This is a genomic window from Streptosporangium jomthongense (assembly GCF_042650425.1).
Classification (GTDB): domain Bacteria; phylum Actinomycetota; class Actinomycetes; order Streptosporangiales; family Streptosporangiaceae; genus Streptosporangium.
This window is the reverse complement of record NZ_JBHSBC010000009.1, coordinates 44029-87337: the sequence shown is the minus strand read 5'-3', so window position 1 is coordinate 87337 and position 43309 is coordinate 44029. Positions and strand designations below refer to the sequence as shown.

Genomic DNA, 43309 nt, shown 5'->3' with positions numbered 1-43309 from the left:
CGCGGCCAGGTCGGCGGCCCGCTCGCCGTAGCGCAGCGCGAGTGCGGCGTCCCCGGCGTGGTGGCTGTGTTCCGCCATCCGCACCACGGGCCTGGGGACGCGGTGTTCGAGCGCCCGCAGCGCGCGGGCGTGCAACCGCTGCCTGTCGTAGCCGGGCAGCGTGTCGTAGACGGCCTGCCGGGCCAGCGAGTGGCGGTAGCCGTAGGAGCGCTCGTCGATCTCGTACAGCACGCCGTTGCCGAGCGCGGAGGCCAGGGCCTCGTGGCAACGCCGTTCGGTCAGCCCGGCGACCTCGCTCAGCAGCCCGGCGTCGACGGGCGTCTCCAGTACGGCCGCCGCCTGCGCGAGCCGTACGGCGGGCAGGGGCATGCCGGTGAGGCGTTCGGCCATGGCCTCCCGCAGCAGCACCGGGACCTCGACGTTCTCCAGCAGTTGCCGGGTCGCCCGGCCGCCCTCGGCCGAGTCGCGCAGGGCGAGCAGGGTCTCCTCGACGACGAAGGGGATGCCGGCCGTGCGTTCGTACAGTTTTCCGGCGAACCGGGTGGAGATGGTCCTGCCGAGGAGGGCTGCGGCCAGGACGCGCACCTGGGCGCGGTCGAGGGGGCGCAGGTTCACCAGGATGCTCGCCGCGCCGGGCGGGGGACGGTAGGCGCTGCCCAGCGGCACCCCGCCGGGCACGTCCTCGCGCCGGTAGGTGACCACGATCGACAGGTTGCGCGGCAGGTCGGCCATCAGGAAGCGGAGCAGGTGCCGTGAGCCGTCGTCGGCCCACTGGAGGTCCTCGACGACGAGCAGCGCGGGCCCGACGCCGGAGAGCAGTTCCCTGACGGCGCGGAACAGCCGGTGGCGTTCCGACCGCGGGTCGCCGGTCGGCTCCGGCGCCTCGGGCAGGTAGGCCGACAGTTCGGGCAGCAGCGCGCGCAGCACGCCGGTGACCGGGTTGAGCCGGTTGCGGGCCAGGGAGGGCGGGACGGGCGGGTGGGCGAGGCCGCCGAGCGCCTCGATGACCGCACCGTAGAGGAACGGCTCCCGCAGAGACTGACAGCGGCCGAGCATGATGCGCAGGTTCCGCAGCGGGGGACGGCCGAGCAGCTCTCTCAGCAGCCTGCTCTTGCCGACTCCGGCCTCGCCCTCGATCATGGCCACCGCGGGCTGTTCGGAGAGCGTCGCGGTCAGTGACTCCAGCTCGGTCTCACGTCCCACGAGGACGGGTGACGCCGTTCGCGCCGGACCGTACGCCTCGTGCCTTGGAGCCGTGGCCATCGCATGCCCCTGTCCGCATCGCCGTGCAGCACCACGTGGAGTGAAAGCGTAAGTGAACTCATAGTGGTTGTGAACACCAGTTTTTCGGTGGATTACGTAGCTCTACGGAGGTTCCTACGGATTGCGTTGTGTTGGTCCCAGGGAGATGGTGCTTCGGTACGGCTGTTGGGCATCCCCTGACGTTCGGACGGGGGGTATGACGAGGAGACGATGAGGACGCGAAATGTCCATGACGGCGCATCGGCAATCTCGTCCGTGCGTGTTCCTTGAGGGTGAGTGCCGGGAGAGGACCCCGGGGCGGTGGGCGACCTGCTGGGCCAGGTGCTGGGCCGCGCGGTGGGACGCGAGCTGGGACGCCCGGTGGGGTACGGTCCGCCCGGTCGGCCTGCGCGCGTTCGCGGCCACGCCCTCCTCGGTTCCCGACGCCCGTGCGTGGGTGCGTGAGCTGCTTGAGGACCTTGACGGCGCGTCCTGCGCCGACCTCCTCGACGACGTGTTGCTGCTGCTGAGCGAGGTGGTCACCAACGCCGTCGTGCACTCCGACTCGGCACGTCACGAGGAGGGGCTGGTGACGGTGCGTGTCGGCGTGGGCAACGGCATGGTCCACGTCGAGGTGCTCGACGCCGGGTCGGCGACGGGCGGCCCCGCCGTACGGGAGGCGACGGCGGACGGCCTCGGCGGCCGGGGGTTGTTCCTGGTGGACCTGCTGTCGGCCGACTGGGGTTCGCACTGCGGCGACATGGGCGGCGCCGTGTGGTTCAGGGTTGGCACCACCCACTCCCCGAGCAACACCCTGACGGGCTGATTTCTCGTAAGGGACACGTCGTCCGGTGGGACGTGCTTCCCTCCCGTCGATAACATGGGGCGGGTGGGAAGGCGCTGATGCTTACAAGACTAGAGGTCGACGGATTCAAGAATCTCCTGCAGTTCGAGGTGGATCTTGGTCCTTTCACATGTATCGCGGGCGTCAACGGCACCGGAAAGTCGAATATCTTCGACGCCATTCAATTCATCAGCCTGCTGGCGGACAAGTCTCTGATCGAAGCCGCCCAGGAGGTTCGCGGTGTTCACGGTGAACGCCTGGGTGATCCTCGCGACCTATTCTGGAACGGATATTCCGGTGCCCATCACACGATGCGGTTCGCGGTGGAGATGATCGTCCCGGGCGAGATCGAAGACGATTTCGGCCGTCCTGCCACGCCTACGACCACCTTTCTGCGCTACGAGCTGGAGATCGGCTACATTCCCCCAGGGGGAATCGAGAAGATCGGCCGCCTGAGCCTTCTGACGGAGAACCTGCAGCACATCAGGCTGGGGGACGCACCGGACAAGCTCCGCTTCAGGCACAGCGCCGGTCACTTTCGTAAGGCGGTGCTTCACGGGCGCAGGGCGGGCACCGCCTTCATCTCGACGACGAAGGACGCCGACGGTCAGCCGATCATCAGCATCCACCAGGACGGTGTGAACAGGTGGAAGTCGATTCCCGCCGCCGCGTCCCGGGCCCCGGCGACGGTCGTGAGCACGGTCACGAGCAGCGAAGACCCCACCATTCTGGCCGCCAGGAGGGAGATGCAGTCCTGGCGGCGGCTGGCCCTCGAACCCTCCGCGCTCCGGACGGCCGACCGCTACGTCGACCGGCGTCAGATGGATCCGACGGGGCGGCATCTCGCGGCGGCGCTTTTCCGTATCGCCTACGAGGACGGTGACCCGGAGCGGGTCTACGCGAGGGTCGCCGGTCGGCTGGCCGACCTGTCGGGTGTCGACGTCAGAGGTCTTCGGGTCGACCAGGACGACGTGCGGGAACTGCTCACGGTACAGCTCGTCGAGTCGGGCGGGCTCGCCCTGCCCGCGAGGAGCCTGTCCGAGGGAACCCTCCGCTTTCTGGCTCTCTGCGTTCTCCTGGAGGACCCGTCGGTCGAAGGTCTTCTGTGCATGGAAGAGCCAGAGAACGGCATACATCCGGCCAATCTCAATGCGATGGTCCATCTGGTGGAAGATCTGGCGGTTGACGCCGAAGAGGCGCCGGGGCCGGACAATCCATTCCGACAGGTGATTGTGAACACCCATTCGCCCGCGGTCGTCCAGTTGGTCGATCCCCAGGATCTTCTTTTCGCCGAGGCGGATATCCGGCAGGCGCCGGACGGCACGATGACGCGCGCGCTCCAACTGCGCCCTCTCGCGGGTTCCTGGCGGGACAATGAGAATTCGACAGGCAGGGCCGTTACCAAGGCGGATATACTGCCTTACCTTACGGCCCCGCCCGGAGCTCAACTCACCCTGGGGATCGCGTGATTCTGCGTGTCTTGTTTCTTGGCGAAGGAAGCAGTGACGGCGGTATCACAACTCATATCAGGCGTATAGCGACCGAATACGGTTTCAGGGTCGTCGTCACCGATCCCCTCACGGAGAGATTCCCCCAGTCGCGCCAGAGGACGGTCAGGTCGAAACTGGAGACGATCAAGGAGATCGGCGGCGTCTACGAGCTTGTGATCGTCCACCGTGACGCCGACGGCGACGGCAGGGAGCGTCGTCTGCATGAGATCAGACAGGCCGTCGAGGCGGTCATGCCGGACACTCCCTTCATGGGAGCCATCCCGATTCGCATGACCGAGGCGTGGCTCATGTTGGACGAGCGCAACATCCGGCAGGTCGCGGGAAACCCGAACGGCAGGATGGACCTGGGGCTCCCGAAGCCGGCGTCCGTGGAGAGGATTCCGGACCCCAAGGCCATGCTCGCCGAGAAGCTCGCTCTGGCCTCGGGGCTGTCCGGCCGGAGGCTGGACAAGTTCAAGAAGCGTTTTCCCGAGCATCGCCGTCAGTTGCTGGACCGCATCGACCCGTTGGGTCCCATCTGTGAGGTCTCCTCGTGGAGAAGCTTCAACGAGGACCTTCTGGCCGGTCTGAGCCAGGCGGCCGGTCTGAGTTCGGGCTGATTCCCCGCCCGGTCAGACGCCGAGTTCGTCGCAGAGGTCGGCGTAGCGGTCCAGGTGGTCGGGGTTGCTTCGGTAGGTGCCGAGGCCGATCGTGTCGAACTCGTCCATCGGGGGTGACGCCTGGACGCCGAGCAGGGCGAGGGCGTCGTTGATCGAGGCCTGGCAGGTCGTCAGCCGTCGCTCACCGGCGAACGCGACGGCCCACTGGTCGCCGAAGCCGGCGAAGTACTCGGTCTGGATGATCGCGAACCGTGGCTCCTCGGCGCCGGTCACCTCGCGGACGAGGTCGCACAGCACCGTCTCGCCGGGGAAGGTGGCGGGGAGGCCCTCGGGCAGGTCGAGTCGTGTGTCACGGTCCCGGGTCGCGGCCCAGTAGGCCGAGAAGTAGTGGTCGATCGGGAGGACGCTGACGCCGTCGCGCACGAGTTCGGCGCGCAGCCCCACCGAACGGGCTCGGTCGGCGTCGATCCGCCCGGCCACGACAAGAGCGCAGATATGGTGTCCCACGCCCGAATCCTACTGTCCGGTTACATGCCCTTTCGGGGGGTAACCGGTGTTGAACGGCAATGTTGGACGTTCCGAAATGGCCCGCTGAGCTGCGGATATAGGGCGGGAAAAGCCTAATGTCATGAGATCGATATCACGTTGACATTGCCCTGAAATATCAGCTCCATCACTGTGCGCTGCCCGAACTTGTTCCGGAGTGCCGTTTACCCGGAATGTGGCGGCAACGGATGTAATCGCTGCTCGGGGAGGCGGTGCCATGCCGAGGCCTACGGCACTGGTCGTGCGCCGCGCGCTCAGTGAACCACTGCTGTTGTTCGCGGCTTTCGGGGCGATCCTGCTCGCCACGACCACACTGGTCGGGCTGAGCGTCTACGCCACCTCGGTGGTCGACGCGGGTGTCCGCCGTACGCTGGAGACCGTTCCCATCGAGGTCTCCGGCGCCATGGTCAACGCGCCGGTGCACGAGGGCACCTTCGAGGCGACGGACAAGGCCCTGCGCGCGCAGGTCGCCGAGACCTACGCGGGCCTGCCCGTCGTGGTCACGGTGCACGGTCAGTCGGACTCCTACGCCATGCCCGGCCAGGAGCGCAGGTCCAAGCCGGAGCTGCTGAGGTTCGGCACCCAGCAGGGTCTCGCCGAGCACGCCCGGCTCGTCAAGGGCGCCTGGCCGAAGACCGGGACCGAGGTCGTCGAGGCCGCGATCACCGGCGTCGTCGCGCGGGACACCGGAATGGCCGTCGGGGACTCCTTCACGGTCGAGGGACGACTCGACAAGTCGAAGGTCCGCGTCAGGATCGTCGGTGTCTTCGAACTGAAGGACTCCCACTCGGGCCGCTGGACGGGCCAGCCGTTGCTCACCCGGGGCATCGAGGTCGGCGGCTACGTCACCCACGGACCGCTCATGGTGTCCGAGGGGGTGTTCCTCGACCGGTTCGCCGCGGGCACCTCGGTCTCCTGGCTGGCCGTTCCCGACCTGCGCTCCCTGCCGAGGGAGGGGCTGCGTCCCCTGGCCGCCGAGGTCGGCGCCATGCAGGGGGTGCTCAAGCGAAGGCCGGGCTGTGAGGGCTGCACACTCGCCACCCGCCTGCCGGAGCGGCTGAACCAGCTCGCGACCGCGACCCTGGTCGCCCGCTCGACCATGCTCGTGCCGGTGCTGCAGCTGCTGTTGCTGGCCGCCTACGCGCTGACGCTGACGGCCCGGCTGCTGGCCGACCACCGGCGCACGGAGACCGCGCTGCTGCGCTCCCGGGGCGGCGGTGCCGTACGGCTGGCGCTGCTCGCGGCGGGGGAGGCGCTGCTGGTCGCGCTGCCGTGCGCCGCGCTCGCCCCACCGCTGGCCCTGCCGCTGCTCAGGGCGGTCAACGCCATCCCCTGGGCGGGGGCGTCGGGCACGTCGGTCGCGGTCGACGTCGGGCCGTCCGGTTACCTCGCCGCCTACGTGGTCTCGGTCGCGGTGGCGCTCGGCTGCGCCGTACTGATGACGCTGCCCGCGCTCAGCGGCTCCCGCCGCACCTATGTGGCCGAGCAGACGGCGCGTGGGCGCGGCCAGCGGTACGGCCCGCTCCAAAGGGCGGGCGCGGACGTGGTGCTGCTCGTCGTCGCGGCGCTCGCGGTGTGGCAGCTGCAGCACTACGGCGCCCCGGTCACCGCGACCGCCGGGGGCGAACTGGGCATCGACCCGCTGATCGTGGCCGGTCCCGCCGTCGCCCTGCTCTGCGGTGGCGTGATCGGGCTGCGCGTCGTGCCGCCCGTCTCCAAAATCGCGGAACGGCTCGCCGCCCGCCGCGTCGACCTGGCGCCCGCGCTCGGCGCCTGGCAGGTCAGCCGCCGTCCGGGACGCTACTCGGGGCCCGCGCTGCTGCTGACCATGGCCGTCGCGATCGGTGTGGTCAGCATGGCGACCACCGCCACCTGGCGCGGCTCCCAGGAGGACCAGGCCAGGCACCAGGCCGGGGCCGACCTGCGGGTGGCCGCGCCGCCGGAGAACGCCGAACTGGGACCGCTCGGCAGGGCGGCGGCCTACACGTCGCTGCCCGGCGTGACCTCGCTCAGCCCGGTCTACCAGAGCGGCGGCGAACTGGCGGGTGAGGAGACGACCCTGCTGGCCGTCGACGGGAGCGAGCTGCCCGGCATGCTCAAGCTCCGTCCCGACCTGTCGAAGGAGACGATCGGCACGCTCGCCCGCGGGCTCACCGCGGCCCGCCCGAAGCTGCCCGGCCTGGCGGTCCCCGGACGCCCCGACCGGCTGCTCGTGCGGACCCGCCTCACCGTCCAGGACCCCGCGAAGACCGAGGACTACACCAACACGGGGCTGATGCTGACGCTCGCCGACGGCGCGGGCACGAGGTATCCCGTCCGCTTCTTCCCCGGCCTCGGGGAGCGGGAGACGGCACTCGACCTGACGCCGCTGCGCGGGCGGAGCGGGCGGCTGACCTACCCGCTGACCGTCGCCGCGATCGTCGTCGACGTGCCGCTGCCGATCGAGGGGGCCGGATTCGAGGCGGCCGTGCTCGGCGTCAGGACGGGAGACGGCGCCCAGATCACCGTGCCGGAGGGGACGCGGCTGGTCCACGGGCTCTCGGCCACGACCGCCAAGGAGCGTGGCTTCGAGACCGGGGAGGGGCTGTTCACCGCCTCGTTCGAGGCCCCGCCGCGCCGCGAACCGTTCGACGCGCTCGCCCCGCAGCGGGTCACGGTCACCCCCGTGGCGAAGGAGGTGCGGGAGGAGACGGTGTTCTTCAGCGAGGGAACCCCGCAGGGCGACCATCTCGGCCCGCTGCCGATCGTCCTCACCGCCGACCTGGCCGCCAAACTCCGCCTGACCACGGGCGCGACGGCCAAGGTCACCTTCGACCGGCACACCACCGTGATCAAGGTCGCCGGGATCGTGGAGGGGGTGCCGGGGACGACGTCCGGCGTGCCCGCCGTACTGCTGGACTGGCAGACGATGCAGGCGTGGGACATGCTCGGCCATCGCAACCCGCGCATGCCGACCGAGTGGTGGCTGAGCACGGACGGGGCCGAGACCACCGGGGCGGCCGCCGAACTCAGCCGCCACCCCGGCTGGGAGACGACCGTGGTCGACCTGTCCTCGCTGGCCGACGGCCTCAGGGACGACCCGCTCGCCGGCGGGCTCAGGGGGGCGCTGACGCTCGGCTTCCTGGCCGCGCTCTCCTTCGCCGTCCTCGGCTTCGTCGTCAACGCCGCCGTCGCGGCCAGGGAGCGAACGTCCGAGTTCGCCATCCTGGGCGCCCTCGGCGTCGGCTTCCGGCAGGTGTTCACGATGCTCGCGGTCGAACAGGCCTTCCTGATCGGCCTGTCCCTGGCGGCCGGGACCGGGGTCGCCGTGGTCGTCGCGTCGCTGGTCGTGCCGTACATCGTGCTGACGGGCCAGGCCACGGCCGTGACCCCGAGGGTGCTGCTGGACATCCCGTGGCCGGCCACGCTGGGGCTGCTGGTCACGGTCGCCGTGCTGCTGTTCGCGATCGTCGCCGTGCTGGCCCGTGCGCTGCGGCGCCGGGGCATGGGCGGCGCCCTGCGGATCGGGGAGGACCGATGAACCCCTGGACACAGGTACGGGTCAACCGGGGCGTCGCCGCCGTGCTCGGCCTGCTGGTGCTCAGCGCCTGCCTGCTGGTCGCCGCCGTGCCCAAGGTCACCCAGACCGCCTACGACGAGGCACTGCGTGACGCCATGGCCAAGAGCGAGCCGAAGCGTACGGACCTGACGGTGGTCAGCAGGCGCAACGGTCCCCCGCAGGAGCCGCTCACCCCGGCCGTGCTGCTGGACGCGGACCGGAGGTTCAGGGCGGAACTGCCCTCCGCACTCCGCCGGGCCGTGGCGGCGCAGGGCGCCGGGAGCAGCCACCACATGGTGCGCAAGAGCGAGAACCCCGTGTTCGCCGTGGACGGCGAGGTGCGCTCCTACCAGTACCTGAACCTGGGCTGGGTCTCCGGCACCGAGCGGTATGTCCGCTATGTTGAGGGCCGTCCGCCGGGAGAGCCGAAGAAGCTGGACGACGGACCGCTGTTCGAGGTGGCGCTGGCGAAGCAGGCCTCCGAGGAGATGCGGATGCCCGTCGGCTCGACGGTGCAGCTCGGCGGCCTGCAGAAGCTGTCGGCCACGGTCACCGGGCTGTTCGAGCCGATCGAGCCGGACAGCGGCTACTGGCGGCACAACGAGGCCTTCCGCCGGGTCATGAAGATCCGCAAGCCCGGGGCCGACACCGACGACTGGTACGCCACCGGGCTGGTCGCCGGAACCGCCCTGCCCGAGCTGGGCGCGATGTACCCCAACGTCACCTACCAGTGGGTGATCGGCGTCAACGGCCCCGCGGTCACGACCCTGCGGGCACCCGAACTCGCCGAGGCGGTGCGCGCCTTCCGGGGGGCCGTCCCGGTCGTGCTCGACGGCACCTCGCCCGGCTCCCTCGACACCGGGCTCGACTTCCTGCTCGACGAACACCTGAGCCGGATGCGCGTGGCGGAGTCGCTGCTGCTGTTCGTCATCGGTGGCCTGCTCACCGTGTCGCTCGGTGTGATCGCGCTGGTCGTACGGCTGCTGGCCGAACGCATGCGCCACAGCCTGGTCCTCATCCGGGCCAGGGGAGCCTCCCTGCCCGGGATCGCCGCGACGACCGCCGCGACGGTCGCGGCGGTCGCGGTGCCCGCCGGGGCGGTGGGCTACGCCCTGTCCTACGCGCTGCCCGGACCGCTCACCCTCTTCGTGCACCTCGGCCCGCTCGTCGTCGTGGCCGTCACCGCGCTGCTGGCCGCCGGGCAGGCCCTGGACCACCGGTGGCCGCGCGCCGACCGGCGTGACGACGTCGCGACCTCCCGCCCCTCGCCCCGGCGGATCACCGCCGAGGCCGCGGTCGTCGTGCTCGCCCTCGCCGGGACCTACCTGCTGCGTCAGCGCGGACTCACCACCCAGACGGGCGAACGGGGCTCTGACCCCTTCCTGATCCTGGTGCCCGCCGGGCTGACCGTGGCCGTCGCGCTGGTCGTGCTGCGCTGCTACCCCTACCCGCTGCGCCTGGCCGTACGGCTGGCCGCCAGGCTGCGGCCCGCGGTGCCGTTCCTCGGCCTGACCCTCGCGGCCAGGGCCAGGCCCGCCGCCACGCTGTCGGTGCTGATCCTGCTGCCCGCGCTGGCGGTCGCGGTGTTCGGCACCGTGATCTCCGGCGGGCTGGCCACGACGCAGCAGGCCTCGGGGTGGCAGCAGGTCGGCGCCCGCGCCCGGCTGGACAGCGCCCTGCCCCTCACCCCGGAGGCGGTCGAGCGGATCAGGCAGGTCCCCGGGGTCGGGAACGTCGTCCCCGCGACGCGGAGCACCGCCATGGTCAGACCCGACATGCAGCAGGTCATCGTGCTCGGCGTCGACACGCGCGCCTACCGGGCTCTGCTGTCCGGCAGCCCTCTGGTCCTGCCGGACGCGCCGGTGCTGGTCTCGCCCGACCTCGCAGGCCGGGGGCCGATCGAACTGGTCGCCAAGACCTCGCGCGCGCTGACCCCCGGCGGTGTCGTCACCGGTCTGTCCCGCGTGTACGGCGGCGGCCCCCTGGTCGTGGCCCCGCCGGACGGCTCCCCGGTCAACACGGTGTTCATCGACGGCGCCGGCATGGACGCCAAACAGCTGAGGGCCGCGGCCGGCATGCCGGACGTGCAGGTGACGAGCCTCGACGACGTCCTCGCCGACATCGAGGGGGCGCCGTTCACCGCGACGATCGAACGGGCCTTCACCGTCGTCACGATCGCCCTGGTCTGCTACGCGCTGGCCGCGGTGCTCGTCGCCCTGGTGACCGGCGGCGCCGACCGCACCGGCACCCTGTCCCACCTGCGGGCCCTGGGACTGTCGACGGCCCAGGCCCGCCGCCTGACCGTGCTTGAGATCGCCCCGATGATCGTGCTGACCGCGCTGGCCGGGATGCTGCTCGGTCTCGCGCTGCCCGCCGTACTGGGGCCCGGGATCGACCTGCGGGCCTACACCGGGGGTCTCGCGGTCGAGGTCTATCCCGCCGACCTGACCACACCGGTCCTGTTGACCGCGGGCCTGGCGGCGGCGGCCGTCCTCGGGGCCTTCGTGTACGCGACGCTCGGGCGCGCGGTCGCCCCGCGCCTGAGAGAGGGAGAGTGACGGTGAGCGGACTGGCGGACACCTCGCTGGCGGAGCTTGAGGCCGAGGCCGTACGGCACGGCCCCGCCTTCGGGGAGGGCGCGCACATCCTGTGCGACAACCTGGTGCGCATCTACAAGACCGAGGGCGTCGAGGTGGTCGCCCTGCAGGGTCTCGACCTGCTGATCGAGAAGGGTGAGCTGGTCGCGATCGTCGGAGCCTCGGGTTCGGGCAAGTCCACGCTGCTCAACGTGCTGTCCGGGCTCGACGTGCCGACCGCCGGGGTGGCCAGGGTCGCCGGGGTCGACCTGCTGGCGATGACGGCGCGCGACCGGCTGAGGTACCGGCGCCAGGTGGTCGGCTTCATCTGGCAGCAGACCGCACGCAACCTCCTGCCCTACCTGAGCGCCGCGGAGAACGTCGAACTGCCGACGCGCCTGGCGGGCAGACGGCGGCGCGACCGGGCCACGGAGCTGCTCGACCTGCTGGGCGTCGGGTACTGCGCCAAACGCAGACCGGCGGAGATGTCCGGCGGCGAACAGCAGCGGGTGGCCATCGCGGTCGCCCTGGCCAACTCCCCGCAGGTCGTCCTGGCCGACGAGCCGACCGGAGAGCTGGACAGCGAGAGCTCGGAGGCGGTGTTCGCCGCGCTGCGCGGGGCCAACCGCGAACTCGGCGTCACCACGGTGATCGTCACCCACGACGCCATGGTCTCCGGGCAGGTGGACCGGACCGTCGGCATCAGGGACGGGCGGACCAGCAGCGAGACGCTCCGCCGCGCCTCCTCGGACGGGCTGGTCGTCGCGGAGGAGTACGCCGTGCTCGACCGCGTCGGCCGCCTGCAGCTGCCCAGGGACTTCACGAGCGAGCTGAACATGGAACGCCGCGTCCGCCTGCGGCTGGAGAGCGACCACATCGGCGTCTGGCCTGAGGAGGTCGCCGACGGTCCGGGCAGGAAGGCCGGCGAGATGGAGGACGAGGATGGGGACTGAGGAGTCGCTGGTCGCCGTCGAGGGGCTGCGCAGGGTCTACCGGAGTGGCCCCAAGGAGGTCGTCGCCCTGCGCGAGGTGTCCTTCGAGGCGGCCCCCGGGGAGCTGGTCGCGGTCAGGGGGCGTTCCGGGTCGGGCAAGACGACCCTGCTCAACCTGGTCGGCGGTCTGGACCGGCCGGACGCGGGCCGGGTGACGGTCGCCGGGCACGAGGTGACCGCGCTGCCCGAGGAGGGGCTGCTGGCCCTGCGCAGGGACGTGGTCGGCTTCGTCTTCCAGTCGTTCGGGCTGATCCCGGTGCTGTCGGCGGCCGAGAACGTCGGGGTGCCGATGCGGCTCAGCCGTACACCGACGGCCGCGCGTGAGGACCGGGTGCGGGTGCTGCTCTCCCTCGTCGGGCTGGCCGAGCACGCCGACCAGCGGCCCTACGAGCTGTCCGGAGGCCAGCGGCAGCGGGTGGCCGTCGCGCGGGCGCTGGCCAACCGTCCCCGGCTGCTGATCGCCGACGAGCCGACCGGCCAGCTCGACTCGCAGACCGGCCGCCAGATCATGCGGCTGATCCGCGCCCTGGTCCGCAGCGAGGGCGTCACGGCGCTGGTCGCCACGCACGACCCCGCCCTGATCACGCTGGCCGACCGGGTCCTCGAACTCCGTGACGGGGTGCTGGCTCCGGCCTGAGCCGGGGACGGGTCACAGCCAGTACCACTCGATCCTGGCCTTCGCCCGCCGGTCGGCGAGGAAGGCGGTGAAGGCGGCCCTGCCCGCCGCGGCCAGTGTCGGCCCGTCGGGGCGCGCGGGGTCGCGGCGCCGTACGGCTCCGAACAGGAATCCGTCCCGGTGGGGCACCGGACCGATGGCCTCGCCCTCACCCAGCTCGCGCAGCGGGGCGGGCAGCTCGGACGCCGACCGGTCGGCCACGTGGACGGTGAGGTCCCCGACCGGCCGGGCGACCGCCTCCCCGAGCGCGGCGAAGGGGTCGTCGCGCCCGGCCAGCTCCGTCAGCCGCTCCTCGGAGCCGGTCGCCCACACCGCCGAGACCCGGTCGAACTCCGCGGCGTGCTCCGCGAAGTAGGCCTCGGCCGACTCGGCCTCCCTACGGGCACGGAAACCGCGCATCTTGGCCAGCGAGTGCAGGTGGTTGTCGTAGGCGCCGGGTGTCAGGCCGACCTCTTCGAGCCAGCGCAGCATGTCGGCGCGGCTGTGCAGGCCGCGATGCCTGCGGAAGTCGTCGGAGGCCCGCTGGAGCTCCTCCTGGGAGGGGGCCGGCTCCTGCCAGCTCTCCAGGATGAGGAGGCAGTAGTCGATGAGGTCGTCGTGCACGGTCCGGTCGCGGTCGGCGAGCGCCTTCAGCGTGAACAGGGCGGTCTGTACGGAGAGCTGCTGGCCGTCCACGGACAGCACGTTGCTCGCGGCCCAGTGCGTGGAGTGCTCGGCCGTCCACGGGACGCCGTCCTCGGCAGGGGCGGTGATGGCGACGCAGCCGCCGTCGGGGTGGTCGAGGACCAGGTCGTAGTCGACGATCGGGGTGCCGGGCCGTACGTCGACCACGAGCTGGGCCAGGCTCTCGGGGTGGGCCGCGCGCCACGCGGAGACCCTCTCCCGGGCGTCCGGTACGGCCTCACGTCTGCGCGGCAGCTCGCGCAGCAGTTCGACGGCCCCGGCGAGCGTCTCGGGGAACCCACTCACGCCGGGACCTCCTGCCGGGTCGGCCCGTCCGCCCCGACGGCGGGTTCTCCGGCGGCTAGCCAGTCGGCGATCGCCCTGGAGATGGGCAGGTCGGTGAACTCCTCGATCCATCCCCACTGTCCGTTGGGGTTGAGTTCCAGATACACGTACTCGCCTTCCGGGGTGAGGATCACATCGATGCAGCCGAAGGCCAGGTCCAGGGAACGGACCAGTTCGACGCAGCGCCGTTCCATGTCCTTGGGCAGGTCGTGGACGGCATACTTGGAGAAGTGGCCTTCGTAGTGCCGGTAGTCGTGGCGGGTCGCCTTCGAGCCCTGGGAGTGGATCTCGGCGGTGAAGACCTGGTCGCCCACGACGGTGATCCGCAGCTCCACGGCCTTGTCCACGTAGGGCTGCAGGATCACGGGGGCGTGGGCCAGGCGGTGCCTGCCGGTGAGATGCCGCCGGGAGACCGGGGTCGTGTAGAAGTTGTGGCCCATGCCGTCGATCCCGAACTCCACGAACTCGACCTCCTTGGCGATCATCCGGCCCTCCGTCTCCTCCCAGACCTCGATGAGTCCTTCGGGGCTGTTGGTGACGGTCGTCTCCGGGACGGTGAAACCGAGTTCGGCGGCGGCGGCGAGGTTGAGCAGCTTGTTCTGGGTGCGGAGCACGTCGGCGGTGCGGGCGGGGAACCAGCGCGCGTCCAGGGTGTCCTCCCACCCGTTGAGGTGGAAGCGCGCGATCTTCCGGACGTAGTCGCGGTGCGTCTCGTCCGTCACGATGTCCGCCGCCCTGGGCCGGGAGGGCCTGCGGTTCCAGACGGCGCTGAAGAGGGAGAAGTCGTACTCGGTGCCGTTCGTCACCAGGGTGTGCCGCCACCGCCCGCCGGTCAGGCGCGAGGTGATCCGGCTCTCGGTGGGATAGTCGCCCGGATCCCACCAGAGCGTTTCGATTCCTCGCTCGGTGAGTTCGGGCAGGACCAGGTTGACCGCGAGGTCTTCTTTTCTGCTGATTACCAGGATCACGGGTTTCTCCGCGGGAAGGCGGATGGTGCCCGTGCACCCGTACGGGCACCATCCATTTACTTTCAGGAAATGTCGGGCAGCGGGTCGCCCTGGGTGCCGTTGCCGAGCGAAGAGGCGTACCTCGGGGTCGGGGGCGTCATCGGCGGCCGACCGCCGACCACGGCGCCCAGTACCTCGTCAGAGACCTCGGCGGAGCCGTCCAGGTCATCGATGCGAACAGTCATTCCACACCTCCATCGGTTTCTCGCTTCAACGAGACCGATCCTTCATCCGGCCCCTTGGAGAGGACTTGGAGGCAACTTGGATCTTGCCTGGAAGGAAATCCGGATATCGGCCGGGAAGTATGAGAGCCGCTCACGGTTCTCGCCGCCGACGCCCGAGAGAGCAGTCGACATATGAGGGGAAAATTGGCGAAAGGGTGCAGAAATCCGGAAAAGTCCGGAAAGGACCTCAGGGCATGTGGACGACGCGCAGGAAGGCGGGCAGCAGCCAGGGACGGGGCCCGCCGATCGTCACCCGGCCGCTGAGCAGGGCCCGCAGCTTGCCGATGCGGCCGAACATCATCAGGTTGAAGACCGCCGGGTCGAAGGTCACCCGCACGTCCGGCCTGCGCCCCGGCTCCCCGAGCGTCACCAGACCGTCGCGCAGGACCATCGTCACGGTGGTGATGTACGGCGAGCGGAACTCGACCGCGATCGGGCGTTCGGAGCGGGGCTGGCCGGTCTCCAGCAGTCGTCCGGAACCGTGGCGGACGACCCCGGCCATGAACAGCTCGACGAAGAAGGCCGCGTCCGCGGAGGCGATCCGCCACGTCATGCCGAGGGCGCGTCCCATGTCGTGGCCGTGCAGCAGCAGTTCGTTGAGCAGGTGGGCGAGGATCCCGGCGACCGGGACGCGGGAGCCGCCGAGCCAGGAGACCGGCAGCGTCGGGTCGAAGTCCTCGGTCGAGGTGAGCAGGTCGTCGATGTGGGTGTTCAGCAGTTCGGCGAGCCTGTGCGGGTCGCGTTCGGTGAAGTCGCGCAGCGTCAGCTCGTTGAAGTCGTCGATGTCGTCGACGGTGATGTCGTCCAGCCACCCGTCCAGGACGGGGAACGGGTTGGGCACCTCCGCGGGCCGTACCAGGGAGGTGTAGAGCCAGGCGACGACGGTCAGGTGGGCGGCGGTCTCGGAGACCGACCAGCCGGGGGTCACCTCCGCGCGGGCGTCGGGCGCCGAGACGACCATCTCGGTGAACCGGTCGCCGACCCGCCTGAGGGAGGAACGTACGGACTTCCACTGGTCATGGGTGATGGGCGCGGCCACGTCTGCCTCCATGTTTTCGCGTGGGGGTTCGTGAAAGGCGTTTCGCGGGCCGGAATGGCGTTTCCCGGGAGGGGAAGCCGATCCGCCTCCACGAGACGGGAGCGGCCGAAAACTCCATCACCGTAACATCCGAACATACGAACCTAATGGCCGATGACGTGGTTTCTCCACCAGGAAGCAGCCCGATGGGGGATATTCCGCGATCAGGTATGTCCTGACCTTGAGAAACGCCCGGGGAACGCGCTGTGGGCCGAGTCGGTCCCCTTTCCCCGGGCGGGCTCGGTCGGGTACCGGCCGGCGGCCGGGGCTCGGATCTCCTTTCTTCGGCCGCCGTTGTGAGGCCGTGTTCTCGGCGTGAGGGTCAGATGAGGCATCGGAGGCCTGAGGGGTGCTCCGGCGCGGGTCCAGGGCGGGGCGCCGGACGGGCATCAGGGTCGGCCAAAAACATACTTTCGTGACCTATGTCCATGTTTCGGATGCTTAGGGATGTCGTAGTCGCCGGTGGATTGCCATCTTTGCCCAGGTAACACGACAGACCTATTCCAAACGGGCACTGTCAACATATTCTCCGAAATAGAGCAATTTGGAAGATGCGCAACCCGAATCCGGCGATGATGTTCGCTCCGCGAATTGGTCGTGTTGAATCCGTGTTTTCGGTCGCGCACACCGGGAGATCGGAGGGTTTTTCGATTGATGGTGGCGTTTTTTCGGGCCGCCGTATTCGCCTGACCCTGTTCACCGCACTCCATGCTGGAGGTTTGTGCATTGGTATCCCATCACCATCTGGGCACGTCGTTCGGCGCTCCGGCGTCGGACTGGCTGAACGTCATCACTCCGGTTGAGGGACGGCCAGGGCGGTACGGCGCCACGTTGTGTGTGGACCAGAACCACCCCTTCTTCTTCGACCACCCGCTCGACCACGTCCCGGGCATGTTGCTGGTGACCGGACTGCTCGACCTGCTGCGCGACCACGCGGTCCTGTCACGGGACCACCGGGTGCGCCTGTCGTTCGAGTTCACCTCGATGTGCGAACTCGGTCCCGGGATCGACCTGTCCGCCGAACTCTCGGACGAGCGGGGGGAGTGGACCGTACTGGCCCTGCAGGAGGACCGGCCGGTGTGCGCGGGCACGGTCGCCCTCACGGAGGAGCCGAGGCCGGAGTCCCACGAGGAACAGGGCCCCGCGGTGTCCCCGGCGCCGATCGAGGGAGGGCTCGCGCACCGCGCCGACCCGAGGAACGTGCTGATCGGCGAGCCCACGATCTCCCACGACGGTGAGAGCACGGGTTCCCACGACGGTGAGCGCGAGGAGTACGTGGTGCCGCTCGTCCCCCCGCCCGTCGGGCACTTCCTGTTCAGGCACGGCAACGAGCACTACGGCCTTGAGGAGATGATCGAGGCGGGGCGGCAGTTCGCGACCGCCGCCAGTCACCTGGCGCACGAACGGCCCCGCGACGCGGTGATGCTCTGGCTCAGGCTGGCCGCGGACCTGCCCGCCGCGCCCCCACGCGCCGAACGGCTCACACTGCGCTGGCCGACCCAGCCGCCCCGGGGCAACCGGGGCACCTTCGACCTCACCGTGAGCCGTGGGACGGCGACCGGCCAGGGCGTGCCGATCGGCTCGCTGTCCTACGGCTCCAGAGCCCTCAGCCCCGCCTCCTACCAGAGGATTCGCCAGAACGGAGAACAGGAGTGAGCGGCACCCCCTCACCGGTCACACCCAGGGCGTGGACCGGCTACATCATCCCCGTGCTGTTCCTGCTCGCCGTGACCGCCAACGTCGCGGGACTGGTCGTGCACCTCGGCCGGGCGGGTGAGCCACCGCACCTGGCCGCCGCCGTCTTCGCCGTGGCCAACCTGGTCTGGGTCGCCCTGGAGACGCCCGTCACGTTCCGCAGGCCGTCCGCCCCGCCCCGCGAGGTCGCCACCCTCCTGTTCTACGGAGGCGCCAGGGTCGCCGTGATCGCCGCGGCGCTCCTGGGGCCGTTCCCCTGGCAGCGGCTGAGCCCGCTGGCCGTACTGCCCGCCCTGATGTTCGTCTCCGGGGTGGCGCTGCGGCAGATCGCGATGCGCACGCTCGGGCAGTTCTACTCGCACCACGTGATCCGCCGCGACGACCACGTGATCGTCCGCACCGGGCCGTACCGGGTGGTCCGTCACCCCGCCTACGCGGGCATGCTGCTCGGGCACACCGGGCTGGTGCTGTTCTTCCTCAACCCGTTCAGCGTGGCGCTGCTGGTCGTCCTGGCCCTGGCCATCGCCAGGCGCATCCACGTCGAGGAGCGGGAGCTGCTGGCCATCCCCGCCTACCGCGACTACGCCACCGGCCACCCCCGCGTCGTCCCCGGAGTGTGGTGAACGTGACCCCCCGACCCGACCTCACCTGCGACGAACTGCTCACCACGACCAGAGCCGTACGGCGCGGCCTCGACGAGAGCAGGCCGGTCGACCTGGAGCTGGTCAAGGAGTGCCTGCGCCTGGCCCTGCAGGCCCCCAACGGCTCCAACAAGCAGAACTGGCGCTGGATCGTGCTGACCGACCCCGGCCTGCGGGCCGGGATCGCCGACGTCTACCGCCGCGCCTTCCTCGAACGGATGGCGCCCCTGTTCGCCCGGCTCGACGAACTCGACCCGCGCACGCGACGCATGGCGACCGACGGCCGGGACCTGGCCAAACGGCTCCACCGCATCCCGGTGCTCGTCATCCCCTGCCTCGAACTCGCCGACGGGCACCTGCCGGAGGGCAACCAGGCCGGGCTGTGGGCCTCCCTGCTGCCGGCCATGTGGAGTTACGCGCTGGCCGCGCGCAGCCGGGGCCTGGCCACGACCTGGACCAGCGTCCACCTGGACCGGGAGAAGGAGGCGGCCGAACTGCTCGGCCTGCCGCCGAACGTGCGCCAGGGCGGCCTGCTGCCGACCGCCCACAGCCTCAGGACCGACTTCGGGCCCGGCCCCCGTCTTCCCCTTGAGGAGGTCCTGCACATCGACGGCTGGAACGGCCCTCTCAGAGACGGCTCCCAGAACGGCTCTCGCGAGGACGACCCAGGGAAGGAGCCGAACCCGTGACCCCCGTCCCGGAGCCGCCCGTGCTGCGGGTGGACCTCCACGACGTGACGCGGGTCGGCAACAAGTTCGCCAGGCTGGAGTCGATGCGGCTGGCCGGTCTGCCCGTGCCGCCGCTGTACTGCCTGCCCGCCGAGGCGTTCGACCTGGTCGTGGGGAAGGTCCGTGACGGCCTGCCCGCCGTGCCGCCGCTCGGTGACGCCGGGGCGGTGAAGGCCTGGGGCGAGGCCGCCACGGCGGAGGTGACCCGGCTGGCCGTCCCCGGCGAGCTGGCCGATGCGGCGCTGGCCGCCTTCGACGAGGTGATCGGCCCCGACGGGCTGGCGGCCGTACGGGCGTGCGTGGTGCCCGCGGCCGGTCTGACCGGTGAGGACGACGCCGCCGACCCGTTCGCCGGGATGAGCGACAGCTTCCTGTACGTACCGCGCCGTGACCTGCTCACCAGGATCGTGGACTGCTGGGCCTCGGCCTACAAGCCGGAGGCCGTGCTGTACCGGCTGCGCGCGGGCGCCGACCCGACGGCGACGCGGGTCGCCGTCGGCGTGCAGCTGATGGTGCCGGGAACCCGCTCCTTCGTCGCCTTCAGCCGCGACCCGCGTGACGGCTCCGCCCGGCACGTGATCGCCGCGGCCCTCGGGATCGGCGAGGGCGTGGTGCAGGAGAAGGCCGACGTGGACCACTTCTTCGTCAGCCACGCCACCGGCGAGGTGACCGAGCGGACGGTCCGCAAGAACCGGATGGTCGGCCCGCCGGACGGTTCCGGGGAACTCGCCCTGCTGGCCGTACCGGACGAGCTGGCCGGCAAGCCGGTGCTCGACCGGGAGCGGATCTCCCGGATCGTGGAGGCCCTCACCAGGATCGAACGGCACTTCGGCTGTCCACAGGATGTGGAGGGCACCTTCACCGAGGACGGGCGGCTGTACGTGGTGCAGGCCAGGCCCATGGCGGAGCCCCCAGAGGAGAGACCGCGGACCCGGCAGGTGCTGTGGAGCAACCACAACATCACCGAGAGCTACCCCGGGGTCTCCGGGGCGCTGACCTACTCCCTCGCCCGCGACTTCTACCGGTGGATCTTCACCGACCTGTACCGGCGGATGGGCGTGTCCGAACGTTCGCTGCGCCGCGACAGGCACCACCTGGAGCGGATGGTCGGCATGGTGGACGGGCGGGTCTTCTACCGCCTCGACGCCTGGTACGCCCTGCACGGCAGGCTGCCGGTCTTCGAGTTCGTCAGGGGGTGGTGGGAGCACTCGATGGGGCTGGCCGACGACCCCCGCTCGGTCCCGCCCTGCCCCGGCTGGCCGCTGCGGGCCCTGCGGATCGCCCCCGGCTACCTCCGCAGGGCGCTGCGCCACCCCCGTGACGTGCGCGAGTTCCTGACCTGGTGGGACGGGACCGCAGCCACGGCCCACGAGCGCATCGACCACGCCGAACCCGCGGAACTGGTCGCCTTCTACCGGCGGCTGTGGGCGCAGGTCGCGGTGCGCTGGGGGGTCACGCTGACCAACAGCGTCTTCAGCATGACGGTCGCGGGCACACTAGACCGGCTGCTGCGCCGCTGGGCCGGGCAGGACGGCCGTGCCCTGATGCTCGGCCTGCTGTCCGGCGGGCCGGACAACCGCTCGCTGGCCGCACTGCGTTCCGCGATCGCGCTGGCCGAACTGGTCGGCGCCAACGGGCCCGCCCGCGAGCGGGTCCTCGCCGCCGAACGGCCCGAGGACGCCAGACGGGCGTGGGAGGAACTGGTCGAGGGTCGGTACGGCTCCGCGATCGCCGGGGCGGCCGTCGCGCACCTGCGCCGCTACGGCGACCGCGCGGCCGGTGACCTCAAGCTTGAGGAGCCGACCCCCAGGCAGCGGCCGTGGATGGTGCTCGACATGGTCCGCCCCTTCGTCAGGCAGGGTCTCACGGTCGCCGCGAGCCGGGCCGAGGAGCTGCGGGTCCGCCGGGAGGCGGAGCGGGAACTGCGCGAACGCTGCCCGGGTCTGCTGCGCCGTACGGCGTTGCGGCTGCTGGCCGCCGCGATGCGCGGGCTGGTCAAGGCGCGGGAGGACACCAGGTTCTGCCGCACCGAGCTGTACGGCCTGTCCCGGGGAGTGCTGTTCCGGCTGGGGGCCGAACTGGCGAAGGCGGGTCACCTCGACCGGGCGGACGACGTGATCGACCTGACCGTGCAGGAGGTCCTCGGCGCCTTCGAGGGCACGCTGCCCGGCGCCGACCTGCGTCCGCTGGCCGCGCACCGCAGGAAGGAGCGGGAGTTCAACGAGACCCTGCCCGCCCCGCCCTCACGCCTGCTCACCGGCGAGGGCCTCGCCAGGGACGTGGGGGCACGGCGGACGGAGCCCCGGGAGCAGGAGGGAGACCCCCGGCTGCTGCGCGGCCTGGCGTCGAGCGCCGGGCTCGTGCGCGCCCGCGCCAAGGTCGTGCCGCACCCCTCGATCCCCCCTGAGGCCTGTCAGGACAGAATCCTCATCGCCAGGGAGACCGACCCCGGGTGGCTGTTCCTGATGAGCGCCGCCAGGGGACTGGTCGTCGAACGCGGCACGCTGTTGTCCCACACCGCCATCACCGGCAGGCTGCTGGGGGTGCCGACCGTCGTCGCGGTCGCGGGCGCGACGACCCGCATCCCCGACGGGGCCCTGATCGAGCTGGACGGAGCCGCGGGGACCGTACGCGTCCTGGACGAGGCCCCCGAGGAGGGCGAGGGATGATCGGCCGTCTCGGCAGGTACGTGCTGGGCAGCTACCCGCCTGCCTTCTACCTTCCCTACGGGGTGAGCTGGGCCGTCGGCGTCACGGCGCTGTTCGCGCTGGTCGACCCGCGTCTCACCGGCTGGCGTCCCGACGTCGGCGTCGTGGTCGCGGCGCTGACCTTCGCGATCGACCTGCTGCTGATGCGGGCCCTGGACGACATCAGGGACCTCGACTACGACCGCGAGCACAACCCCGGACGGCCGCTGCCGAGCGGCGCCGTCCGGGTGGGTGACCTGGCGGTCCTCATCGCGGTCGGTGTCGTGGTCGTGCTCGCGCTCAACGCGGGCCGGGGGATCGCCCTGGTCGCGCTGGCCGTGCAGCTGGGGTACGCGCTGCTGGTGCTGGCGGCCGACCGGCTGCTCGGGTGGCCGCACGGCGACGACGTGGTGACCGGCCTGCTGGTCAGCTTCCCGGTGCAGATCCTGATCAACCTCTACCTCTACGCCGGGGTGCTGCACCAGACGGGCCTCGGGCCGGGGTGGCACGCGGTGCCCGCGCTGCTGACCGCGGCGACCGCGTACCTGCACCTGGAGTTCGCCCGCAAGGTCACCCGTGATCTACGGCCGGGCGAGCGCAGCTACGTCACGGTGTGGGGTGCGGAGCGGACGGCGGTGATCTCGACGGTCAGCGCCGTGGTGTCCGTCGCGGTCGCGCTGGCGTTCGTCCGGCCGTGGGAGTCGTCGCCGTGGGGCTGGCTGGTCGTGCTCCCGCTGGGCTTCGTCGTCTCCGGCGCCGACGCGTTCTGGCGGCGGCGGGCCGTACGGTGGCCGGTGCTGCCGCCCGCCCTGTTCCTGCTGTCCAGCTTCGTCCTCTATCTGGTCGTGGCCCTGCTCGGAAAGGACACCGGATGACCCCCCGCCGCTTCCCCTTCCCCAGGGAGTACGAGGACCTGGTCGTGGCCCTATTCGGAGAGGACGCCGGATGACCACCCGCCGCTTCCCCTTCCCCGAGGGGCCGGACGCCCGGCCGCCGAAGGAGTACGAGGAACTGCTCGGCCAGCCGGGCCTGCCCGAGGTGACGCTGTCGAACGGCAGGCAGGCGCTGCTGGTCTCCCGGCACGCCGAGGTCAGGGCGGTGCTGTCCGACGACCGGTTCAGCCGGGCCGCCTTCTCCGGGCGGCCGATGTTCGCCCGCACCCCCGAGTCGCTGGCGCTGGCCACCAGCGACCCGCCGGTGCACACCCGCAGGCGGAAGGCCGTACTGCACGCCTTCACCGCGCGCCGGGCCAGACAGCAGACGCCCTGGCTGCGCGAGGTCGCCGGGGAACTGCTCGACGACCTGGAGAAGGGCGAACGGCCGGTCGACCTGGTCGACGGGTTCACCGTGCCGCTCGCGCTGCGCGTCATCACCGAGATGCTCGGCGTCCCCTGGGCGGACCGGACCATGCTGCGCCCGCTGGTGGACAGGATGATGTCCGCGGGCCGGTTCGCCCCCGAGGAGGTGGCCGAGGCGCACGCCGAGTCGCGGCGCTACTTCACCGCCCTGGTCGCGGCCAGGGGCGAGGAGATCGCGGCCGGACGGCCCGGGCCCGACCTGCTGACCGAATTGCTGACCGCGCCGGAGGAGGAACGGCTCAGCGTCGAGGAGATCGTGGTCTTCGGCGCCGGGCTGCTGATGGCGGGCTACGAGACGACCGGCAACCAGCTGGCCATGTGCGTGCTCACGGTGCTCCAGGACCCGGCCCTGGCCGCCCGCCTGCGCGCCGAACCGGACGCGCTCGCCCCCGCCGTCGAGGAGATGCTGCGCTGGAACGCGCTCGGTTCGACCGGCGGCGCGCCGCACGTCGCCACCGAGGACGTACGGCTCGGCGAGACCCTGGTGCGCGCGGGCCAGGTGGTGGTGCCGCTGATCGACGCCGCCAACCGGGACCCCGGGATGTTCGCCGAACCGGGACGGTTCGACCCGGCCCGTGAGGTCAACCCGCACCTGGCCTTCGGGCACGGCAGGCACTTCTGTCCCGGCGCCCACCTGGCCAGAGCCGAGATCCACGTCGGCCTCGGAGCGCTGCTCGGCCGGTTCCCCGGGCTGGCGCTCGCCGTACCGGCCGAGGAACTGGTGTGGCGACGCGGCATGTTCATCCGGGGGCTACGGGAGCTTCCGGTCCGCTGGTGAACCCTCCCCGCCCGGTCACGGCCGGGCGGGGTGTTCCTCTTGCGGGGTGCCGCCGGCCCGTCAGGGCCGAGCTGGAGGAACCGCACCTCCTGCGGGGATTCAGGACTCGCAGGGCCGTGTCGCGAACCCTTCAGGGCGATGAGGGACTTGCGGGTGGCGGTTCAGAGGAGATGGGCTCAGGGTGCGTGCCTTGTGGCGTTTCCGGTGAGGCGGTGTTTCGCTGCGGATTCGCTTCGTCTGACTGCATGGAGGAAGGGTTCCATTGAGCCTTCAAGCGCTTGGGCGTCATCCAATGCGGCGGCTTTGATCACCGATTTGAGTGCCGCGATCCGTGCCGGTGCGAGTCTGGCGCGGAATCCAGGGTGGGTAAGCACTTCGCGAGCGGAGTGGGCACCACCGACGCCGGTGGCTTCGGTCAGTAGGCGGTCGTAGATGGGGGAGGCGACGACTTCGTCCTCGGCGAGGATGTCGATGATCGTCAGTCCGAGACGGGTGCGGAAGTCCACCAGAGTGAGATCTGGTTCAAGGTCGAGATACGTCGCGAGTATCTGAGGCGCGTGACTGCCTGTCTTCCTACCGGCGGCTCGGAGGGCCATGGCGACCAAGCAGGAGTGGACTGCGGCTTCCCATGGCTCGTTGATCTCCGTGTGGTCGAGGAGATCGAGGGCCGCGTCAGGAGCGTTGCCAAAGACCTGCGTGAGGATGGTGATCTGTCGCCCTTCCCAAAGGCGCAGGCCGATGCCGCGAAGTTCCGTCGCGTAGGTGAGGGCTTCCTGCCATTGACCGGCTCTTGTGAGCGCGCGGGTGCCCTCGGACAGGACAACCTGCCATAGCCACTGGCTTGTCTCCCGTCGATCGTCGGTCGTTCGGAGAAAGCGGCGCAAGGAGAAGGCATCGCCGTCGAGGTCGGCTGTTCCTTGGTTCTGGAGGGCGGCGAACAGGGTGTGGAAGAGATGGAACGCGCGCTGGCCATCGCCGTTGCGGATATGGATGCGGCCGAGGTTGACGGCGGGCTGGAGGGCGAGTTGGGCGTGGGCGGCTGTGAGCGGGCGGGCGGCATGGAAGATCACGAACTGACGACGGCACAGGTCGCGGGCGAGGTGGGGCATGCCGCAGTCGCTGGCGAGCAGCGCGGCGAGGTTGAGTGCTTCCGCTGCGCGGAGAAGCGCGTCATCGCCGCCTTGCTCGGCTTGATCGGCTCGGGCCTGGATCTGGTTGAGGCGGATGTCGAGGGGACGGCAGATAGGTCTGGGCCGTGCCACAAGCGGAAAACGCAGCGCGGCCAGGTCTCGCAGGCCGATGGAGGGTCCGGCGACCGGTGCCATCGGTGTCTCCTCGGAGGGTCGACGGAGGGGAGTTCACCAGGAGATGGTGAGGCGGGTGTCGGGCCGTTCGATGCGGATGCCAGGGGCGAGCCGGTCATCAGGTGTTCCGGCAGGGTAAGCGGTGATGATCGGCTGGGCGGGGCGAGTACGGTTCCACTGGTGGAGAAGCTCGGTGAGGTGGGCGGCGAGGCGTTCGCCGTCCGGGCCGTGGGCGGTGATGCCGAGTTCTTCGGAGATGGGGCCGTGCTGGCGCAGTGTCAGGTAGGCGATGGTTCCACCGTCGTAGAGGGCGGCTCCGGCCCAGCGGAGCGCCGGGTCGATCAGGCCGCTCTTCCTGGCCGCTGACCCGACGACGAGGCGGCCGAAGGCACCGGTGTTGGTGGCCAGCCACAGGTCGAGGTGGTCAACCAGGTCGTAGTCGCTGATGTAGACGCCCGTCCACCGCTCGTTGGCGGGGTGGGTGAGGGCTTGGACGAGGGCTTCTTCGTCTGCCGCGTCGCGGGCGTCCACGTTGAGGGCGACGTCGTCAGCGAGCTGAACGGCGACGCCGGCCTGGGTGTCGTCGGAGGTGCCCCGCATGGGGACGAATCCACAGACACGGGCATGGCTGCCGGTGAGTACGCCGGACGGGTGTCGGTCGAAGGCGATGGAGCGGGTCAGGCCGCTGCCGTGCAGGCGCAACGGGATGACGATGCGTCCGCCGACCGCGAGTTGGGCGTACAGGGCCGCGGACAGATCCCAGGCTCCGGCAGTGACGATCATCCGGTCGAAGGGGGCGTCCGGCTCTGAGCCGGCTGCGCCGTCGCCGCAGACGACCTTCACGTGGGAGTACCCGGCCTTGACGAGGGAGTCCCGGGCGGTGGCGGTGAGGTCGTCGTCGATCTCGATGGTGACGACCTTGCCGTGTGGACCGACGATCTCGGCCATCAGGGCGGCGTTGATGCCCGTTGCCGTTCCGATCTCCAGGGCCGTGTGTCCGGGATGAAGGTCGAGGTCTTCGAGCTGGGTGGCCACGAGATTCGGGTGGGAGGCCGACGAGAGGGCGGTTCCGTCCGCGGCGAGCTTGGTCACCACGACCTGCGGCTTATAAGCCTGGTCGAGGTCGACACCTTCGAGAAAGAGTTCCCGCTCGACGGCCCCGAAGGCGGTTTCGACAGCCTTGGTGCGGAAGGTTCCTCGCCCCCGGATGTAGGTGACCAGGTCCGCGCGCAGCCGCGCGGCGTGGGCAGGAGAGGTCTCGATCTCGTGAGTCGTCACCGCGTCGAGGCTAGTCGGGGCCGTGACATTCGGGCGCATGAAATCGGCATGGAGGATAACCCGGTTCGCGGCGCCGGCCAGGGCGCCCTGGAGGGGTTCCGGGATACCCAGGCGATTCCATGTGAACAGAACATGTTGGGCGAGTACGGCATGCAAGCCCCGAGTCGGGATGCCCTGGTCGGCGAGATCGGCATGGCGCCGTCCGGCGAGTTCGAAGGCGTCGAACCAGTCCGGTCTGACGTTGAGATGTTCGACGGCGGTAGCGGTGTCGGCCAGAAGGAGTTCACGCACGGCTGCCACTTCGGACTTCGTTGGAGGAACGGATGGTGTGGTGCGCTCTTCGGCGACCATGCTCCACACCTGACCCTGGTCGTACCAATCACGGCCGGCACCGCGCAGCATCGAGGTGGCGAGGAGAAGTGCGAGCTCGCGTGGGTGGGAGCCTCCTTTGCGCAAGTGATCCAGAACGTGCTCGCTGTCGATGTGGAACAGCTCGTGTGCGATCGCCAGGCTTTCAGGGCCGCCGAAGACTTCGAGTAGGGGCTCGTAGATCACGCTGGACCACCGGGAGACGTCGCCGTGGGCGACGGCCTCGTCGAAGGCGTTCTCCAGCATGGACGTGGCGTCGTCATCGCGGGTGGCCGCAGGAAGGTACCGCACACGCCATCGCGTCCCTTTACGTACGAACCACCAGGAGGCGACGACCCCGCTCCGTGTCATACCGGTGAGAACGTCGCCCAAGCGGGTGACGGCGGCCTGTTCGGCGGCCTGCCAGGTCGTGCACCAGTAGCTGATCTCACGCCAGGTCGCGTGGCGGGGATCGGCGTTCGCGGTCATGTTGATCGTTATCCGTTCAGTTGATCAGGAGGTTTCGCTCCCAGCCCGTTGCGGTCCGGGTCGCGATGGTGTGCAGGATCAGGGCGGCGCCCGCGGTTCCGTCGACGAGGCCGGGTTTGGTCCAGGAGCTTGACGGTTTCCGGCGGGCTTGTTCGATGAGGGAGCCCACGAGGAACGGCAGCCGGTCGCGGAGGGCCGGGGTGAGCGCGTCCATGGCGGCGAACCAGCTGACAGCGGTGACTCCCGCCCAGCCATGACAGAGGGAGGGGCCCTCCAACCAGCTGAGCTGGACCGGGTCGGCGACACAGCGCAGCAGAGCTTCCTCTGCCTTCCGCTGACGCGTCCGGTCGTGGAGGGCCAGGCCGGCGAGCTGGAGGGTACGGGTGATGCCGGGCGCTCCGTAGCACCAGGAGGGCCGGGCGGGACCGCCCTGCGATGATCGGCCCTTCTGAAGCTCGGTGTGGGTGAGGCGTTCGGGCCACCACGGACCCGCTGGGCCTTCCTCCTGATGGGTGTCGAGCCATCCGCAGATCCGGTCGATCGCGGTTGTCTGTCCGTCCACGGTCACACCGGCCCGCTTCGAGGTGGCGAGAAGTGCGAGCGGGCCGGTTATGCCGTGTGCCATTCCGTGATCGCTGTGGCCACCGAGAAAGCCGTCTTTCGGCTTCCCCGTGGGGACCTGGAGGGTCCACCAGCCCGGTACGGAGTCGCCCGCCGGGTCATCGGCGGGTATCGGCTTGGTCAGCCGCACGAGGTAGGTGAGCACGCGCCGGATCAAGTCGCCGTGCGGGTCACGGCGGAGAAGGAACGCGCCGAGGCCGGTCAGGCCGCGGACCAGGTCGAACTCGCCAGGCTCGGGACGTTGAGCTGAGGCCATACGAGCTTCCGCGGCGTGTAGGCGGCTTCGTGTCATCGAGGCCACCACGGCATCCAGGCGTTTCGTGAGCTGGTCGCCCTCACCCGGCCGGACGGCCACGGACAAGGAGAAGGCGAGTGCGGGAGCCCCGTGCCAAAGGCCTGCGCCCGGACCTGCGCTCACCTCCTCCTCCGCCGCGAGTGAGAGCCAGTCGCGGACACGCTCCCAGCCTGAAAGCCCGGTCTGCGCGCGAACTCCGTGCAGGATCGCGATGCCGGCGGCGCCTTCCGAAAGGGATTGACCATTCCAACGCGGGCTGTCCGGGCCATACCCCTCGGCAGGATCGGTCATGGGCGGTTCAGCCAACGCGTCTGCGAGCTGTGCGGCCATCTCTCCTACCGCGGGGTGATCCATGAGGCTCACCGGCCGACACCTCCGGTGGAAGCGCGCTGGGAGGACCACGCGAGGGCGACGGACCGGGCGAGCCGATGACAGGCCTGCTCACATTCCGGGTCGATGCCGTGCGTACGGATGTGGTTCATGTGCAGCAACGAGCCGAACGGGGAGGCCACCACGCCGTCGTCCCCGAGAAGTCGGACATAGTGAGCTGCCGCCTCACTCCGCGCTGTCCATGCGGAGGCCAGGTCCTGCCCGCCGTTGAGCGGAAGCGGCAATGATCGCGTGGGTTCGGAGAGGAGGACTGCTTGACGGACCGCCTCACGCTTGGCCGCAGGCGCGGGACCGATGTTCGCGTGATCGATAAGCCAGCGCATCCCTGCGGGAGGATTCCCGGCAAGGGAACACGCGAAGTTCACCAAGGATGCGGCGGTCAGTGCCCTCGGGTTGAGAGACGGATTCCGGGAGAGAAGCACCAACTGGGTCAGGACGACGGAAGAGTCGGCAGCGAAGAGAGCCTCTGCGGCCTTCAGCGATTGCCCCGTACCATAGCGAACCGTCTCGGGACGGTAGGTCGAGAAGGTCAGCTCGCCGATCAACCTCCGGCGGCGCATGTCCGCAGCCCACGTACTGACGTGTGCGACTGCCTCGCCGTACTCCTGACTGCCCACGTGCAGGCGCAGCCGGAGGTGTGGGACGGGGTCGCGGTAGCGGACGAACCACCACATCGGCGGACGTTCCCAGAGAGCCAGAAGGCCGGGGAGATGGTTCGTGAGGATCGTGTCGAAGACCCGAGGATCACCATGAAGCTGGGCGAAGACGACTTCGGGTTCGGACGGTATCGCCTGGTCCGGCAATACCACTCTCAACGGTTGCTTCCGATCGATGATGACTGGCGGAGGCACGGGCGGCGAGGTGCTCGCCAAGGGGACGATGATCTCGTTCGCACGGCCGCCGAACCATCCGTGATCAACGGCGGTTGAGGCCTCTGACACCAGAACCGGGTCTGGGCCCGTGCGGGCTTTGGCCAGATATTCGCGGAGCACCGCTCGGTCCATGGGCTCGTCCAAACGGAGCCTCAGCCGCAGGTCGGACTCTCCGACGCTCACGACATCGGGCAGCCCCAACCGGTCGCGGAGCATGGTGAGATCGCGATGCCATCGGTTCCCGGAGATGCCGAGAGCGGGCAAGACGTCAACGGGAATTCGCCATCGCGCCGGCGAGAGGACCGTGCGGCGGTAGACGACCCGAGGGAGGAACGGCAGGCAGCGTGCCGCGCCCCAGGCGAAGGGCGACATACCGGAGAACAGGGCACGAGGCACTTCGAAGAGGAAGCGGACGATCGGCGGCATCGTGTCGCGCGACGCGGCATGGGCGAGGACGGGCTCCACCACGACGCGTTTCGAACGGGATATCAGGTACATCCCTTGGCTGTTCGCCGTCACCGCGAGGTCGCTGAGGAGGAATCGGAACTCGTCGCCGGTCTTGTGCTCGGCGAGCGTGATCAGGTGCGGTAACAGTTGCGGGGAGCGGGCGACGTTCTCCAGGTGAGGGTGGCGGGGCGGGAATGACAGCTGTGCCGCGATCGCGCCCTCCACTCCGACCGGTAGCCGGCGACTCTGCTCGATCCGCTCGTCTCGGTCGCCGTCGGCCAGAAGGTCGAGGAACCGGCCAGAGAGGGCGAATCCGGTTCTGCCCATACCGGAGACACTCAGCCGGAACTCGCCGTGGGCGAGGGCGGCCAGGGATGGTGCCAGGACTTCCGCGCACAGCTCCAGGTGCGGAACCGTCCGCAGCCGGTCTGTTCCGTCCGGGTGAAAGGAGTCGATGAAGGCATCGTCGATACGGACCTCCCGCACGCCGTCGAGAGCGGCTTGCTGCGCCAAAGCGAGCAGGCGTGTGTCCCGTAGGGACAACGCCGCCGGCAGGTCTCCTGGGGGTTCGGTGAAGTGCTCGGGGAACCCGAGACCCTGAATGGGATCGGTGAGTTGCGTGACCGGGACCAGGGCATTCGCGTAGTACCGGGAAAGGAATGCCGAATGGTATGCCCGCCAGCCGGGGTGCCCCGCAGAATGCGGGCTCAGCCGTACGAGCGCCCCGACGGCTGCCGCTGCTTCCTCGGCCACCTGCGAGGGAAGGACCATCTCCTGGTCGATACGGAGATCCACCATCAACGGTTGGCCGGCCACGGGCGTCGCGATGCCTCGCATCCGTACCGATGCCCCGTCGCGGTCGTGCTCCATGAGCGTATGGATCTCGGCCAGTTCCGCTACGAGATGTGCGACGCTCGGAATCGTTCCGGCTCCGGCCTCGCGCAGCCGGGTCAGAACATGATCGAGGCGGTCGACGCACGTCGACGGAGGCCGCAAGCTGGAGATGAGCAGCCCACCGAAGATCAGGCGATCGATCATGGCGTCGATGTCCTCGACCGGTACGTCCGGGACCGTGGCGGAGACCTTGCCGATGAGGTCTTTGACGATGATCGGGGATGCCGCTTCGCCGAGCACGGTTCGAACAACCGACGTGTGCCGGACCGAGACCTCCGTGGAAGCACTTCTCTTGAGATCGCCCGAGTGCGGTTGCCACGGGACAACCACTCGGTCACCCCGCACCACGAGAAGATCGTTCGCCACAACGGGTAGACGCTGACGCAGTTCCGCGTCCCCTTCGAGCGCCGCGATAACCAGGCTCAGCCACATGGAGTCGGCACGTGCCCGAATGAAGGACCGCCCGGGACCCGGACGGACCGACGGCGTCTTCCCGAACCGCAGCAAGCCGACGCCTGCGAAGATGCCGAAGGGCGTCGCGCGTCCCCGCATCCGCACCAGATAACGAGCCAGCGACACGACCATCTTGCGGATGTCGGCGGCCCCAGGCCGGTCGCCCTGGACGACCCCGGCGATCCGACCGGCGAGAACCGGACTGGCGATGGCCACCGCCCGTGCGACGTCAGGCAGAGACCAAACCTCCACCAGCCACAGACGCCACCGCCCTTCTTCGTCCGCGCGATCCAGGGACGGCCAGAAGCCGGGCGCCAGGTCGCTTGGTGCGGTCGCCGCTCGGAACATCGCCGCGCCGACGGGCTCGAACCATGCACGCCTTCGCGGACTCATCACAGCTCCTTTCGCATCATCTGGGGCGAAGTCGGAGGTACGGCCTCCAACGCGAACGCGCGTTGGAGGCCACCGCGAGCTCAGGTCAGCAGTCGCCGGTCTTCTTCGTGTCGCAGCCGTTGTCGGTACTGCACTTGCGGGCCAGTACGGCCGGGCCGGTCTCGACGATCCTCATGTCGAGGCCGTCCAGGAGAGAGCCCATGGCAGTCATGGGTGCGAAGAACTCGACGTCGGAGGCGCTCTTGGACATCTTGGTTCACTCCTCTTTCTGGCAGGCAGGGTCGACTTGATAGGGGCAGGAATGAGGAACCCGGAGGGCCACACGTGGTTTTCCGGCGCGACGACCGTGCCGAACACGTCAATGCAGGTGGTTCTCAGTCCGGAGACGCACCGGTCGCCGTGGGGCCGGTGCCGCGTCCCGGACCGCTGGTGCTTGGTAAGAAGCTCTCCAACGGGGTCAAGACGCTTGCGCGACTCGACTTTGGCCGATCGCCTGGGCTGGAGAACAGGGAATTCACATCGATTCACACCGATGGGTTCAGAGGTGGAACTCCTCGTGCGGGATCGCGCGCTCCCAGACCATCTCGAATGCGCCGACGATCTGGGTGACGTAGCGCGGGTCTGACACGTACTCGTAGCCGGGCACGTGGTTGCTGTCGCCGCCGTTGAAGTTGAACGCGACGAGGCTCTGGTCGAACATCCAGAAGTCGGAGTGCGGGAGCATGATGCCGCTCGCCTTCTTTCGGGGCAGCCAGCGGACTTCCTCGCCGGCTTTCACGTTCACGTCCGTGACCATGTGCTCCCAGCGGATGTAGTCGCTGACCGGCTCCGAGACGATGCGGGCCCTGCGCATCTTCACTCCACGGTTCACCGCGTCGCTGACCAGGCCGATCCACCTGCTTCGGTCGGTGCGTCCATCACCCCCGGCGAGCCAGTCGTCGTATCCGGGCTCAGGTCCGTACAGGTCGCGCATCTCCAGGTGCACCGCGGACCGCTTCGCTGTCGCGAGCATCTCGGCCAGGGTCGGAGACCCATGGCCCTGTCGGGTTCCTTCGAAGCCGTTGAGCGCGTCCAGAATGAGCTGACGCATACGGGCGGGGAGCCAGACGACCGCCTCGTCGGAGGCGATCGCGCCGTGCTTCGCGATCATTTCCAGAATTGTCGGATTCGTAATGATCCGGCCCTGGAACAGGAAGTCACCCGTGTTCGGGTCGATGAACACCGCGGGGCAGTGCTCGTCGCTCGACTCCGGATCCTGGCCGACGAATGCAGGCTCGAACCTGCTCATGGAGGGCTCTCCTTTCCTTGGGGCTCGCTGTGCTCTGATTCTTGACGACCTTCACTCTTAGTGAGCAGATCGTCAATCCCTGTGATCGCTTCATTGATCAACGCTCGGGCGCGTTTGCCGACGACAGAGATCCCCCAAAAGCGTTCCCACGCCTCCACATAGAGTTGTACTTCTGGCCGCGAGGTGATGTTGAGGTCGCCGGAGATGAGCTCAACCGTCACCACCCGGGTGTCCGCCATGGTGAAGGACTCGCCGGTGATCACTCCTGCGCGATGGATGCCGCGGGGGATGATTCCGAGGACGACCGTCGGACGGCTCATCACCTCAAGGAGGTACTGGAGCTGGTCCCGGTGCGCGTCGAGTGGCCCCGGCCAGTACCAGAGGACGTCCTCCTCCAAGAGGAACAACCATCGCGCGTCCGGCCGGTCGAGACAGCGTTGCCGGTCCAGCCGGGCCTCGACGGCCTCCGAGACGTCGTCGATCTCCAGATGCTGGTCAGCGCGAGCGGCGGACAAGTACGCCGTGATGATCCTGGGGGTCTGGAGCAGACCCGGAATCACCCGCGTCTGGTAGACGCGATTCAGCTTCACCTGCCAGTACTTGTCCCGCAGCCGCTCCTGCCTTCCCCGAAGTCCGGCCCGGTTGAGATCCGTGTGGGTCAGCCACATCCCGGCGACGGCGGCCTGTTCGTGAAGCAACTCCGTCGTCTGCTGCTCTGTCGCCTCGCATATCCGGCACCAGAGCCGTACGTAGTCGGCGGTGATGGTCCGCTGACCCTTTTCGATCATCGTCACCTGGCTGGCACTGTTCCAGCCTGCGTGGCGTGCGAACTCCTTGCCGGTGATGTCGGCCTCGGTACGCAACTCCCTGAGCTTCGCACCGAGGCGTTCCCGGGAAGCTTGGGCACTTGAGGAAGGAGAAGCCGGCATCGTCAGCCGCGCGTGGTTCCCTGCGGCCAGATGGCGCACCCCAAGAGGCCGCATCGGCACGCCTGAGCCACGACGTCGGTTCCTTCGCACACCGTGACCGGCTCGTCGCCTACCTGCCTCAGACGCACTCGAAGCATCGGCGTCACCGGTTGGACCGCCTGCTCCGCCAGGCCCATGCGCCGGGCCACACCGATACGTGCCATCAACGTCTCCAGTCCGGCAGCAATGATCTCCAGCGTGCCAGAGTCTCCTGAATCCGCTGGCCCAAGTCGGCCATCCTGCGATCCCACCAAGACATGATCGCCGCCCACAGCTCATGGGAGTCGATCACTGGACCTGGCTGACTACGTCCACAGCGACGCTTCCCACTATGACCACCCCATCAAGGTCTCCGCTCAGGAGCCTCGCCCATGGGATATCGCACACCCTTCAGGGCGATGAGGAACGTCCACGGCGCTGACGTCGGCCTGGTCCACACCACGTTGCGAACCCTTCAGGGTGATGAGGGACTTCCCTTCCGGCAATGGCTCTCCGAGGTGTGGGCCGGTTGCGAACCCTTCAGGGTGATGAGGGACAACCTGACCAAACCGCACCGAGACCCCGCCAAGGCGCACGGTTGCGAACCCTTCAGGGTGATGAGGGACTGGCTCATCCGCCACCCAGCGGCCTGGAATTCGGGTTGCGAACCCTTCAGGGTGATGAGGGGCCCCAGGAAGGAAATCCCATGTACAAGCACGACACGTTGCGAACCCTTCAGGGTGATGAGGGGCCCTACCCAGGCATGGGCTGCGCCTGGGAACTGGTCGTGTTGCGAACCCTTCAGGGTGATGAGGGGCGCGCTGCGGTAGCCCAAGCGGCAGCAGCGGAACGTGTTGCGAACCCTTCAGGGTGATGAGGGGCCCGAGGGTAAAGCCCCAGGTCAGGCGTGCTCACGTGAGGGTGGCGCGGGCTGTTTCTGCGGCAGTCCGGCGGTAGTGCAGCGGTGCAGGTCAGAGCGTTGATCATCTTTGGGTACGGCCTCGGGGTGTGGGGCTCTGTCCATGATGACGGGCTCGCGGGGCGGACGTCGAATGTTTCAAGGTCTGTGCTGTTCGCGAAGGTGCCCGCAGTCGGAGGCTTGAAGGTCAGGACCCGATCGGAGTGGTTCTGGCGGTGGTCGTAGCGCGGTGGGTGGCGATGGTCGCGGCGGCCATGGCGCGGCCTTGAACACGTGCAAGACCTCGGCGCTGTGTTGGCGTCGAGGTCTTGCGTGAAGGCGAACGGTCAGGCGTCGAAGGTGCCGGTGTTCACGCGGCTGATGAATGAGCGCCACTGGGCGGGGGTGAAGGCCAGGGCGGGGCCGGAGGGGTCTTTGCTGTCGCGGACGGCGACCAGGCCAGGGAGGTTCATCGCAACCTCAACGCATGCGTTGCCAGTGCCGCTCAACTTCGACTTGCGGAACTCGGCGCCGGTCAGGTCGGGGGACGGGGACATGGCTACTCCTTTATGCACTTGGCGATCATCATGCGGCTCTCCTCCGCCGGAAGTGCCAGTTTGCAAATACGCTCAAATGTCACTTTATAGCGGTCTACATGATCAGAACTCTCAACGTAGACGTCTCCGGCGGTACCCTCTACATAGGCGATGTCGAGGTCATCGTCTTGGTCGAACTCCAAGATGATGAAGGATCCCTCCAGGCCGGCATGCTCCCCAGCCGCGAAGGGCAGCACCCGGACGGAAACGTTGGGTCGCTTGGTGGCGGTAACCAAGGCGCGAAGCTGCTCGTTCATCACCTCTACACCCCCAATGGGGCGATGTAAGACTGATTCGTCCAAAACAACACGCAACTCGGGCGCGTTCGGCCTGCTCACGAGGGTTCGGCGTGCCATTCGCGCCATCACCCGTCGGTCCACTTCCTCTGCGTTTATGTGGGCGCCGGTGTTGATGACCGCACGAGCGTAGTCCTCGGTCTGAAGCAGGCCAGGTATGAGCTGGACGCCCCACTCGCTGATGATCGTAGCCTCGTCTTCCAAACCGACGTACGATCCCACGAAGACATCCTTGTAGGACGTCCACCACCCGCGCCGTCCGGCTTCTTTGGCCAGGGTGACGAGCGCTGAATGCGTTGGCTCAGGTACCGAGTAGAGGTCACAGAGCGTCGCCATATCGCCGGGGCTCGGCTTCCCCTCGCCGGTTTCCATGCGGTTCAGCTTCGATCGGGACCAGCCGATTTGGGACGCTGCTTCCTCGGTGGTCCATCCGCTCGCGGCGCGTAGTTGGCGTAGCTCCCTGGCCAGTCGGCGCAGGCGAACAGTGCTGTGTGTCTTTATAGGTCCGGTACGCGGCATTGCTCGTCCTCTCGCGGGCTGGCACTCCAACTATTTTCAGATTCCCGTTGCCGGAGTGGGATTCCCAGATAATGATAGGGAATCCAAGGGGATGAAGCAGAGGAGGTGACACGATGGTCCTGTTGACCAAGAGGTCGGCGCCTACGAATCGGGCTTCTCGTCTTTCGCTTGGCTTCACTTCATCCCCGAGGCTAGAACTACAGCTCTCCCGAATGGTGGGGATTCCAGTCTTCGCGGGGGCGGACATACGTGCCGCGACCGGAGACGGTGATCACATAGCCGTCCTGGACCAGCTTCTTGCGGATCTTCTCCGCAGTGCCCCGAGCGATGCCGAACTCGTCCACGATCTGAACCTGGCTGGCGATGGGATGGTTGATCTTGTATTCGCCGCGCACAATCCGATCGCGGAGGATCTCGTAGACCTGTTCCCACACAGTCCGCGGTCCCTCGAAATCGATCATGTGGGTGACCGTAGAGCGCTATGGCACTGTCTAAGTTCCTGAGAGAGACCATGGGCGCCTGTAGGAGCCCATGGGACACCATGAGATAGACGACAGCTCCTTCGTATTGCTCTGCCCCAGAAAAACGGACCTGCCCGACGTCGCGACCGCCGGGACAGGTCCTCTATCAGGAAGGTGCCTCCTGACGTGAGCAAGAGTAGTGCCCGGGACTCCGGCCCGGACACGTCGATCCGGGACGGTTGCGGCTGTTTCGCCGGTGCCGTTCCGCTGCCCATGGGGTGTGCTCGGTGTGGGCATGCCCCCTATGCCCACGGCTGCCCACACCAGGACGGGCACGAGTACGTGCAGCCGTCCGGACCGCTGATGAACGCCCGTCTGCAGGCCCGCCGCGAGTACGGCCCGCAACTCCTTCCGGCGCCTCGGCCTCCGGTGGAGGTGGCTCCCGCCGAGGTGGTTCCGTTACTGCCTGCTCAGCGGCGTCCCGAGCCCGATCCCGATCCTGAGGTGCCCGCGCTGGCCCCGGCCGCGAAGGCCATACTGGACGGTCCTGTGGAAATGGCTGGTCAGGGGCATTCTGCTCCCGAGCCGGCGTCCCAGGCCGCGACCGTCGTACCGGGTGGTCCTGTGGAGGAGGGCGGCGCTTCCGCGCCGGTGCCTGTGGACAGGCCGGTCGCCGCTCCGGTTGTGCCGGTACGGCCTCCGTTGCCCAGGCGGGTTCGGCGTCCGTTCCCCATGGTTCCTCGGTCGGGGGTCATCTGGACGCGGGTACACCGGCCCGGCCGCCTGGCCGTACGGCCTCGATGTCCCGTTGCTCGTGCTCGTACGGCCTGTCGGCCGGTTCGGATTTCGGCTGATTCTTGTCCCGCAGGGCAGGCCCGTCTGGCGAACGCCCCGGCCAGGCACGCCTCTGGTCGGATCTTGGAGGTCCAGATCATGCAGCACACTCCCGACCGGCCGGTGATCCCGGGCTGGCGGTTGATCATCAGTGACGCGGGCCGGTTCTGGGCCTTCCGCAACCACGTCTTCTCCCGCGTCGCCGTGCGGGCCGGAGCGGAGTCGGCCGTGGACGCCGACACCTTCGAGGAGATCCAGGCCATCGTGGCGGAGCAGGAGGAGAAGGCCCGCGTCGCGGCTCTCGTCGAGGAGGTCACCTCGTGACGGGACGGCACCGTGACGGCCAACCGTACGCGCCGGTGTACAAGCGGGTGTGGGACGGCCCGGCACGCGCCGAGGCCGAGCGGATTGACCAGGCATGGGCCGACTGGACCGTGCTCTACAGCTTGGGCCGACGTTCCTTCTACGCCGTCGCCGCCTGGGACGGTCCCCGGCCGGTGATCGTGGAGGATCCCACCTCCGAGGGGTTGGAGGAGCGGATGCGGGAGGCCGAGATGATCCGAGCGTTCCGGCTCTCGCCGCAGTCTTCCCCGGCGCCGGTTCGGCGTAGGAGGGGCGGTACCGGCCGTCCGTCCTCTGGGGCGCGGAACGAGGTGGTCGGCGGGGAGCGGGGTTCGCCGGGCGAGGGACCGGTGCCTGCCGGGGGACGGCCTTCGTTGGGTGAGGGGACGGTGCCCGCTGGTGGACGGCCTTCGCCGGGGGAGGAGACGGTGTCCGCCGGGGGACGGCGTTCGCCGGGTGGGAGGGCGGCATGATGCCTCTCGTCGAACCGACGTGTCCAGTGGATGGTGTCGCATATCCCAGTTGCGACAGCTTGCGGCGGGCTCATCCTGACTGGCTGGTTTTCCACAGCTCACGGTCCGGCCTGTGGAGCGCCTATCGGAGTGTCCTGTCCGGCAGGCCGTGTCCCGGGGACGTGCTGCTGGTGCGGGCCGGGTCGGCTGAGGAACTGGACCGCAAGCTGGCCGCTCAAGCCCTTCCGGTGGTGCCGCCGAGCATCCAGGCCGTGGCCGTCGCCCGCGCGCTTCGGACGCGGACCGCCCGGGTCGTTCAGGCCGTATGCCCTGGTCAGGCCATCGCGCCTGGTCGGTCTACGGCGTTACGCAGGTTGCTGCGCTCCCCATAGCCGGTACGGCGGCTCGCCGTACCCCTTGAGCGTGCGGTTCAGGGATGAGGGACCTGGACCGCACACGACTCCGGAAAGCCGGTACGGCGGGCGGGAAGGCTCACGGCCCGCCGTACCTCCTCAGACGTGCGGCTCAGGTGGGAGGGACCTGGGCCGCACACCCTCGCGAGACGGCTTCCGCGCACGCCGGGACATGGCAGGGCGTGCTGGGGAAGGAGGGAGCCGTCTGGCGCGGTCCCCACACGCGGGGCCGGTCCTCCTCCAGGGTGCCCGGCCGTCGTGCTCCCCGGCTCGGGGCCGGGCACCCGCCCCCTCACCCCCGACAAAGTCATGAACCCCGGACCCCCACTGAGCCTCACAACCCAAGCGATCAGAAGCCCAGCCCGCACACCCTCCGCCACTGAAGGAGAAGCTCCTTGTCCCCCCTCAAGGCCGTCGCACCGGACGGCACCTTCACCACCGGCCCCGACACCACAGAACGCCTCCTCACCCCCGGCGAGGTGGCCCGCGTCTTCGGGGTCGATCCCAAGACCGTCAACCGGTGGGCGCTCACCGGGCGCATCCCCTCGGTCAGGACCCCCAGCAACCAACGCCGCTACCGACAGAGCGACATCGACGCCCTCCTCAACCCCTCCCCCTGACGGCCGTCCAGGAGGCCGGGATCGATGAAGGGCGAACAGAGGAACCAGCTGGGCCGCCCCGTGAACGTCGCCGAAACAGTCTCCCCGCCCGGTCGAGGCCGGGCGGGGAACCCGTCAGCGCGGGCCCAGGTTGATCGAGCCGAACACGTCGCCGGCCTGGATCACCGTCCCGTGGATCGTGGCGTCGCCGCCGATGGTGTTGGAGACGTCGTGGCTCTGCCGTACGACCTTGGCCGTCTCCTGTGCCCAGGCGGCCAGCTCGTCGGCGAAGGCGGGGTCGGCCGTGGCGCGGTCGATGAGGATGCCGGTGATCTCCTCGGCCTGCCCGGTGGTGCCGCCGGGGGCCGCCTCAAGGGCGGCGACCTCGCCGGAGTCGCCGCCGAAGCGGTTCCTAGCCAGGGTGACCAGCGAGGTCCAGGCGCTCTTGCCTACCTCACCCGCCGCGCCACCGACGAGGGCGGTGACGATCGCGGTGAGTACGGTTGGGTCCATGACGGCGCTCCTGTGCTCTGATCGGCTGCCCGCGGGCGGGATGCCGCCCGCGGGTCGATCATGGCCGAAGTCGGGAGCGTCAGGGAATGGGTTTGTCGGGATCGCGGAGTTCGGCCAGCAACTCGTCCCGGTCGGCCAGCAGGTTCGCCAGGATCCTGCGGGTGGCCACCATCAGGTCGGCCAGGTCGGGGGTCGAGAGCGCGTACACGACGGTCGCCCCGTCACGGGTGGCGTTCACGATCCCGGCGCGGCGCAGTACGGCCAGCTGTTGGGACAGGTTGGAGGCCTCGATGTCGAGTTCGACCAGGAGGTCACGGACGGGCAGCGGGCCGCGTTGCAGCAGCTCCAGAACCCGGATGCGGAGCGGGTGCCCCAGCGTGCGGAAGAGGTCGGCCTTGACCTGGTAGAGCGGCGCGGGCATGATCAGAACGCCCCGTCGGCGTGTGCCCGCGGCCTGGCCGCGAACGCGTTGACGCCGCCCACTTCTCGTGGACCGATGACCTCCTGCTGGATCCAATCGAGGAACACAAGACACTTATAATCTGGCAAATTGCATAATTGTTCAAATCGTCAGGTTTCTAGGTAGGATGAGGCCGTGTTCTGTTCCCCAACGCCGCTCGGCAGACCCGATCCCGGTCGATACGAGGATGGGGTAGGGCGTCGCTGGGTACAGGTACCGGCGAACACAGCCTGACCTGCCGCGCCAGGCTGGATTCGCCGGCGACGCGACGGTGACAGTAGGTCAGCACGGCCGTGTGAGGGAGTACAGCCAATGGGGCGGGGTCGAGCCAAGGCGAAGCAGACGAAGGTGGCGCGCGAGCTGAAGTACAGCAGCCACGGGATTGACTTCAACCGGCTGCGTGAGGAACTCAGCGCGACCGGGGGCTCTGCGAAGGAGGACCGGACGGAAGAGCCCGTGGAGGAGCTTCCCAACCGGTAGGTTCCCGCGCCGGATCGCCGAGCCGTACGGTGCCGGTGAAGCCACACGAGGTCTTACCGCGTTGGCGCAGCCGTACGACACGAACGAGACCGTGTGGCGCGACGGAGCCTTATATGACCGGCCGCCGGAGTCCGGCGGCCGGTCCTTCGGGTTCCGTGGGGTCAGGGGGTCATCGGGAAGAGGCCTCCGACCAGCAGCGCGCCGATCGCGATCGTCAGCGCGTACGTCTCAAGCGGGACGAGGTCACGTTCCCCCGAGTGCGTACGGCTGCCCGCGAACAGCGCGAAGAAGCACCGCATCACGGTCATGCCGTTGACGCCGACGGCTCCGGCCAGCGCGAGCCAGACGACCGGTGACCCGGTGACCGACCCGTGGATCAGCAGGTGGCCGCCCACGAACCCCAGGGAGAGCGGGAAGCCGACCGTGGCGAGCCCGCACAGCAGGAACGCCACGGCCAGCCGGGGGGTCCTGGCGAAGTTCCCGCTCGGCGCGCGCAGCGACAGCGTGCCGCGCCGCGCCTCAAGGGCGGCCAGCGTCATGGCGAGCCCGGAGACGGCCAGCGCGGAGGCCTCCCAGGTCAGCACCGCCCCGGAGACCGCCTCCGGCGAACCGCCGAGCCCACACGTCACCAACCCGGTCTGGCTCATCGTCAGGAAGGCCAGCGCGCGCCTCGCCTCCCCCTGGACCACCCCGAACAGCGCGGCCACGACGGCGGTCGCGCCGCCGAGCAGCGCCACGTCGCGGGCGAGCGGAACCGGCAGGTCGAGCTGGGCGAACAGGCCGAGGGGCGCGGTGTGGAAAACGACCACGACCCCCAGCGGGACCCGCTCGACGAAGCGGGGATACCAGCTGTGCAGCGGGACGACCGCGAACCTGGCCATGATCGCGAGCACCACGAGGACGCCGCCCGCCGTCCGCCAGCCGGTGGCCGACAACGCGGTGCCCACCCCGAAGAGCAGGACGCCGGGCAGGTGGTAGGCGGCGAAGAGCCGGTCGAGCCGGTCGCCGCCCCGGCTTCCCTCGCCGCCGCGCAACCCGGCCCACACCAGCCAGGCCGACAGAGCCCACAGCACGACGTCGACCGCCTGGTGCCGTACGGCCACGAAGCCGCAGGAGACCGCGAGCAGCCGCAGGATCCTGGCCAGCGTCGCGGGCGGGTGAGAGGCCAGCGGGCTCATCGCGACGACCAGCAGGCCCGCCGCGCACGTCGCGACGACGACGAGCCTGGCCGTGCCCTCCGGCAACACGGCATGTTCGCCGGAAAGAAACGGGACGAACCCTCCCGACCAGGGCAGCACGACGGACAGCGCCGTCGCGGCCGACGCGCAGGTCACCGCGGTACGGCGGGCTGCCTGCCGGTCGGCCACCCGGGCGACGACCACGGAGGACACCAGGAACAGCACCGCGACCAGCGAGGGGACAAAGGTGATCACGACGTGCGCCCCTCTCTCACGGGAACGGCGGTGTCACCGGTGCTCAGCAGCCGCGCCCACCGGTCGTCCAGCGACTCGGCCCGCCTGACCAGGCGCGCCAGCCCGCCGACCAGGTGGTCGCGCAGCCACGCGTCGAAGTAGCCGCGTTCGAGCGCGTAGCGGTACAGCCACGCCCGCGGGCCCGCCGGGACGAGCCGGTCCAGGTGCCTTCCCGTCGGCGGCAGCGGCGCGCCCAGCGCCTGTTCGAGGTGGTGGTGGTCGTGGATCAGGCTCGGCGAGCGCAGGATCTGGGCGGTGCGCAAAGCGGCGTGCGCGACCAGGTGCGCCAGCGCGAGGTACCGCAGCCCGAACCCGACCTCGACCAGGACCACCCCGATCTGGGTCATCGAGGCGTAGGCCAGTGTGCTCTTGATGTCGGTCTGGGTACGGCCGACCAGGGTGGCGTGCACGGCGGTCAGCGCGCCGACCACCACGATCGCCGCCCGCACCCCCGGCGCCCCCGACCAGGCCGACTCGGTGCGCAGCAGGAGGTACGGCCCCATGCTGACGGAGATCGCGCCGTAGAAGACGGCGCTCGACGGCGTCGGCCCCTCCATGGCGCGGGGCAGCCAGCCGCCGAGCGGGACCTGGGCGGCCTTGCCCATCGAGGCCCACAGCAACGCCAGGCCGACCACGAGCGCGTCCCCGCTCGACGTGGGGGGCGAGAAGAGCGCCCACCCGCCGCCGTCGACCCCGGCCACGCTCGACGAGCCGGTGGCGTGGTGCAGCCACACCACCGCGACCAGCAGGCCCACGTCACACGCCCGGTAGACGAGGAAGGCCCGCAGACCGTGCTCGACCGGCCTCCTGCGTTCGTGGAAGAACGCGATCAGCAACGCCGAGGACAGCCCGGCCAGCTCCCAGCCGACGAGGGACAGTTCGAGGGCGCCCGCGAGGGCCACCAGTTCGACGCCCGCGCCGAACAGCGCCAGCAGCATGTAGAAGCGCAGGTATCCGGGCTCCCGGTGCAGGTAGCGCCGGGAGAAGACACCGATCAGGCCGCACAGCAGCGCGGCCAGGATCGCGAAGGGCAGCGAGAGCCGGTCGCCGACGAGCAGCAGGTGGAACTCCGACTCCCCGCTGCCGAACCAGGTGCCGACGGGCGCCGTCACCAACGTCCGCCCCTCGCCGACCATGACGCAGGCCAGCGTGAGCGCGGCGGCCGTCGCCAGCCCGAAGGCCAGCGCGACAACCGACATGACGAGGAAGTAGGCGAGGGCCAGGCCA

General features: G+C 69.5%; 37 protein-coding genes and 1 CRISPR repeat array. Of the genes, 17 read left to right on the top strand and 20 right to left on the bottom strand.

The annotated features are described in order from the left end of the window. Positions 1-1263: ATP-binding protein (locus ACFOYY_RS10140; RefSeq protein ID WP_386189542.1), on the bottom strand; the 1263-nt coding region annotated here is incomplete at its 3' end. Between the two features lie 259 nt (positions 1264-1522). Here ACFOYY_RS10140 and ACFOYY_RS10135 point away from each other — a divergent pair. From ACFOYY_RS10135 to ACFOYY_RS10125, 3 genes are all read left to right on the top strand, one after another. Beyond that, positions 1523-2068, top strand: coding sequence for an ATP-binding protein (locus tag ACFOYY_RS10135; RefSeq protein ID WP_386189541.1), 546 nt, complete (start codon positions 1523-1525; stop codon positions 2066-2068). Between the two features lie 77 nt (positions 2069-2145). Then, positions 2146-3555, top strand: a complete 1410-nt coding sequence (locus ACFOYY_RS10130) for an AAA family ATPase (protein ID WP_386189540.1) — start codon at positions 2146-2148, stop codon at positions 3553-3555. Beyond that, positions 3552-4196, top strand: coding sequence for a hypothetical protein (locus ACFOYY_RS10125; RefSeq protein ID WP_352015812.1), 645 nt, complete (start codon positions 3552-3554; stop codon positions 4194-4196). Before ACFOYY_RS10130 ends, ACFOYY_RS10125 begins: the two co-directional genes overlap by 4 nt. Before the next feature lie 12 nt (positions 4197-4208). On the opposite strand, the gene ACFOYY_RS10120 is transcribed toward ACFOYY_RS10125, so the two are convergent. Further along, entirely contained in the window at positions 4209-4703 is a 495-nt protein-coding gene (locus ACFOYY_RS10120; RefSeq protein ID WP_386189539.1) for a hypothetical protein, read from the bottom strand. Between the two features lie 256 nt (positions 4704-4959). Here ACFOYY_RS10120 and ACFOYY_RS10115 point away from each other — a divergent pair, with 256 nt between their 5' ends. From ACFOYY_RS10115 to ACFOYY_RS10100, 4 genes are read left to right on the top strand one after another with little or no spacing between them, the layout of a single operon-like run. Beyond that, the gene (locus tag ACFOYY_RS10115) at positions 4960-8262 is read left to right on the top strand and encodes an ABC transporter permease (protein WP_386189538.1); all 3303 of its coding nucleotides are present in this window, start codon (positions 4960-4962) and stop codon (positions 8260-8262) included. After that, positions 8259-10838 carry a hypothetical protein gene (locus ACFOYY_RS10110; RefSeq protein WP_386189537.1) on the top strand — a complete coding sequence of 860 codons (2580 nt, stop codon included), beginning with the start codon at positions 8259-8261 and terminating at the stop codon, positions 10836-10838. The genes ACFOYY_RS10115 and ACFOYY_RS10110 overlap by 4 nt, the downstream gene beginning before the upstream one ends. Positions 10839-10840: 2 nt before the next feature. Beyond that, positions 10841-11809 carry an ABC transporter ATP-binding protein gene (locus ACFOYY_RS10105; protein WP_386189536.1) on the top strand — a complete coding sequence of 323 codons (969 nt, stop codon included), beginning with the start codon at positions 10841-10843 and terminating at the stop codon, positions 11807-11809. Beyond that, positions 11799-12485, top strand: coding sequence for an ABC transporter ATP-binding protein (locus ACFOYY_RS10100; protein WP_352015817.1), 687 nt, complete (start codon positions 11799-11801; stop codon positions 12483-12485). Before ACFOYY_RS10105 ends, ACFOYY_RS10100 begins: the two co-directional genes overlap by 11 nt. A gap of 12 nt (positions 12486-12497) precedes the next feature. Here the strand turns inward: ACFOYY_RS10100 and ACFOYY_RS10095 are convergent, their stop codons facing one another. From ACFOYY_RS10095 to ACFOYY_RS10080, 4 genes are all read right to left on the bottom strand, one after another. Continuing rightward, positions 12498-13493, bottom strand: coding sequence for a TIGR04500 family putative peptide maturation system protein (locus tag ACFOYY_RS10095; RefSeq protein WP_386189535.1), 996 nt, complete (start codon positions 13491-13493; stop codon positions 12498-12500). Then, positions 13490-14500 carry an MvdC/MvdD family ATP grasp protein gene (locus ACFOYY_RS10090; protein WP_386189534.1) on the bottom strand — a complete coding sequence of 337 codons (1011 nt, stop codon included), beginning with the start codon at positions 14498-14500 and terminating at the stop codon, positions 13490-13492. Before ACFOYY_RS10090 ends, ACFOYY_RS10095 begins: the two co-directional genes overlap by 4 nt. A gap of 62 nt (positions 14501-14562) precedes the next feature. Next, entirely contained in the window at positions 14563-14724 is a 162-nt protein-coding gene (locus ACFOYY_RS10085; protein WP_362911318.1) for a hypothetical protein, read from the bottom strand. 226 nt (positions 14725-14950) lie between these two features. Further along, positions 14951-15802, bottom strand: a complete 852-nt coding sequence (locus ACFOYY_RS10080; RefSeq protein ID WP_386189533.1) for a maleylpyruvate isomerase N-terminal domain-containing protein — start codon at positions 15800-15802, stop codon at positions 14951-14953. Positions 15803-16567: 765 nt separating this feature from the next. On the opposite strand from ACFOYY_RS10080, the gene ACFOYY_RS10075 reads away from it, so the two are divergent. From ACFOYY_RS10075 to ACFOYY_RS10050, 6 genes are all read left to right on the top strand, one after another. Further along, a complete protein-coding gene (locus ACFOYY_RS10075) occupies positions 16568-17497 on the top strand; it encodes an AfsA-related hotdog domain-containing protein (RefSeq protein ID WP_386189532.1) in 930 nt (309 codons plus the stop codon). Further along, a complete protein-coding gene (locus ACFOYY_RS10070; RefSeq protein ID WP_352015823.1) occupies positions 17494-18159 on the top strand; it encodes a methyltransferase family protein in 666 nt (221 codons plus the stop codon). The genes ACFOYY_RS10075 and ACFOYY_RS10070 overlap by 4 nt, the downstream gene beginning before the upstream one ends. 2 nt (positions 18160-18161) lie before the next feature. Continuing rightward, on the top strand, positions 18162-18866 hold the full coding sequence (locus ACFOYY_RS10065; protein WP_386189531.1) for a nitroreductase family protein: 705 nt from the start codon (positions 18162-18164) through the stop codon (positions 18864-18866). After that, a complete protein-coding gene (locus ACFOYY_RS10060; RefSeq protein WP_386189530.1) occupies positions 18863-21574 on the top strand; it encodes a PEP/pyruvate-binding domain-containing protein in 2712 nt (903 codons plus the stop codon). Before ACFOYY_RS10065 ends, ACFOYY_RS10060 begins: the two co-directional genes overlap by 4 nt. Next, positions 21571-22467 carry a UbiA family prenyltransferase gene (locus tag ACFOYY_RS10055; RefSeq protein ID WP_386189529.1) on the top strand — a complete coding sequence of 299 codons (897 nt, stop codon included), beginning with the start codon at positions 21571-21573 and terminating at the stop codon, positions 22465-22467. Before ACFOYY_RS10060 ends, ACFOYY_RS10055 begins: the two co-directional genes overlap by 4 nt. A gap of 70 nt (positions 22468-22537) precedes the next feature. Then, positions 22538-23728, top strand: coding sequence for a cytochrome P450 (locus tag ACFOYY_RS10050; protein WP_386189528.1), 1191 nt, complete (start codon positions 22538-22540; stop codon positions 23726-23728). Between the two features lie 176 nt (positions 23729-23904). Here ACFOYY_RS10050 and ACFOYY_RS10045 read toward each other — a convergent pair whose 3' ends face one another. From ACFOYY_RS10045 to ACFOYY_RS10000, 10 genes are all read right to left on the bottom strand, one after another. Beyond that, a complete protein-coding gene (locus ACFOYY_RS10045) occupies positions 23905-25053 on the bottom strand; it encodes a hypothetical protein (RefSeq protein WP_386189527.1) in 1149 nt (382 codons plus the stop codon). A 33-nt stretch (positions 25054-25086) separates the two neighbouring features. Then, positions 25087-27147, bottom strand: coding sequence for a methyltransferase, FxLD system (fxlM, locus tag ACFOYY_RS10040; RefSeq protein ID WP_386189526.1), 2061 nt, complete (start codon positions 27145-27147; stop codon positions 25087-25089). A 16-nt stretch (positions 27148-27163) separates the two neighbouring features. Further along, positions 27164-28393: a lanthionine synthetase C family protein gene (locus tag ACFOYY_RS10035; RefSeq protein ID WP_386189525.1), complete on the bottom strand. Its 1230-nt coding sequence runs from the start codon at positions 28391-28393 to the stop codon at positions 27164-27166. A gap of 29 nt (positions 28394-28422) precedes the next feature. Next, positions 28423-31512 carry a lantibiotic dehydratase gene (locus ACFOYY_RS10030; protein ID WP_386189524.1) on the bottom strand — a complete coding sequence of 1030 codons (3090 nt, stop codon included), beginning with the start codon at positions 31510-31512 and terminating at the stop codon, positions 28423-28425. Between the two features lie 85 nt (positions 31513-31597). Then, positions 31598-31762, bottom strand: coding sequence for a hypothetical protein (locus ACFOYY_RS10025; protein WP_362911329.1), 165 nt, complete (start codon positions 31760-31762; stop codon positions 31598-31600). A 288-nt stretch (positions 31763-32050) separates the two neighbouring features. Further along, a complete protein-coding gene (locus ACFOYY_RS10020; RefSeq protein ID WP_386189523.1) occupies positions 32051-32800 on the bottom strand; it encodes a DUF6879 family protein in 750 nt (249 codons plus the stop codon). After that, on the bottom strand, positions 32797-33729 hold the full coding sequence (locus ACFOYY_RS10015; RefSeq protein ID WP_386189649.1) for a helix-turn-helix domain-containing protein: 933 nt from the start codon (positions 33727-33729) through the stop codon (positions 32797-32799). The genes ACFOYY_RS10020 and ACFOYY_RS10015 overlap by 4 nt, the downstream gene beginning before the upstream one ends. A gap of 481 nt (positions 33730-34210) precedes the next feature. Further along, positions 34211-34629: direct repeats of the CRISPR family, unit length 29 nt; unit sequence GTTGCGAACCCTTCAGGGTGATGAGGGGC. 363 nt (positions 34630-34992) lie between these two features. Then, positions 34993-35202, bottom strand: a complete 210-nt coding sequence (locus tag ACFOYY_RS10010) for a DUF397 domain-containing protein (protein ID WP_386189522.1) — start codon at positions 35200-35202, stop codon at positions 34993-34995. 2 nt (positions 35203-35204) lie between these two features. Beyond that, complete coding sequence (locus ACFOYY_RS10005; RefSeq protein ID WP_386189521.1) at positions 35205-36056, bottom strand: helix-turn-helix domain-containing protein; 852 nt, start codon at positions 36054-36056, stop codon at positions 35205-35207. A 197-nt stretch (positions 36057-36253) separates the two neighbouring features. Continuing rightward, complete coding sequence (locus ACFOYY_RS10000) at positions 36254-36517, bottom strand: GntR family transcriptional regulator (RefSeq protein WP_386189520.1); 264 nt, start codon at positions 36515-36517, stop codon at positions 36254-36256. Between the two features lie 933 nt (positions 36518-37450). Here ACFOYY_RS10000 and ACFOYY_RS09995 point away from each other — a divergent pair. The 3 genes from ACFOYY_RS09995 (at position 37451) to ACFOYY_RS09985 (ending at position 39178) form a co-directional block, all read left to right on the top strand. Further along, on the top strand, positions 37451-37675 hold the full coding sequence (locus ACFOYY_RS09995) for a hypothetical protein (protein ID WP_386189518.1): 225 nt from the start codon (positions 37451-37453) through the stop codon (positions 37673-37675). Next, positions 37672-38166 carry a hypothetical protein gene (locus tag ACFOYY_RS09990; RefSeq protein WP_386189516.1) on the top strand — a complete coding sequence of 165 codons (495 nt, stop codon included), beginning with the start codon at positions 37672-37674 and terminating at the stop codon, positions 38164-38166. Before ACFOYY_RS09995 ends, ACFOYY_RS09990 begins: the two co-directional genes overlap by 4 nt. A gap of 787 nt (positions 38167-38953) precedes the next feature. Beyond that, the gene (locus ACFOYY_RS09985; RefSeq protein WP_352015833.1) at positions 38954-39178 is read left to right on the top strand and encodes a BldC family transcriptional regulator; all 225 of its coding nucleotides are present in this window, start codon (positions 38954-38956) and stop codon (positions 39176-39178) included. A gap of 114 nt (positions 39179-39292) precedes the next feature. On the opposite strand, the gene ACFOYY_RS09980 is transcribed toward ACFOYY_RS09985, so the two are convergent. Together ACFOYY_RS09980 and ACFOYY_RS09975 are read right to left on the bottom strand one after the other, a co-directional pair. Next, complete coding sequence (locus ACFOYY_RS09980; protein ID WP_352015834.1) at positions 39293-39670, bottom strand: hypothetical protein; 378 nt, start codon at positions 39668-39670, stop codon at positions 39293-39295. Between the two features lie 79 nt (positions 39671-39749). Next, positions 39750-40091, bottom strand: coding sequence for an ArsR/SmtB family transcription factor (locus ACFOYY_RS09975; RefSeq protein ID WP_352015835.1), 342 nt, complete (start codon positions 40089-40091; stop codon positions 39750-39752). 351 nt (positions 40092-40442) lie between these two features. Between ACFOYY_RS09975 and ACFOYY_RS09970 the strand changes: the two genes are divergently transcribed. Beyond that, a complete protein-coding gene (locus ACFOYY_RS09970) occupies positions 40443-40610 on the top strand; it encodes a DUF3073 domain-containing protein (RefSeq protein WP_352015836.1) in 168 nt (55 codons plus the stop codon). Between the two features lie 161 nt (positions 40611-40771). Here ACFOYY_RS09970 and ACFOYY_RS09965 read toward each other — a convergent pair whose 3' ends face one another. Further along, positions 40772-42043, bottom strand: coding sequence for a proton-conducting transporter transmembrane domain-containing protein (locus ACFOYY_RS09965; RefSeq protein WP_386189513.1), 1272 nt, complete (start codon positions 42041-42043; stop codon positions 40772-40774). Beyond that, positions 42040-43309: proton-conducting transporter transmembrane domain-containing protein (locus ACFOYY_RS09960; RefSeq protein ID WP_386189511.1), on the bottom strand; the 1270-nt coding region annotated here is incomplete at its 5' end. The genes ACFOYY_RS09965 and ACFOYY_RS09960, both read right to left, overlap by 4 nt.

What these genes read in the sequence shown, in the direction of transcription:
- ACFOYY_RS10130 (WP_386189540.1), top strand. Translation starts at nt 2,146, where the DNA reads ATGCTTACAAGACTAGAGGTCGACGGATTCAAGAATCTCCTGCAGTTC.
- ACFOYY_RS10115 (WP_386189538.1), top strand. Translation starts at nt 4,960, where the DNA reads ATGCCGAGGCCTACGGCACTGGTCGTGCGCCGCGCGCTCAGTGAACCA.
- ACFOYY_RS10110 (WP_386189537.1), top strand. Translation starts at nt 8,259, where the DNA reads ATGAACCCCTGGACACAGGTACGGGTCAACCGGGGCGTCGCCGCCGTG.
- ACFOYY_RS10100 (WP_352015817.1), top strand. Translation starts at nt 11,799, where the DNA reads ATGGGGACTGAGGAGTCGCTGGTCGCCGTCGAGGGGCTGCGCAGGGTC.
- ACFOYY_RS10085 (WP_362911318.1), bottom strand. Translation starts at nt 14,724, where the DNA reads ATGACTGTTCGCATCGATGACCTGGACGGCTCCGCCGAGGTCTCTGAC.
- ACFOYY_RS10055 (WP_386189529.1), top strand. Translation starts at nt 21,571, where the DNA reads ATGATCGGCCGTCTCGGCAGGTACGTGCTGGGCAGCTACCCGCCTGCC.
- ACFOYY_RS10050 (WP_386189528.1), top strand. Translation starts at nt 22,538, where the DNA reads ATGACCACCCGCCGCTTCCCCTTCCCCGAGGGGCCGGACGCCCGGCCG.
- ACFOYY_RS10045 (WP_386189527.1), bottom strand. Translation starts at nt 25,053, where the DNA reads ATGGCACCGGTCGCCGGACCCTCCATCGGCCTGCGAGACCTGGCCGCG.
- fxlM (WP_386189526.1), bottom strand. Translation starts at nt 27,147, where the DNA reads ATGACCGCGAACGCCGATCCCCGCCACGCGACCTGGCGTGAGATCAGC.
- ACFOYY_RS10035 (WP_386189525.1), bottom strand. Translation starts at nt 28,393, where the DNA reads ATGGCCGCACAGCTCGCAGACGCGTTGGCTGAACCGCCCATGACCGAT.
- ACFOYY_RS10030 (WP_386189524.1), bottom strand. Translation starts at nt 31,512, where the DNA reads ATGAGTCCGCGAAGGCGTGCATGGTTCGAGCCCGTCGGCGCGGCGATG.
- ACFOYY_RS10025 (WP_362911329.1), bottom strand. Translation starts at nt 31,762, where the DNA reads ATGTCCAAGAGCGCCTCCGACGTCGAGTTCTTCGCACCCATGACTGCC.
- ACFOYY_RS10020 (WP_386189523.1), bottom strand. Translation starts at nt 32,800, where the DNA reads ATGAGCAGGTTCGAGCCTGCATTCGTCGGCCAGGATCCGGAGTCGAGC.
- ACFOYY_RS10015 (WP_386189649.1), bottom strand. Translation starts at nt 33,729, where the DNA reads ATGCCGGCTTCTCCTTCCTCAAGTGCCCAAGCTTCCCGGGAACGCCTC.
- ACFOYY_RS10010 (WP_386189522.1), bottom strand. Translation starts at nt 35,202, where the DNA reads ATGTCCCCGTCCCCCGACCTGACCGGCGCCGAGTTCCGCAAGTCGAAG.
- ACFOYY_RS10005 (WP_386189521.1), bottom strand. Translation starts at nt 36,056, where the DNA reads ATGCCGCGTACCGGACCTATAAAGACACACAGCACTGTTCGCCTGCGC.
- ACFOYY_RS10000 (WP_386189520.1), bottom strand. Translation starts at nt 36,517, where the DNA reads ATGATCGATTTCGAGGGACCGCGGACTGTGTGGGAACAGGTCTACGAG.
- ACFOYY_RS09995 (WP_386189518.1), top strand. Translation starts at nt 37,451, where the DNA reads ATGCAGCACACTCCCGACCGGCCGGTGATCCCGGGCTGGCGGTTGATC.
- ACFOYY_RS09980 (WP_352015834.1), bottom strand. Translation starts at nt 39,670, where the DNA reads ATGGACCCAACCGTACTCACCGCGATCGTCACCGCCCTCGTCGGTGGC.
- ACFOYY_RS09975 (WP_352015835.1), bottom strand. Translation starts at nt 40,091, where the DNA reads ATGCCCGCGCCGCTCTACCAGGTCAAGGCCGACCTCTTCCGCACGCTG.
- ACFOYY_RS09970 (WP_352015836.1), top strand. Translation starts at nt 40,443, where the DNA reads ATGGGGCGGGGTCGAGCCAAGGCGAAGCAGACGAAGGTGGCGCGCGAG.